This window comes from Thalassotalea fusca (assembly GCF_053485835.1).
Genome location: NZ_JBQRUN010000005.1, coordinates 230,686 through 288,356, shown reverse-complemented (window position 1 = coordinate 288,356; position 57,671 = coordinate 230,686). Strand labels below are relative to the sequence as shown.

48 protein-coding genes and 1 tRNA gene (2 of these 49 only partly in view) are annotated in these 57,671 nt (G+C 41.7%); 36 read left to right on the top strand and 13 right to left on the bottom strand.

Annotated elements, in window-relative coordinates; all coding sequences use genetic code 11:
- From ACSLUK_RS08955 to ACSLUK_RS08940, 4 genes are all read left to right on the top strand, one after another.
- Positions 1-120, top strand: partial view of a bifunctional GNAT family N-acetyltransferase/hotdog fold thioesterase gene (locus ACSLUK_RS08955; RefSeq protein ID WP_448548210.1) — the end only. 789 nt of this gene lie to the left of the window's left edge; only the last 120 of its 909 coding nucleotides appear in the window; its start codon lies off the left edge, out of view; it ends in the stop codon at positions 118-120.
- 2 nt (positions 121-122) lie between these two features.
- Positions 123-602 carry a nuclear transport factor 2 family protein gene (locus tag ACSLUK_RS08950; RefSeq protein WP_448548209.1) on the top strand — a complete coding sequence of 160 codons (480 nt, stop codon included), beginning with the start codon at positions 123-125 and terminating at the stop codon, positions 600-602.
- A gap of 1 nt (position 603) precedes the next feature.
- Positions 604-1,440: an NAD(P)H-binding protein gene (locus ACSLUK_RS08945; protein WP_448548208.1), complete on the top strand. Its 837-nt coding sequence runs from the start codon at positions 604-606 to the stop codon at positions 1,438-1,440.
- Positions 1,441-1,643: 203 nt separating this feature from the next.
- Positions 1,644-1,937: a hypothetical protein gene (locus ACSLUK_RS08940; protein ID WP_448548207.1), complete on the top strand. Its 294-nt coding sequence runs from the start codon at positions 1,644-1,646 to the stop codon at positions 1,935-1,937.
- 34 nt (positions 1,938-1,971) lie between these two features.
- Here the strand turns inward: ACSLUK_RS08940 and ACSLUK_RS08935 are convergent, their stop codons facing one another.
- The 5 genes from ACSLUK_RS08935 to hutC all read right to left on the bottom strand — a co-directional run bounded on the left by ACSLUK_RS08935 (position 1,972) and on the right by hutC (position 6,179).
- Positions 1,972-2,898 carry an SPFH domain-containing protein gene (locus ACSLUK_RS08935; protein ID WP_448548206.1) on the bottom strand — a complete coding sequence of 309 codons (927 nt, stop codon included), beginning with the start codon at positions 2,896-2,898 and terminating at the stop codon, positions 1,972-1,974.
- Positions 2,898-3,818, bottom strand: a complete 921-nt coding sequence (locus ACSLUK_RS08930) for an SPFH domain-containing protein (protein WP_448548205.1) — start codon at positions 3,816-3,818, stop codon at positions 2,898-2,900. Before ACSLUK_RS08930 ends, ACSLUK_RS08935 begins: the two co-directional genes overlap by 1 nt.
- A 24-nt stretch (positions 3,819-3,842) precedes the next feature.
- On the bottom strand, positions 3,843-4,298 hold the full coding sequence (locus ACSLUK_RS08925; RefSeq protein WP_448548204.1) for an NfeD family protein: 456 nt from the start codon (positions 4,296-4,298) through the stop codon (positions 3,843-3,845).
- A gap of 151 nt (positions 4,299-4,449) precedes the next feature.
- Positions 4,450-5,163, bottom strand: a complete 714-nt coding sequence (locus tag ACSLUK_RS08920) for a helix-turn-helix domain-containing protein (RefSeq protein ID WP_448548202.1) — start codon at positions 5,161-5,163, stop codon at positions 4,450-4,452.
- Between the two features lie 299 nt (positions 5,164-5,462).
- The gene (gene hutC, locus ACSLUK_RS08915) at positions 5,463-6,179 is read right to left on the bottom strand and encodes a histidine utilization transcriptional repressor HutC (protein WP_448548201.1); all 717 of its coding nucleotides are present in this window, start codon (positions 6,177-6,179) and stop codon (positions 5,463-5,465) included.
- A 301-nt stretch (positions 6,180-6,480) separates the two neighbouring features.
- Here hutC and hutI point away from each other — a divergent pair, with 301 nt between their 5' ends.
- Entirely contained in the window at positions 6,481-7,716 is a 1,236-nt protein-coding gene (hutI, locus tag ACSLUK_RS08910; protein ID WP_448548200.1) for an imidazolonepropionase, read from the top strand.
- A 205-nt stretch (positions 7,717-7,921) separates the two neighbouring features.
- Positions 7,922-9,976, top strand: a complete 2,055-nt coding sequence (locus ACSLUK_RS08905) for an EAL domain-containing protein (protein ID WP_448548199.1) — start codon at positions 7,922-7,924, stop codon at positions 9,974-9,976.
- A gap of 3 nt (positions 9,977-9,979) precedes the next feature.
- Here the strand turns inward: ACSLUK_RS08905 and rraA are convergent, their stop codons facing one another.
- A complete protein-coding gene (gene rraA / locus ACSLUK_RS08900) occupies positions 9,980-10,465 on the bottom strand; it encodes a ribonuclease E activity regulator RraA (protein WP_448548198.1) in 486 nt (161 codons plus the stop codon).
- Positions 10,466-10,942: 477 nt separating this feature from the next.
- Here rraA and ACSLUK_RS08895 point away from each other — a divergent pair, with 477 nt between their 5' ends.
- Both ACSLUK_RS08895 and ACSLUK_RS08890 read left to right on the top strand, forming a co-directional pair.
- Positions 10,943-12,943: a putative bifunctional diguanylate cyclase/phosphodiesterase gene (locus ACSLUK_RS08895; protein WP_448548197.1), complete on the top strand. Its 2,001-nt coding sequence runs from the start codon at positions 10,943-10,945 to the stop codon at positions 12,941-12,943.
- Between the two features lie 101 nt (positions 12,944-13,044).
- Positions 13,045-14,904: a methyl-accepting chemotaxis protein gene (locus ACSLUK_RS08890; RefSeq protein ID WP_448548196.1), complete on the top strand. Its 1,860-nt coding sequence runs from the start codon at positions 13,045-13,047 to the stop codon at positions 14,902-14,904.
- Positions 14,905-14,978: 74 nt separating this feature from the next.
- Here the strand turns inward: ACSLUK_RS08890 and hslU are convergent, their stop codons facing one another.
- The 4 genes from hslU to priA all read right to left on the bottom strand — a co-directional run bounded on the left by hslU (position 14,979) and on the right by priA (position 19,836).
- Positions 14,979-16,307 carry an ATP-dependent protease ATPase subunit HslU gene (hslU, locus tag ACSLUK_RS08885; protein WP_448548195.1) on the bottom strand — a complete coding sequence of 443 codons (1,329 nt, stop codon included), beginning with the start codon at positions 16,305-16,307 and terminating at the stop codon, positions 14,979-14,981.
- A 23-nt stretch (positions 16,308-16,330) separates the two neighbouring features.
- Complete coding sequence (gene hslV, locus ACSLUK_RS08880) at positions 16,331-16,849, bottom strand: ATP-dependent protease subunit HslV (protein ID WP_448548194.1); 519 nt, start codon at positions 16,847-16,849, stop codon at positions 16,331-16,333.
- A gap of 110 nt (positions 16,850-16,959) precedes the next feature.
- On the bottom strand, positions 16,960-17,514 hold the full coding sequence (locus ACSLUK_RS08875) for an SPOR domain-containing protein (RefSeq protein ID WP_448548193.1): 555 nt from the start codon (positions 17,512-17,514) through the stop codon (positions 16,960-16,962).
- A gap of 117 nt (positions 17,515-17,631) precedes the next feature.
- On the bottom strand, positions 17,632-19,836 hold the full coding sequence (gene priA, locus ACSLUK_RS08870; protein ID WP_448548192.1) for a primosomal protein N': 2,205 nt from the start codon (positions 19,834-19,836) through the stop codon (positions 17,632-17,634).
- A 229-nt stretch (positions 19,837-20,065) separates the two neighbouring features.
- Here priA and rpmE point away from each other — a divergent pair, with 229 nt between their 5' ends.
- The 5 genes from rpmE (at position 20,066) to ACSLUK_RS08845 (ending at position 23,356) form a co-directional block, all read left to right on the top strand.
- A complete protein-coding gene (gene rpmE / locus ACSLUK_RS08865) occupies positions 20,066-20,278 on the top strand; it encodes a 50S ribosomal protein L31 (protein ID WP_448548191.1) in 213 nt (70 codons plus the stop codon).
- Positions 20,279-20,475: 197 nt separating this feature from the next.
- Positions 20,476-21,033, top strand: a complete 558-nt coding sequence (locus tag ACSLUK_RS08860; protein ID WP_448548190.1) for an RNA polymerase sigma factor — start codon at positions 20,476-20,478, stop codon at positions 21,031-21,033.
- Positions 21,030-21,533: a hypothetical protein gene (locus ACSLUK_RS08855; RefSeq protein WP_448548189.1), complete on the top strand. Its 504-nt coding sequence runs from the start codon at positions 21,030-21,032 to the stop codon at positions 21,531-21,533. The genes ACSLUK_RS08860 and ACSLUK_RS08855 overlap by 4 nt, the downstream gene beginning before the upstream one ends.
- Positions 21,534-21,585: 52 nt before the next feature.
- Complete coding sequence (locus ACSLUK_RS08850) at positions 21,586-22,536, top strand: DUF4097 family beta strand repeat-containing protein (RefSeq protein WP_448548188.1); 951 nt, start codon at positions 21,586-21,588, stop codon at positions 22,534-22,536.
- Between the two features lie 403 nt (positions 22,537-22,939).
- Positions 22,940-23,356, top strand: coding sequence for an MAPEG family protein (locus tag ACSLUK_RS08845; protein WP_448548187.1), 417 nt, complete (start codon positions 22,940-22,942; stop codon positions 23,354-23,356).
- A 24-nt stretch (positions 23,357-23,380) separates the two neighbouring features.
- Here the strand turns inward: ACSLUK_RS08845 and ACSLUK_RS08840 are convergent, their stop codons facing one another.
- On the bottom strand, positions 23,381-23,815 hold the full coding sequence (locus tag ACSLUK_RS08840; RefSeq protein ID WP_448548186.1) for a MarR family winged helix-turn-helix transcriptional regulator: 435 nt from the start codon (positions 23,813-23,815) through the stop codon (positions 23,381-23,383).
- 196 nt (positions 23,816-24,011) lie between these two features.
- Between ACSLUK_RS08840 and dnaB the strand changes: the two genes are divergently transcribed.
- Together dnaB and alr are read left to right on the top strand one after the other, a co-directional pair.
- A complete protein-coding gene (gene dnaB / locus ACSLUK_RS08835; RefSeq protein ID WP_448548185.1) occupies positions 24,012-25,430 on the top strand; it encodes a replicative DNA helicase in 1,419 nt (472 codons plus the stop codon).
- A 14-nt stretch (positions 25,431-25,444) separates the two neighbouring features.
- Positions 25,445-26,521: an alanine racemase gene (gene alr, locus ACSLUK_RS08830; protein ID WP_448548232.1), complete on the top strand. Its 1,077-nt coding sequence runs from the start codon at positions 25,445-25,447 to the stop codon at positions 26,519-26,521.
- 25 nt (positions 26,522-26,546) lie between these two features.
- Here alr and ACSLUK_RS08825 read toward each other — a convergent pair whose 3' ends face one another.
- The gene (locus tag ACSLUK_RS08825; RefSeq protein ID WP_448548184.1) at positions 26,547-26,975 is read right to left on the bottom strand and encodes a secondary thiamine-phosphate synthase enzyme YjbQ; all 429 of its coding nucleotides are present in this window, start codon (positions 26,973-26,975) and stop codon (positions 26,547-26,549) included.
- 251 nt (positions 26,976-27,226) lie between these two features.
- Here ACSLUK_RS08825 and hflK point away from each other — a divergent pair, with 251 nt between their 5' ends.
- Genes hflK through acnA form a run of 4 tightly spaced genes read left to right on the top strand, consistent with a single transcriptional unit; the run spans position 27,227 to position 32,233 of the window.
- Complete coding sequence (gene hflK, locus ACSLUK_RS08820; RefSeq protein WP_448548183.1) at positions 27,227-28,279, top strand: FtsH protease activity modulator HflK; 1,053 nt, start codon at positions 27,227-27,229, stop codon at positions 28,277-28,279.
- Complete coding sequence (hflC, locus tag ACSLUK_RS08815; protein WP_448548182.1) at positions 28,276-29,253, top strand: protease modulator HflC; 978 nt, start codon at positions 28,276-28,278, stop codon at positions 29,251-29,253. The genes hflK and hflC overlap by 4 nt, the downstream gene beginning before the upstream one ends.
- Positions 29,254-29,310: 57 nt before the next feature.
- Positions 29,311-29,487, top strand: a complete 177-nt coding sequence (locus ACSLUK_RS08810) for a hypothetical protein (RefSeq protein WP_448548181.1) — start codon at positions 29,311-29,313, stop codon at positions 29,485-29,487.
- Positions 29,471-32,233 carry an aconitate hydratase AcnA gene (gene acnA, locus ACSLUK_RS08805; protein WP_448548180.1) on the top strand — a complete coding sequence of 921 codons (2,763 nt, stop codon included), beginning with the start codon at positions 29,471-29,473 and terminating at the stop codon, positions 32,231-32,233. The genes ACSLUK_RS08810 and acnA overlap by 17 nt, the downstream gene beginning before the upstream one ends.
- A gap of 39 nt (positions 32,234-32,272) precedes the next feature.
- Here acnA and ACSLUK_RS08800 read toward each other — a convergent pair whose 3' ends face one another.
- On the bottom strand, positions 32,273-33,166 hold the full coding sequence (locus ACSLUK_RS08800) for a LysR substrate-binding domain-containing protein (RefSeq protein ID WP_448548178.1): 894 nt from the start codon (positions 33,164-33,166) through the stop codon (positions 32,273-32,275).
- 104 nt (positions 33,167-33,270) lie between these two features.
- On the opposite strand from ACSLUK_RS08800, the gene metE reads away from it, so the two are divergent.
- The 17 genes from metE to ACSLUK_RS08715 all read left to right on the top strand — a co-directional run.
- Positions 33,271-35,529, top strand: a complete 2,259-nt coding sequence (gene metE, locus ACSLUK_RS08795) for a 5-methyltetrahydropteroyltriglutamate--homocysteine S-methyltransferase (RefSeq protein ID WP_448548177.1) — start codon at positions 33,271-33,273, stop codon at positions 35,527-35,529.
- Positions 35,530-35,720: 191 nt separating this feature from the next.
- Positions 35,721-35,797 (top strand) — tRNA-Trp (locus ACSLUK_RS08790).
- Positions 35,798-35,886: 89 nt separating this feature from the next.
- A complete protein-coding gene (gene secE / locus ACSLUK_RS08785; protein WP_448548176.1) occupies positions 35,887-36,267 on the top strand; it encodes a preprotein translocase subunit SecE in 381 nt (126 codons plus the stop codon).
- 2 nt (positions 36,268-36,269) lie between these two features.
- Positions 36,270-36,842, top strand: a complete 573-nt coding sequence (gene nusG, locus ACSLUK_RS08780) for a transcription termination/antitermination protein NusG (protein ID WP_448548175.1) — start codon at positions 36,270-36,272, stop codon at positions 36,840-36,842.
- 217 nt (positions 36,843-37,059) lie between these two features.
- Entirely contained in the window at positions 37,060-37,488 is a 429-nt protein-coding gene (gene rplK, locus ACSLUK_RS08775; protein WP_448548174.1) for a 50S ribosomal protein L11, read from the top strand.
- A gap of 3 nt (positions 37,489-37,491) precedes the next feature.
- Positions 37,492-38,187 carry a 50S ribosomal protein L1 gene (gene rplA / locus ACSLUK_RS08770; RefSeq protein ID WP_448548173.1) on the top strand — a complete coding sequence of 232 codons (696 nt, stop codon included), beginning with the start codon at positions 37,492-37,494 and terminating at the stop codon, positions 38,185-38,187.
- A gap of 261 nt (positions 38,188-38,448) precedes the next feature.
- Entirely contained in the window at positions 38,449-38,943 is a 495-nt protein-coding gene (gene rplJ, locus ACSLUK_RS08765; RefSeq protein ID WP_448548172.1) for a 50S ribosomal protein L10, read from the top strand.
- A 99-nt stretch (positions 38,944-39,042) separates the two neighbouring features.
- Positions 39,043-39,411 carry a 50S ribosomal protein L7/L12 gene (rplL, locus tag ACSLUK_RS08760; RefSeq protein ID WP_448548171.1) on the top strand — a complete coding sequence of 123 codons (369 nt, stop codon included), beginning with the start codon at positions 39,043-39,045 and terminating at the stop codon, positions 39,409-39,411.
- 250 nt (positions 39,412-39,661) lie between these two features.
- Complete coding sequence (gene rpoB / locus ACSLUK_RS08755) at positions 39,662-43,690, top strand: DNA-directed RNA polymerase subunit beta (RefSeq protein ID WP_448548170.1); 4,029 nt, start codon at positions 39,662-39,664, stop codon at positions 43,688-43,690.
- Positions 43,691-43,784: 94 nt separating this feature from the next.
- Positions 43,785-48,002, top strand: coding sequence for a DNA-directed RNA polymerase subunit beta' (gene rpoC / locus ACSLUK_RS08750; RefSeq protein ID WP_448548169.1), 4,218 nt, complete (start codon positions 43,785-43,787; stop codon positions 48,000-48,002).
- Positions 48,003-48,203: 201 nt separating this feature from the next.
- Positions 48,204-48,578, top strand: a complete 375-nt coding sequence (gene rpsL / locus ACSLUK_RS08745; protein WP_044842190.1) for a 30S ribosomal protein S12 — start codon at positions 48,204-48,206, stop codon at positions 48,576-48,578.
- A gap of 75 nt (positions 48,579-48,653) precedes the next feature.
- Positions 48,654-49,127: a 30S ribosomal protein S7 gene (gene rpsG, locus ACSLUK_RS08740; protein WP_448548168.1), complete on the top strand. Its 474-nt coding sequence runs from the start codon at positions 48,654-48,656 to the stop codon at positions 49,125-49,127.
- A 99-nt stretch (positions 49,128-49,226) separates the two neighbouring features.
- Positions 49,227-51,332: an elongation factor G gene (gene fusA / locus ACSLUK_RS08735; RefSeq protein WP_448548167.1), complete on the top strand. Its 2,106-nt coding sequence runs from the start codon at positions 49,227-49,229 to the stop codon at positions 51,330-51,332.
- Positions 51,333-51,391: 59 nt separating this feature from the next.
- Positions 51,392-52,576, top strand: coding sequence for an elongation factor Tu (gene tuf, locus ACSLUK_RS08730; RefSeq protein WP_448548166.1), 1,185 nt, complete (start codon positions 51,392-51,394; stop codon positions 52,574-52,576).
- 499 nt (positions 52,577-53,075) lie between these two features.
- Entirely contained in the window at positions 53,076-54,809 is a 1,734-nt protein-coding gene (locus ACSLUK_RS08725; protein ID WP_448548165.1) for a DUF4856 domain-containing protein, read from the top strand.
- 87 nt (positions 54,810-54,896) lie between these two features.
- Complete coding sequence (locus ACSLUK_RS08720; protein ID WP_448548164.1) at positions 54,897-56,135, top strand: imelysin family protein; 1,239 nt, start codon at positions 54,897-54,899, stop codon at positions 56,133-56,135.
- A 1-nt stretch (position 56,136) separates the two neighbouring features.
- Positions 56,137-57,671: the 5' portion of a TonB-dependent receptor family protein gene (locus ACSLUK_RS08715; protein WP_448548163.1), read on the top strand. The gene runs 685 nt beyond the window's last position; the window shows 1,535 of its 2,220 coding nt (coding positions 1-1,535); it begins with the start codon at positions 56,137-56,139; its stop codon lies beyond the right edge, outside the window.

The window sequence follows — 57,671 nt, the reverse complement described above, 5'->3', positions numbered from 1 at the left end:
GCAGCTGACAAAAAAGCAAGATTCTTAATAAAAGTATCAGTGAAAAGTGGTGATCGCGTGTGTGCACAATTCACTGGGAAGTATGTCGCTATACGTGCCGAATCAAAACAAAGGATATAAAAATGACTAAATATATAGCTTTGATATTTCTAACGCTAATGGCGAGCTCTGTCGGAGCACACGAGCCAAGCGACAAGGTATTGGATGCATTTCATCAAGCGGCATCAGAGGCTGACTTTACCCGATATTTTTCGCTGATGGATGACAACGCTACATTTTTGGGTACAGATGCTGGTGAACGATGGACTAAATCAGAATTTGCTGAGTATGTGCAGCCATATTTTTCAAAAGGCATAGGGTGGACATACAAACCCTTGAGTCGTAATTACACGATTGTAGACCCAGAAGGTGTTGTAGTCTTTGACGAAATTTTGATTAATGATGCCTATGGAACTTGCCGGGGTTCTGGTGTGCTTAAAAAAGGGGACAATGGATGGGTAATAGTTCAATATAATTTAAGTGTTCCCATTCCCAACGATATCGCTAAAAAAGTAGTGCAGCAAATACGAAACTTCCAATTAAGCAATGTAGCAGAGCAATAATATGACGAATGGAATGAGCTCAGTTGGCATAATAGGTTGTGGCTGGTTAGGTAATGCATTGGCTAACCAACTTATTGCGCATGATCATGTCGTCATAGGTACAACTCGCAGCGAAGATAAACTACAAAAGCTTTCACAACTAAAAATTATCGCTGAAAAGTTGGAGTTTCCACTAAGTGGTGTTGATATTGACACTTTGGCTGTATTTAACTGCAATACGCTCGTCATAGCTATTACACCAGGCATTAGGCAGGGGAGAATAGATTACGCTGACAATATTAAAACCATTGTTGGGCATGCTCAGCGACATGGTGTGGAACATATCGTTTTACTCAACAGCACAGCAATATATCAAGGTTTAAATGGCTATGTGGACGAAGCTGCCACGTTGCTATTAGATGACCCTAAAGTCGCTCTATTGAAACAGGCTGAACAATATGTTGAAAACTATTGTGGAAGGTACAGCATTTTTAGGTTGAGTGGCTTAGTAGGACCAGGTCGACATCCTGGCAATTTTTTCAATAGTAATAGGCTGTTGACCCAGCCCAATGCGTTTGTGAATTTGATTCACCAACAAGATGTGGTGAATTCCCTATTTGAATTTATTACGCAGACTAAACCAAGTGAGATATATAATGCATCAAGCTCCATGGAAGTAAGTAAGGGACATTTTTACAATATGGCGGCATACGCGCTAGGAAAAGAAGCTAGCCTGTACGATAATGAGCCAAGCAAGGAGTCAGGCAAGTTAATTGTGACCGATAAACTTCATGCAAATTTGGAAATGCCGTTTAAATTTGATGATATTGTTTCCTGGATGATGACAAACAAAGCCTAGGCATAGCGTCAATAAATAGGCAATGTATCTGTCTGTGGAATGTATTAGGAGCTAGGATTTATCAATGTCGTATTTTTCTTAGGCGTTAAATAAAGTACAATTTCAGGCAACGAATTATTGGTTGATTAAAAGCCTGCCTATTTGCCTGGTATTAGGTCAATTCATTACGCAGGGAGCGTAACTGCTCAATTAAGTAAATGTTTATGTCATTACATACAAACAAGCCGTTCATATTATTTGTTATTTTGTGGATTCACGTTTCAGTTCTTGATCTGTTTTTTGTCACCTATCAAGGCCCGGTGTTTCTGTTTGCCGAAAACACAACGCTCACGGCGATCATAACCCATATGCTAATTGCTGCCATTGGCACTGGCTGCTATATATGCAGTTGTCAATTTAGACAGTGGCGACAACGAAAAAGTGGTGGTGTAAGCGATAATATTTGGCTGGCTTGTTCTGCGATGTTGATTGGAGCAATCATATTCATCATTGTGTGATGATGCGTGAAAGACGCACCACCACACGCTAATGTTACTTTTTGCTAATAGACATCTGCCAATCTTGAAAATCCATCAAATTAGCCGGAATTATGACTTTCCGGTTTGATTTGCTAAGCCCTGACATTTGCTGCAAATATTGCTCACTTAACTGAAGATTTAAGGCTTCTTCACCACCTTCTTGATTAATGGCGTGCGCAATTTTCTTTAACGAAGCACTTGTAGCGGTAGCAATCGCTATAATTTCCGCTGCTTTACCTTCTGCGGCATTAATACGGCGCTGTTTTTCACCTTCTGAAATGTTAATCATCTCCATTTTCATGCCCTCTGAGCGACTGATACGACTGTCTCTGTCACCAAGACTTTTTGCTAGTATTGCACGCTTTTCTCGTTCAGCGGTTACCTGCAACTCCATCGCATTTTTTACGGTAAGTGGAGGTGTTATGTTTTTTATTTCGTAGCGGTGTACGCGGATTCCCCAAGTTTCTCCAGCTTTATCCAGTACTTCTACTACTTTGGCGCTAATAATATCACGCTCTTCAAAAGTGCGATCAAGATCTAGTGTACCTATCACAGATCGGGTAGTGGTTTGAGCAAGTTGCATTGCTGCGAATCTGTAATCTGTGATGCCATAACTCGCTTTAATCGGATCTATAATTTGTATATAAATAACCCCATCTACTTCGACATTCACTTCATCCATTGAAAAGCATTCTTGCGGCGGGACATCGATAGTTTCTTCTTTCAAATCTTGTACAAAGGCAACCCTATCGATAAAAGGCAGTAATACATGAAAGCCTGCTTCTAGCGTACACTTGTATTTACCTAAGCGTTCTACAATGTATGCTGATTGCGTAGGTACCAAACAAATTGCTTGTATAAACTTAAATGCAAGAAAGAAGAAGATCCCTGCCCAAATAGCAAGAATAATTAGATCTAGTTGACTGGCTGAAGCTAACATTATGCAGATACTCCTTTTGTTGCTTTGGTAACGTTTTCCATACCTTCAAAGAAGCCTTCAAGTTTGGCGAGCTCAGCGGGTACTACCGAAACATCTGCCTTATCCAGAATACTTCCAGTTTGTTGAATGTATTGCTGCATCAATCGCATTTTAATTGCCTTGTCGCCACTTGGTGACGATGCTGCTTCTGCCACTAGATTCATACCTTCAGCAGTTGCTTGAGCAAGTATTTCAATTTCTTTGGCTTTACCCTCTGCTTCATTAATCTGGCGTTGTTTATCGCCTTCAGACAGGTTTATCGCCTCTTGTCTTTCTCCTTGAGACAGGTTAATCGTAGATTCCCGTTCAGCTTCTGCTCGGGTGATTTCCGCGCGTTTTTCTCGCTCCGCTTCCATTTGTTTTTCTAACGTGTGAATGACATTCGCTGATGGTGTGATATTGCGCACCTCGTAGCGTAACACTTTGATACCCCATGGATCTGACGCTTTGTCAATTTCCCTGACAATGGTTTCATTTAACGCATCACGCTCTGAAAACGTTTGGCTTAGTTTGAGTTTGCCTATTTCGGAACGCATCGTTGTTTGCGCTAAATTTATGGATGCGCGGCGATAATCTTCTATGCCATAGCTAGCTTTTTTACCATCCATAACTTTGATGTAAACGAGACCATCAACATCGATTTGAATGTTATCGCGGGAGATGCAGCTTTGTGCTGGGATATCTAATACTTGTTCTCGTGTTTCATGCCGATAGGCAACGCGGTCAAAGAATGGAATTAAAAAATGCAGCCCTGGTTGCATTACTGCACGAAACTTCCCTAATCGTTCAACAACACACACTTCACGCATTGGTACAACTAGCACTAGCTTCAAAATAATGAATAGTAAAAATAACAGCCCAAAAGTAAAAAAAGCTAACATTTATCTCTCCTTGTTTTAGTATTTTTATGAATCGCGTGGACAGACGACGAGTGAAATATTGTCCTTACAAACAATAGAAACTTTTTGGCCCTTCTCTATGATGCGTCCATCGCCTAATGCTGGCCACGAACTTCCTTGGAACTCTACACGACCCGCGTGTGTTCCTGGGCCTATCGTTTCAGTAACATTCACTTCTTTACCATAAATATCAAGTTCTTCATTGGTGTTGTCTATTGTTTGGTCGCTCGCAAACAACCGATTTGTAAAGAAGTACAATATAAACAGAAGGAAGGAGGCAGTGATGAACCAAGCCGTGAGTGTAATTGCCCATGTATCAAGGATTTTAAAATATACACCTATTGCCACTAATAATGAGGCAAAACCAAGATTAAGCAAAATTCCACCAGGAACAAATATTTCGATGCAGGCAAATAGAATTGCCAAAACCACCCAAGTTTCAAAAAATAATATGTATTCCACTATAAGTTCCTTGTAATAGGTGTGCTTTATCAGATGTGCATCATAGCTAATTACATTATTAGCTGTCTATCCGCTATTGAAGCTATCAAGCTTGACATAATATGTCAAGCTTGATGCGTTTGAGAACTAATGTAGGTGATTTGAAATAGTGTTAATCAAACTTAGTTGCTAGCTCGCGACTAGAGAGTTTTGTCGCCAATGGTCTTAGCAATACTTCGGCAACAATTGCAGCATAAAGCATAACAAGCAGGCAAACGGCATAAGCGGCATGTACAGTGAACTTTTCATCAATATTTGTATAGTTACTGTGTATCGAGATTATACCGATAAGTAGTCCGATGAACGCGCCACCATAGTTGAATTGGATTTGCTTTCTGTAAATTTCGGCTAAAAAATCGGTCGCTGGCGAATGTGAAATATCATTCGCAAATAAGTAGCCTAACCCAGTTATTGATTTGACAAAACCATGTGAGCCAAAGGCAATTACGGTACCTGAGTACATTAGTAAGATTAAAAACAGGGCACTTGCCCAATCCATAAAATATTCGAGTTGACCACCTAACATAAATAACATGGCGATGGCACCAACAACGACCATCAACGCGATAAAGCTTTGCATAATATTCTTCCTTTTCCAGTTTACTTCAGGGTTTGAAGAAACAGGGAACAATTCTTGTGGGGAGATATCAAACGCAGCAGCTAAAGCAAGTTGTGTTTCAGCTGAACTATTGCCGTCTTTTTCTGCTCGTTGAATCGTTCTTAGACTCAAGCCAGAGGCCTTTGCTAATAGCTCTTGTGACCAGCCATTTTCTTTGCGTAGGTGTTTAATACGTTCTGGTGATAAATGCGTACTTAAGTGTGACAATAAGATACTCCATAAAGTGTTCGCTTGTTTCAGCTAAAAATATGCAAAGTTATTTGAGATTTAGCGAGAAATTCCTTACGCCATTATAACGTCACAGTTACGTCAAGCCAGTAAAAACAGCACTTTTAGCACGGTCTGAAATTAGACTGTTTTATCTGTAATTTTCATGGAGATCACCAAAATAGCGATGGTTCTAGCATTGAAAGCTGGTTATTTTTCCTTAAATTTGTGGGGGGCTGTCTATATCTGAACGATGATCAATAGCGTAATAACGGTTAAATGTTCGTGACTTCGACTACCTATTCCCCAAATTTTAAGTGACCACCCAAACGGTATCGGTTGCCGGGAGATGTCAAAATAGCAACGCTGACCACTCCTTGGCTTGACCATGTCCGTCTTCTAACTTGTAAACAAGGCGTAGTAGATTCGATAGACAATAGATGACATATATCTTGTGATGCGAGAATCGCTTCTACTTCATGAGTAGCTTCTGTCAGTGGTGCTTCTTGCGACAGATACTCGTGTGGTGTTGTTTTGGTAAAATTCTGACTTAAGTATTTAGGAATGAGTTGGCTGTTTACGTAGCGTTGTTCTAACTGGATGGCGTCATCATTTTCAAAATGCAAAATTTCGGAGTAGTAAACGGTATCGCCCCGCGCAACATTGAGTAATATGGCTATTTCTTCGTTAACTTTAGTCGTTGTGAGTGTCAATTGTTGAGCGTGATAAACATGACCACGCTCTTTAATTTCATCGGCGATATTGCGAATTTCCAAAATTGAAGACTGGGACTTGAAGGTAGCAACAAAGGTACCTGCGCCTTGTGAACGAACTAACAACCCCTGTTCCGTTAATTCTTGCAATGCGCGACGTGCAGTCATACGAGATACGCCAAATTGATCAGCCAACTCATTTTCGGAAGGCACTTTACTATTTTGTCGCCATTGGCCAGATTCAATTTGTTCACAGATGTGATCTTTGATTACTGTAAATTTCGCGGTTGCAGGTTTACTCATTCTTTTTATCTCGTCATTTGCTCTACGGTGCAATCTGCGTTTACTTTAAGATACAACGCTTGTATATACAACTCTTGATCATCTAGTGTGCTTAGGTTAGAGTGGCTGTAAATACTCATTAAGCTACGGATAGTATCAGGGCAATACCTAACATTGCACTTATTTTTCGTTTTACTTGTTATTGGAAGTTTACCTTTAACACGCGAAATTAGTGGATTGGCGCGTAGTGTCTTATAGTTATTCACTTAAACAAATTTTGACGCTTTAAATCGAAAATTTCGTTAAACACTTAGGTAAATCTATGCAAAACAACCCAAGCAACTGGCAGACTTTAATCAAAAACGTAAACATGGCAACCATGACAAATGGTGCAAGTGACTACGGCATAATAACGGATGGAGCATTGGCTATTAGTGAGGGCAAAATTGCCTGGGTTGGTAAAACCGATGAGATTAGCCATGAGTTGTTAGCGAATGTAGACATTATTGATGGGCAAGGCCAATGGTTAACACCGGGATTGGTCGACTGTCACACGCATATCGTTTATGGCGGAAATCGAGCTAACGAATTTGAAATGCGCTTACAGGGTGCAAGCTATGAAGAGATCGCAAAAGCTGGCGGTGGTATTGTGTCGACAGTTGCTGCAACGCGCTCAGCAAGCGAAGCTGAGTTGCTAACATCGGCTTTAAAACGCGCTAATGCGTTGTTTGCACAAGGTGTAACAACGCTAGAAATTAAGTCGGGTTATGGACTTGATACAGACAATGAATTAAAGATGCTTCGCGTCGCTACACAAATTGCAGAATCATTACCTATTACCGTAAAACGGACATTTCTCGGTGCTCATGCATTGCCGGTTGAATATAAAGACCGTGCGGACGACTATATTTCCTTGGTTTGCGATGAGATGCTACCAAAAGTCTCAGCATTAAATTTAGCTGACGCAGTTGATGTTTTTTGCGAGGGGATTGGCTTTAACCTTGAGCAAACCAAACGAGTATTTGATGCGGCGCAACAACATGAACTGCCGATTAAGGTGCATGCGGAGCAATTGTCAGATCTTGGCGGGTCAGCATTAGCTGCACAATACGGTGCACTCTCTTCTGATCATGTAGAATATTTGGGTGAGGAAGGTATAAAGGCGATGGCGACAGCGGGAATGGTCGCCGTATTATTACCCGGTGCTTTCTATTTTCTTCGAGAAACACAAGTGCCACCGATTGAGTTACTTCGCAAACATGGTGTAAAAATGGCGATAGCCACCGACGCTAATCCAGGGTCATCGCCAATTAACTCTTTGCAATTAATGCTCAATATGGCGTGTACGCTATTTAGAATAACACCCGTAGAAGCATTGGCGGGGGTGACATGTAACGGTGCACAAGCACTTGGGTTAGCGCAGAGTAAAGGCCAGCTTAAAGTTGGCTACGATGCGGATTTAGCACTCTGGAATATCAATCAGCCAGCTGAATTATGTTACCAGTTTGGTGTTAATCCACTCGTTAACTTATTTCAGGCGGGCAATCGAGTTTTATAATCTCTAAACACCTGTTAATATAGCCTAAAGTTAAACTAGTAGCGTCATGCAAATGCGATACTGGTTTATTTTATGGTGTCAGTTGCGATGGATTGCAGTATCACAAAGTCTCGTTATTCGCTTATCGGCTATACAAATCCACTCTGATTGATTACTCTTAATTATTAAGCAGTACTTGCTGCAATAAGCTTCTGGAAGTATGAAGATGAACAGATGTTTATCTAGATTTTATGGCGTGATTGCCATGCTGTTAATGCCCCCTGCCGTTGCCAGTGATACGCTGGAATTTTCGCTATTCGTTAGTCCTCTAATTATTGGGTTACTGCTTAGTGGGCTTTTCGTACTTCGCCAACTCAAACTAAACACGCGACTACGAGAATCAACACTCACGCTAGTATGTGTCGGTTCGATTATCCAAGTGCTGGCAATTGAGTTTGCCATGGAGTACCAACGCGCATTAATTCTAATTGGTTCGACAATTATGTGGTTAAGTGTGTATTTATCTAATCGCATGTACATGATGAATGTGCCAAAAATTGCCCATTGGATAGACAAGGTGGTAGCGTTAATTACCTTAGCATATGCATTGGCATTAGCGCTATTGCCTAATGTGAATGGCTACATGGTTTGGGGCGGGTTTGGGCTCATTATCGTATTTGTGCATGCGCTAAGTGTTCGTGCGAAATTACAACAGTTGCCATCGCAAAAACAAACAGAATTCATCACTCTTTCAGCATTAACACTTTATATTGCGGTAGGTTATTTTTGGTTGAATGCGAATCTGCCAAATAGCCTTTTTTCACTTGTTATCCTGCTAACATGTGTTGCTTTCTTGTGGGGGAAACTCGCTGAATCCCTTGTTTGGCGACGTCAACATGAAGACTCAACAATCGAACCAGAAAGCCAAGTCAGTAGCCATTTCCTCGATCCAATTACCAATTTACCCAATTACCAACATGCTATTCGAAAGTTGAAACTTTTGAACCATCAAGTATTGAAAGATCAATATATTGCAATTGTATTTAAACCGGTAAATTTTCAAGAAGTGAACCGGGTGCTTGGTCATCAAACGTCTGATATTTTACTACTACAACTCGCCTATAGCTTACAAAAAGCAGTAATCGAAAGACGCCAACTGGTCAATTTTAATGATTCAAACGATGCAGTTCGCATTGCACGACTTCAAGGGCTTGATTTCTTGATGGTCATCGACACGTCTCACATTCAGCATTCAGCTTACATTGAAGTTGAAGATATTTGTCGTAAGTTATTAGAAGCGGTTCCCACAGCACTAAGTTTTAAGAGCTTTTCTTTAAACTTTGATCTGGCTTTTGGCGTGGCAGTGAGTGAAGCACAATTTTCTGATATAGATTTGCTGGTTAAGTATGCCAGTGATGCGCTGTTAGAGGCTGAGCAACAGGGTCGTCAAATCGTTTATTTTGATTACAAAAAAACCATATTTGCAGAGCAACAGTTGCTTAATATGGAAAAGCTGAAGTTGGATATTTCTCGTGGTCAGCTTGATTGGCTGTTACATCCACAAGTGTCAATGCAAGATGAGCAGCTGGTTGGCGTAAAAATAGAAAGTGAATGGCGTGGCCTCAATGGCGATGTGTTATCGAAACGTGATTTTCGTGAAGTCGCTGAGTTTAGCGGTGAAATTTATCCTTTAACTAAAATTGCCATTAGAAAAGCGTTCGATTTGCTTTATGCAATGCACAACAAAGGTGTGCGTTGTAATGTGGCTATTGAGCTCTCTAGTGCAGAACTATTGCAGCCCGATATTATTGAATTCATTAAGTCGGTTGCTGACAATGTAGGGATTTCGAGTAAGTATCTGATGCTGGATATTGATGAATCATTGCTGATGGCAGCTAGCGAGCAAACCAAAGCGTTTATCGATCAATTGAAAAAGAATGAAGTATCTATGGCAATTGACAACTTTTCCGGTAGTTATGAGGCATTAAGGTACCTAAGGCGTACTATCGTCACCCAAGTCAAAATCGACTGCAGCAATTTAAATGAGCAAGGTGATAGTACAGACAAAGTCATCATAAACGCGTTGATAAGTCTAATTCGAAAAATGGATTTAATGTTGATGGCCACACATATTGATACACAAGATGCCCGCGACACATACTTGTCTATTGGCGGAAATTATGGGCAGGGGCGTGTAGTTCAACGGCGCCTGCCTATAGAAAAATTTGATGGGTGGTTCCAAGACTGGTTAGTTAAAAATCCAATCAATAAAGTTGAATAACACTTATTCAATATCGAGAGGATCGGGGGAGAGAATAATACCTGTATTATCAGCGTAAACATGATCATCAGGTAAAAAGGTGACACCACCAAAATTTACGGCTGCGTCTTTCTCGCCAGTATCATCATTGCTTGCCCCGACAGGAATTGCAACGAGCCCTTGAACACCAATGTCAATATCTTCCAGTGCATCAACGTCTCGTACACTACCGTAGCAAATTATACCTTCCCAGCCATTCTTAGCAGCAGCTTCTACAATATACGCATCAAGCAGTGCTCGGCGAGTTGAACCTCCACCGTCAATAACCAATACTTTTCCTTGACCGTCAGACTCAGCAATTTCAGTAATTAATCCATTTGCTTCAAAGCACTTTACTGTAACAACTTGACCACCAAATGAATTCCGTCCGCCATAGTTACAAAATATTGGCTCTACTACATCAACCAACTCTGCGTACAAATTACATAATTCCGACGTGTTATATTCCATAGTATTTGCCTATCAATGTTAATTACTGACTAGAGCTCGCTGACTTTGAGGTTCAAGTTTTATTCAACTTGAGCGTGTTCTGATCGCGGCGCTCGGTTTATAGCATCGTTGCTCGTTGTCAAAATCTTTCACAGCTTCTTCATTCTGATCGCGTCAAGTACCGACAGTCAGATGCAAAAGTGTACAACAAAGGTAAACACGCTCTAACTCAACCAGTATAACTACACCAGCCGATGTTACAACCATTTGGCTGCAAATTAATGACATAGATAGATAAAATGCGTGATTGTTCCCAATCGAGTTTTTAATGATGTGCATCTCGTTTAACGCTTGATAAATAATTGGTTGCTGGTATTCAACAACCCCATTGTGATCGCTCGTGCATTTTCTATATCGCTTTAGAAGGATACGTTTGCAACTTGTAATTTCTAACAAAAAGCTATGTAATGAGATAATAACTCTCTATTTAATTGAAATATGGCTGAAAAGTTTCTGGCGCTAGGATCATTATTTACGGCACAAGCATTAATACTTATTGCTTTGTCGCTAGTGTTGATTGCCTACTACCGAAGAAACCATCAGCGTTATTTAAAATTTTGGGCACTTTCATTATTGGCGATGACTTTAAGCCAAGGCAGTGCCGCCCTGATCAGCTACAACTATCAATTAGTCCAAACCTCAGTTACTCATAACCTGCTCATATATTTGAAGCAATTAATGCACTATTTGTTCATCTCACTTTTAGTCTTAGGGACATTCGAGGCGTTGAAGCCGAATAGGGTGAGACGAGGCATGGTGCTTTATGTTGTCACAAGCTGCTTTTTACTGGCAGCATTGCTGCCACTGCTTTATGGCTTTGAACAAGGCGCGGTATTTAGCCGATTTTATGTTGGTGTAAGCCTGCCGTCATTCATTTTAGGATGTGGGTTCATTTTTCTCTCTTCGTTCTTGTTTACATCTGGACAATTACACTTTTCGGCTCGTCTGCTATTTAACTTGAGTTTGTTAGCAGGGTGCCGTTATTTATTGTTTTCATTTTTGTCCATTATGGCTGTCACAGAAGATTGGTTTCGATTACTCGGCCAGCAATTAGTTTATGTAGATTTAGTCGTCTATATGTTGCTCGGATTTGTCATGTTAATTTGGCTTCATGGTGCGGAACAAAATGCAGCGGAAACGGCAATAAATCGAGTAAAGTATCTCGGGAAACATGATTCGTTAACCGGTGCGTTAAATCGTGAACAAGTGTTTCAGAAACTAGCCAAAGCGATTGACGGAGTCTCAGAAAGCCAAACGCAATTGGCTATTTATCTTATCGATATTAAACAATTTAAGTTCGTTAACGATACTTATGGTATTAGTACGGGTGATTTAATTTTGGGCGAGATTGCTAAACGACTTAACGATAGTATTTTAATTCCGATGCTTGTAGGAAGGCTAAGCGGTGATTCATTTGTCTTTGCCATTGAAGTGCATCGTGAAAGTCAGTATGAGCAAGCAATTGAACACTTACATGAGCTTATTTCCCATCCTTATCGTTTTAATCAACAGGTTATTCATTTGCAATGTTGTATTGGATACTGTCATTTTCCCGAGCATGGCGACAAGGCCGAGGATTTATTGCAAAAGGCGAATTTAGCGTTGTTTCAGGCAGAATCCCAAAATTTGCCGAGCGTGCAATATAAATCCGGTATGCAATCGCGAGGACGTTATCTGGTTGCTGCGGAAAAAGAGATCAAAACAGCGATGCAACGAAAAGAATTCGTTCTTTATTTTCAGCCGCAACTAAATTTGGTCACAAATAAACTTGATGGTGCAGAGGCATTGGTGCGATGGCTTCATCCTGAAAAGGGCTTATTGCCTCCCAGTGAATTTTTGTCAGATATAGAACAGCTGGGTTTAAGTAGTGAATTTGATTCTTATATTGTCGATTTAGCGTGTCAAATAAATGCCAAATGGTATCAGCAATTCAAGCGACGAATTTCTTTGGCGGTAAATATATCGGCAGTTGAGTTTCAAGATCCTAAGTTAGTTTCGAATATACAGGCAGTATTGAAAAAATACGATATTCCACCTGTTTACTTAGAGCTGGAAATTACAGAAAACATCGTGATTACCGACATCAATATGGCAATGGATACGATTGTGACATTGCAAAATATGGGGATTAAAGTGTCGATTGATGATTTTGGTACTGGCTATTCATCCTTAGCTTACTTGCGAGAATTACCGATAGATAAGATAAAAATAGATCGAAGCTTTATCAATGAATTTACACAAAACGATTCTGACCTGACAATCGTTAAATCAATGATTAAGCTGTCCCATGGTTTGGGTAAGCGTGTTCTAGCAGAAGGCGTTGAGACCTCAGAACAATTGCAATTGTTAAGAAACCTTGGCTGTGATGCAGTACAAGGGTATTTCGTATCTAAGCCTATTTCAGAAGAGGCTTTTTGTAAGTACTTTTCTCGTAAATAGGATTATTCCTCAATTATTTTCGCCAATTATCTCCAATTTCTCCACAGCGTCTATACTGAATGCTAAACGGTAATAATTCTTGAACTGGTCAAAGGTGAGTTATGCTCATAAAGCACAAACTGATCGCTAACACAGGGATTTTGGTGGTTGCGTTATTGTTTATGTTGGTTTTATTAACATATTCGGTAAATTCTTTAGAATCCGACATTAGAGTCGCTCGAAAATTAGGTGATGTTGAAACTGGAGTGTTACAGCTTAGGCGTCATGAAAAGGACTTTATCGCACGTAAAGATCTTAAATACCTCGATAAATTCAAAAAAACTCAAAAGGCATTAACTACTGACACGTCGTTTGTACGAGGGAAGTTTGAAGAGTTGGGGCTAGAAACCAATGATATTGCACAATTATCTAGTGTACTTGACGCGTATTACAAAGGATTCGAAAAACTTGTCAGTGCGCAACAAGTGATAGGCCTTAACCCCAAAGACGGTCTTTATGGAACTTTGCGAGGCGCTGTGCACAATGTGGAAAGCTTACTCGAAGGCGCAGACTACAAGTTGCTTAGCGATATGTTACAGCTAAGACGTAATGAAAAAGACTTTATGCTGCGGTTAGATGAAAAATACTGGACTCGCTGGAACGACAATGCGAGTGCGTTTGTCAGTAACGTACGAGCGAGCTCGCTAGATAGTGATACTAAAGAAGAGGTTATTGCCAATATCGGTGAGTATCAAAAGGCATTTGGAGACTTAGTTTCTGCTCAAAGGGGCTTAGGCTTTAGCGCAGACCAGGGAATATTAGGTGAAATGCGTAATGCGGTACATGAGGTAGATACCGTATTAGAGAGATTATTAACATCGAGCAAGGAAGCGGTTGCGGCACATAAATCGTTTGTTGAAACGTCTGCTTACACCGTATTTTTTGTCGTGCTGATTGTTGCAATTGGCTTTGCTTTGGTCATGAGTCGTAGCATTCTAGCGGGCATAAATCAATTGAATGAAACCATGAATAGAGTTGCAGAAACCAAAGATTTGTCACTTATTGTGGATGAAAGCAGCAAAGATGAAATTGGGGGCATGGCACATGTATTTAATAGCATGATAGGTAGCTTTCGTAATCTAATTGTACAAGTCAATCAGTCAGTTGATACGGTTAACGACGCTACAGATAAGCTATCTAATAACATCCATGCTGCAAATGAAGGAGTGGATGCTCAAATTCAGCAAACAGACTTAGTCGCAACGGCTGTTACTGAAATGGTGGCAACGGTAGATGAAATAGCTAACAACACACATGAAGCGGCCAACAAAGCAGAAACAACGAACCTAAACGCAGTTAAAGGTAAAGAGGGCGTAGAGTCGACTATTAGTCAAATAGATGAGTTATCGGCTAAGTTACTTGAATCAGAGAGCGTGGTACAAGATTTAGCGAAAGACAGCGATACGATAGGTTCTGTACTTGATGTGATTCGTGGCATCGCTGAACAGACCAACTTACTTGCTCTCAATGCTGCAATCGAGGCTGCGCGTGCAGGCGAGCAGGGAAGAGGCTTTGCTGTTGTAGCCGATGAAGTAAGAACCCTAGCAAGCAGGACTCAGGACTCTACACAAGAAATTGAAGGAATTATTAGTTCGTTACAAAGTCGTACCAAAGAGATTGTTTCGCATATGGCAGCGTGTCGTACGCAGGGGCAAGAGAGTGCAGATCAAGCCAGTTCGGCTGGTCAAATGCTTGAGCAAATCACTCAAGATGTATCAACCATTATGGATATGAATACCGCAATCGCCACCGCGATACAGGAACAAAGCACGGTTGCATCTGAAGTTAATAAACACGTCGTTCTTATTAGAGATGTTGCTGAACAGTCAGGGCAGGCAGCCGCACAAAATGCGCAAATGAGTGAAGAATTATCTCAACAAGCTGATGTACTCAATCGAGAAGTTAACCAGTTTAAGGTTTAGTTGAGTTAGATTATGATTCAATTGAAAAAGGCGCCTCGGCGCCTTTTTTGTATTAATTGCTGTATTTGAAACGACTATAAGATAAAACGGCTCAAATCTTCGTTTTGAACCACTTCATTGAGTGTTTCTTTGACAAATTGTTCGTTAATTTCGATATGTTCACCTGAACGATCGTTGGCGGTATATGAAATTTCTTCCGTTAATCTTTCCATCATTGTATGCAAGCGACGCGCGCCAATATTTTCGGTAGATTCGTTTACTTGCCACGCAGCTTCAGCTATTGCTCTTATGCCATCTTCACTGAACGACATTTGCACACCTTCAGTCGCCATTAATGCAATATACTGCTCAGTTAACGACGCATTTGGCTCGGTTAATATGCGCACAAAATCTTCGGTGGTTAACGCTTTTAATTCCACGCGAATTGGCAGTCGGCCTTGTAATTCAGGGATTAAATCTGAAGGTTTAGCCATTTGGAACGCACCAGAGGCAATGAACAATATGTGATCTGTTTTAACCATACCGTGCTTGGTAGTTACTGTAGAACCTTCTACTAATGGTAACAGGTCACGCTGTACACCTTCTCTTGATACGTCTGGTCCAGAAGTATCACCTCGTTTACAAATCTTATCGATTTCATCAATGAACACGATGCCATTTTGTTCAACAGCTTCTAGCGCTTTAACTTTGATATCATCTTGATTAACAATTTTTGCTGCTTCATCTTCCTGCAGTGCTTTAAACGCATCCTTGATTTTTAGCTTACGTTTATTCGTTTTTTCGCTAGACATGCTTTGGAACATATTTTGTAGCTGAGACGTCATATCTTCCATGCCTGGCGGTGCCATAATCTCAACGCCTACTTGCGGGGCGGCGATATCGATTTCAATTTCTTTGTCGTTTAATTGACCTTCACGAAGCTTCTTTCTAAATACTTGACGCGTAGCAGAATTGTCCGTTTGCTCACTATTACCAAATGAATCTCGAGGGTTTGGAATTAATACATCCAAAATTCGTTCTTCAGCAGCTTCCTCAGCTAAGTGTTTGACGCGAGCCATTTCTTGCTCTTTTGTCATTTTGAATGCCATGTCAGTAAGATCACGAATGATCGTTTCAACTTCTTTGCCGACATAGCCAACTTCAGTAAATTTAGTTGCTTCTACTTTAATAAATGGTGCATTGGCCAACTTCGCCAGTCGACGTGCGATTTCCGTCTTACCAACACCTGTTGGTCCAATCATCAAAATGTTTTTCGGAGTAACTTCTGTACGTAACTCTTCATTCAATTGCATACGACGCCAGCGATTTCTTAGCGCTATGGCCACTGCTCTTTTTGCGTCAGATTGACCAACAATGTGGCTGTCTAGTTCGTGTACGATTTCACGAGGGGTCATGTTCGACATGCGATATTCCTATGTTTGATCAATTAAAGTTCGTCAATTGTGTAGTGATGGTTGGTAAATACGCAGATATCACCGGCTATTTTCAGGGATTTTTCTACTATTTCAGTCGCCGACAATTCGGTATTTTCTAACAGCGCGGTTGCTGCCGATTGTGCATAGTTACCGCCGCTACCAATGGCTATTAGGTCGTGTTCAGGCTGCACTACGTCGCCATTTCCTGTAATAATAAGTGATGCGGTCTCATCAGCGACAGCAAGAAGTGCTTCTAACTTTCGTAATGCTCGGTCACTGCGCCAATCTTTGGCAAGCTCCACTGCAGCTTTTGTTAAGTGCCCTTGGTGCATTTCTAATTTGCTTTCAAAACGTTCAAACAATGTAAAGGCATCTGCCGTACCACCGGCAAAACCTGCCAGCACCTTACCGTTGTATAAACGGCGCACTTTTTTCGCATTACCTTTCATTACGGTATTACCAAGCGATACTTGGCCATCACCGCCTATAGCAACTTTGCCATTGCGTCTTACAGAGACAATTGTAGTCACACTAAACCTCGGTAGTTTGTGCCGATAAGGAATATCGGCGTTATCAATGTATTTCTAGATAAGGGGAAGGAGGGTGATTTTCAAGTCAAAGAGCGATAATTTATGACAAATCATCGCCACAGCCATATTTTACAATGGTTTACATTGTTACTACTGAGTTTGTGTTTGTCGCGCTCTGCATCACGTTTTTTCGTGTATGGTCCAAGAAACACTTTATACCATGTGCCTGTTGTACCTTTGGCAGAGGAAATTTGAGATTCTAAACCTACAAATGCTATTTTAGCTTTCAGTACTTCTGCCTGTTTCATTGTTCTAAATGAACCACATTGCAACTTATGTGGCCCAGTGCTTTCTACGGTATATTCACCTTCATCAACTTCTTTGCTTTCTAACTCTTTTACATACGCCCATTTTTCTTTAGGAGGAGCAGGTAACTTAGTTGTTTCTTTGGGGGCTGGTTTTGAAGCTGATACGGAGTGCTCTGGCTGTTTGTCCTTAATTGTCCATAAGCCATAACTGAAGGCACTAACCGCTAGTAAAGTAATGACAGCGACCACTTTTGTCTTTAATGCTATGCCTTCATGAGCTGTTTGTGCTTCACTACTTTTTTTGTAAGGGCTTTTCTTTTTACTCGCAGAACGAGCAACATAATCTTGATGCGCCATATAGAAAGGACCGATGAAATTTAAACTGATGCGAAGGGCATTGTATCGAACATCTTGGAAAAATAAAGCAGTAATATGCGAGTGGCATAGCAGTGCTTCAACTATGGTATGGTGCAATTACCAAGTTAGGTCTGTCGGATCAACATCAATTGTCCAACGTACTTTACTGGCAGTTGCAATATCTGTCGCATAATTTAGTAGTTGTCGGATGTTGTGGTGCAATGCCTGCCGAGTTGGCGATTGTAATATTAGGTGGTAGCGGTATTTTCCGGCTTTTTTCTCCATGACGGTGGGTAAAGGGCCTGCAAACTTACCCTGTTCGATGGGGGTCTGGCTGAGTTCTCTTAAAAACTTCTCTGGATACGAAGGATAATTGGCTTCAGCGCGAACTAATACCTGAAAAGAATACGGTGGTAGTTGGGCTAATCTTCTTTCTTCTAAGGCCAGTGTTGAAAAGTGGCGATAACCATTGTGCTTGAGGTCTTGTAATAATGGGTGTTCCGGATAACGTGTTTGAATTAAAACGCGACCAGGTTTACTGGCGCGGCCTGCTCTGCCCGCCACTTGCACTAATAGCTGCGCCATATACTCTGACGCGCGATAGTCATAACTAAACAATGCGCCGTCAACATCTAATATGGCAACCAAAGTAACATCGGGAAAATGATGTCCTTTGGCTAACATTTGTGTACCAATCAGTATTTGATGTTCCTTCTTAGCTACTTGATCTAATAGTTTAGCGAGTTCCCCTTTTCTACGTGTACTATCACGGTCTATCCTCACGCAACTGCATTCAGGGAATGTCGCCGCCAAATACTGCTCTAGCTGTTCAGTACCAACTCCCTGTGCTTTAATGCGAATACTTCCACAGTTAGCACATTGTGTAGGGATGCGCTTTTGGCTATTGCAGTGGTGACATATTAATAAGCCTTGTTTTTGATGTAGGGTATAAGTTGAATTACAGCGATTACATTCAGCTAACCAATTGCACTCCTGACAGTTAATGGCCGGAGCGTAGCCTCTTCGATTCAAGAATATTAATACTTGTTCATGTTTGGCTAGGGTTTGTTCTATGGATCTACGTAAAGTTGAAGAAATACCAGATTCGAGCGTCTGGTTTGTTGTATCTATAAGGTCTAATTTAGCTTCAACACTGTTGCCTGCGCGTTTGGATAAACGGTGATAGAAGAATTTGCCAGTCGTAGCATTGTGAATTGATTCAAAGCTTGGTGTCGCACTACCCAATACAATTGGAATGTTTAGTTGCTTTGCACGCATAATGGCGACATCGCGTGCATGATAACGCAACGTATCTTGCTGCTTAAATGAGGCGTCATGTTCTTCGTCAATAATTATAAGGCCCAACTGTTGCAGGGGCATAAATACAGCTGAGCGAGTACCTATTACAATTGCTGCTTTACCTTGATGGGCGGCTTGCCATGTTTGCAAACGTTCCTTTTCATTCAAGCCTGAATGATTAAGATATATTGGCACGTCAAAGCGGTTTTCGAAGCGCGACAGCATTTGTGGCGTCAATCCAATTTCTGGTACTAAGACCAACACTTGTTGCTCCGCTGCAATGACTGCTTCTATCGCTTGTAAATAAACTTCGGTTTTTCCACTGCCTGTAATGCCATCAACTAAATGGCAGCAAAATGATGTTAGCTGTTGCGTGATTGCAGTTACTACTATCGCTTGTTCGGTCGACAGTTTGTGCTTATTACGTTGGTTTATGTGTGAAGCACTCCAGCAATATGGTGTGTCGGACGATATAAATGGTTCAATTAGGGCCTTGTTTTTCAGGGCGTTTAATTGGGCTTTTTCAAACCCTAACTGCTTTAGCTCTTGCCACGATAAATTGGGTTGCTCGGCAATAGCCTGATAGAGTTGGAACTGCTTAGGTGCGCTAGAGGCAATTTTATCTATCATGGCTTGAGCTTGAGTTGAACAGGTTCGCCAACGTTCAATAGGAGGGATTACCTCTCTGTCTATTTTTCTTAGTGCGGCGGGCAGTGCTAAATGATAGACCTCACCAATCGGGTGATGATAATAGTTGGCGACTAAGGTTATGAGCCTGACAATGCCAGTGGGTAATGGAAATTCGTCGTCAGGAATGCTGATGATTGACTTAAGCTTGTCTTCCTCTATTAACGTGCCTTGCGTCATACTTACTATAACGCCAATAACCTGCCTGCCACTAAATGGTACCAATACGCGCCTACCAATCGCTTCTTGATCTATTTTTATCGATTGAGGCAAGCGATAGGAAAATAGCTGGCGTAATGGAACGGGTATAGCAACTTGAACAATCGTTAATGACACAAAAAATATCAATCGTTAGACAAAGATAAGAAGCTATTGTGACCGACACCGCGAACAAATAAAAGCGCGATTTTATAGAACAAAATCTAAAGTGCTAAAATGGGTAAAAATCAGCCAGAAAAAGCTTGTCATTCAGCTTACTTGTCAGTACAATTCGTCCCCATTAAATTTAACTCGTATGGTGCTTGACAAGATCAAGTGGCGATACGGCCTATTATTGAGGTTTCCCATGAAAGAAGGTATTCACCCTAATTACGTTGAAATTAAAGCACATTGCTCATGTGGTAATGTAATCAACACTCGTTCAACTTTAGGTAAAGACATTCACTTAGACGTATGTTCTGAGTGTCACCCATTCTACACAGGCAAGCAAAAAGCTGCTGAAACAGGTGGTCGTGTTGACAAATTCAACAAACGTTTTGGTGCATTGGCTAAGAAGTAAAACCCTATCACTGAAAAGTTTGACTAAAGGCGCTTATATAGCGCCTTTTTTTATGTTCAGGCGCTTCGAATGTTCCGATGCTCATTTGATGCAATGCTCTTTTCCCACTACACATCTAAAAATAAATTTATTTTTATTTAAACCCTTTTTCCGCATACTACATCTAATTAAATAACAAGCAATTACGGGTACATTTTTTGGATAGTACGCAGGTTATTAACGCTGAAAAACGCTTCGCAGCTGAGAATGAGCAAGAGTGGATCGCCCTCGTACAACAGGGTAATCAACCTGCTTTTCTCAAGATATATCAGCTGTATCACAAAAAAATCTATGCACATTGTTGGCGAATGTTAGCCGATAAAGAAAGCGCTGAAGATGTGTGTCAGGAAGTGTTTGTTCAAGTATGGAAAAAAATCAATCTGTTTCGCGGTGAAAGCAAGTTTTCGACTTGGCTATATAGTGTGGCAACCAATGTGGTGCTTGGCCACTTGCGCAAACAAAAAAACTGGTGGCAAAACGTGTTTAGCATTGAAGACAATGTTGTTGAAGAACCAACGGAAGATATGCACGAACTGTCAGAAATTGATAAACACATAATGAAATTGCCCCAGCGGGCACGACACGTGTTTGTACTGTTTGCAGTTGAAGGATATCGACACGAGGAAATCGCTAAAATGTTGAATATGGCTGTCGGTTCCAGCAAAGCGCAATATCACCGTGCAAGGCAATTATTAAAAGAGTGGGTAAGCGAATGAGTAATAGTAAATCTGTAGATAAAGTGGCAGATAGTCTAGCTGAGCTGCCAGAAGAGTTGACGCCTGACCGAGATTTGTGGCCCGGAATTGAAAAAGCCATAGCGGTGACACCCCAAGATAGGGTGAATACGTCAGACAAACGTTTTATACCTGTAGCTTGGGCAGCTTCAGTGGCGCTCGCTGCCGTGTTAACTTGGCAGGTAATGACGCCAGTTGAACACTCAGGGCCATTAACGACTGATTTAGTGAGCGTAATGGAATACGATTTTAATGAACAAAAGTCTGTCATGTTGGCAAGTTTTGGGCAACCGAACTTATCGTCTTTACCTGCAGACATGCAGGCGCAATTAGCTTCGCTAAAAAAAGCAAGGCAGTCGATAGTTAATGCGCTCAAAGAGCAGCCAAACAATAGCGATCTTCTTAACTTGTTACGTTATACGCAACAGCAAGAATTGAATTTGATAGAGAAATTATATAGTCCCCAATGGCAGACAATATAGTGGTAAACGAATTAATTTACAGTGAAGTGACTAGCTTTACATCGAGGTATTTATGCGAGACTTATTAACTTATTCCACAGTACTATTATCATTAATGGCGTTTTCTACGGTTGCCTTTGAAAGTGTTGATAAAAAGCTGGCTGCCAGTGGTGTTAACCACGTTATTATTGAAAACCAACGTGGAAACGTAAGCATTAAAGGTGGGGATTACTCGAGTGTTTCTGTTTCCGGTGAATTAGATAAAAAAGCAGAAGGGTTTACTTTTGAAAAAGATGGCTCAACGATTTTTATTAAAGTTGAAATGCCCAATCACTATCGTAGTAGTTGGAGCGATAATGATGGTTCTGATTTGCAAATAGTACTGCCTGAAAAGCTAAAAGTGAGTTTCAACGGCGTTTCTTCTGATGTCGAAATTGGCAATATTGCTAGTGGCGCAGAAATTAAAACAGTAAGTGGTAATATTGATGCACAAAACTTAAAAGAGCATGTAGAGCTCAACTCTATAAGCGGTGATATCAGCACGAAAAAACTAAGAGGAAAGCTGTTTATTAGTACGGTAAGCGGCGAGATTAAAGATCGTGAATCATCGGGCAGGCTGTCAATGCAGGCGGTAAGTGGTGATATTGATAGCAAAAGTGAAGCAACAGAAGTATCTATTGAAACGGTTAGCGGAGAGATTGAGTTAACGTTGGGTGAAGTAGAAGATATAGAGATTTCGACGGTTAGTGGTGAAGCGGAAGTGTCGTTGACGTTAGCTAAAAATGGCATGATGAAGATGTCGAGTGTTAGTGGTGATTTAGATGCTGTGTTTAATGGCGACGTATCGGCAAACTTTAAGTTAAAAACTAATGCTGGTGGTGATATCAAAAATAAAATTACCAGTGATAAACCTGAACGCGGCAAGTATGTTCGCAATGCAAAACTAAGTTTCGACACAGGCGATGCTTCAGGTACGGTACGCGCTACAACAGTGAGCGGTACCATCAGCGTGGCTCAACGATAAAGAATTAGTTTTCTCTTACTATTTCGGCATCACTCAATGAGTGATGCCTTTTATGTTCAGGAAGAACGGCATGCCGCACCCTTCGATTGCTACGCATTCTGGGTGGTCGGGGTTATGTGATCTTTCGACAAGCGCAGGATTAGTCAGGCTCGATACATACGCTCTTGATTCGCTCTCCGTTTAGTGTGACAGCGATGTGTAAGTCACGCCATAATTTCTCCATCGCCATTATCTTCATTGATTAAAGACTCTTGTTAGAATTCGACTAAGATTAATTCAATTGGTATAAGCTCATACATGACGTTTGTCATTGTTTAATTCACCGCGATTAATTGACTTCGATAGCTACATAAATTAAATTGTGCGCAATTAAATTTTGAGTGATTCGTTTTGAGAGGTATATGTGGAACAGTATTATTGGACCAACTTGGCGATATTTGTAGGTATTGTAACTTTAGTAATTCAAACTTTCGTAGCAATGCGTGCGCACCGTAAACAAACACAATATATTCCGGGCATAGTGAATGAAAAGCTTGGCCACGAATCGTTTGTGTTTAGGAGTCATCGCACTTATCAAAACAGCTTAGAAAATGTGCCGTTAATGTTTTTCACTGTTGGGCTTGCAATGATTGTTGGCGTTGCGCCGCATATTCTAGCCATACTGACATGGGTATTTGTTATTGCGCGAATTATTCACATGGTGTTGTACTATAAAATTGCGACAGAAAAGAACCCGAGTCCACGCAGCTATTTCTTTTTAATTGCTTTTTTAGCCAACGTAGCAACACTGTTCTTTATCGGTGGGACTTTTCTGAGTTAAGCTGAAAACGTTTATTGATATCGATTAGTTTATCGCCTTGAGCAATGCTTCACACAACCCCTTGAGTTGTTGGCGTTGTTCAGAGGAGAAGGGAAGTTCACATAACAATAGTTGTGGAATTTTCACCGCTTCTTTTTGAAGGTCATTACCTTGTGATGATAATGATATCACCATCACACGTTCGTCTTCTTGACTCCGATTACGATGAATATACCCTTTCGACTCGAGCCTCTTAAGCAGAGGTGTTAGCGTGCCGGAGTCTAACCCTAATTGCTCACCGAGCTGTTTAACGCTCACTTGCTTTTTTTCCCACAGCACCATCATCGCGATATATTGCGGATAGGTTAAATCAAGCTTTTTTAAATGAGGTGTATACAAACGCACTACGGCATTTGCCGCACTGTACAGAGGAAAGCATACTTGGCTAGCTAGACTAAGTGGATTGATTGATTCTGACATTCATTAACACGCTAAATTTACATGCGAGTATGATAAACAAGATTTTAGCTGACCGCTATGTGGAATTACTGATAGTATTACTTTTGCCTATCTGGCAAATTAGCATACCAATTGGTATTATTGCGGCAATACGCTAACAGCCCCAACAACAAACCATTTGTTTGTGAGTCTGAAACATCAATACTAAGGTTAATCCATGGCAGAACGCAAGCCAGAGAAATTCTCAAAGGACAAAGCATTTAATCGTGACAAGCAAGTTGAAGCGCTTAAAGTTCCTCCTCATTCGCTAGAAGCTGAGCAATCAGTACTCGGTGGATTGTTATTGGACAATGAAGCCTGGGATCGCGTTGGCGAAAAAGTCGTTGCTCAGGATTTTTATAGCCGCTCTCATCGAATTATTTTTGAAACCATCGGGGCGCTTATCGAGCTAGGCGAGCCAGTCGATTTGATCACGCTATCTGAAGCGCTTGAAAACGATCAAAAGCTTGATGATGCCGGCGGTTTTGTCTATCTCGCCGAAATGATGAAAAACACGCCTAGTGCGGCGAATATCACGGCATATGCAGAAATTGTTCGTGAACGTGCTGTGACCCGCGAAATGATCAGTGTCGCAAACGAAATAGCGGAAGCTGGCTTTGATACGCAAGGACGTACTAGCGCTGATCTCCTTGATTTTGCTGAAACTAAAGTATTCCAAATTGCCGAGAAACGCGCGAGTAAATCGGAAGGGCCTGAAAATATTCATTCGGTGTTAGAAAAAACAGTAGACCGAATTGAAAAGCTCTATCAGCAGCCTCATGACGGTGTAACAGGGGTTTCTACTGGTTTCAGTGATCTAGATAAGATGACTGCCGGTCTGCAGCCTTCAGATTTGATTATTGTAGCGGCTCGTCCTTCAATGGGGAAAACAACCTTTGCGATGAACCTCGCTGAGAATGCTGCGATGACAGCTGATAAGCCTGCGCTAATATTCAGCTTAGAGATGCCTTCAGAACAAATTATGATGAGGATGCTTGCGTCTCTTGGTCGTATTGACCAAACCAAAATCAGAACAGGTCAATTAGGCGATGAAGATTGGGCGAGGCTCTCTTCTACGATGGGTTTGCTGATTGAAAAAGGAAAAATGTTCATTGACGACGCCGCAGGTTTGACGCCGACAGAAGTTCGCTCCAGAGCTCGCCGTATTGCGCGTGATCATGGCGGAATAAGCCTCATCATGGTGGATTACTTGCAATTAATGCGAGCGCCTCAATTTGCCGACAACCGTACACTTGAGATTGCCGAAATTTCACGTTCACTCAAAGCGTTAGCGAAAGAATTAGAAGTGCCGGTTGTTGCACTGTCACAGCTGAACCGTAGTTTGGAGCAACGTGCGGACAAACGTCCGGTTAACTCTGATCTTCGTGAATCGGGCTCAATCGAGCAGGACGCCGATTTAATTATGTTCATTTATCGTGATGAGGTTTATCACGACGACTCTGAATTTAAGGGCATGGCTGAAATTATCATTGGTAAGCAACGTAATGGTCCAATTGGTCGTGTTCCATTGACATTCCAAGGGCAATTTTCACGATTTGACAATTATGCGGGTCCACATGTACTAGAGGAGGACTAGTCGAGAGCATGACAATTTCAACTGCTACGGCTGTCATTGACCTAAAAGCATTGGGTCATAATTTTTCTGCGATCCAACAAATTGCACCAAACAGTAAAATTCTCGCCGTATTGAAAGCCAATGCATACGGACATGGACTAGAGCGAATTGCTAAGGCGCTACCTCAAGCCGATGCATTTGGTGTGGCGCGAATTGATGAAGCGCTGGCGCTGCGTGCCGGTGGTGTAGTTAAACCCATCGTTTTGTTAGAGGGCTTTTTTAATAGCGAAGACCTTGCTGTACTGGCGGTGAATAACATCCAAACAATTATTCATAATCGCGAACAACTCGATGCGATTTGTGATGCAACCCTAGACCGCCCCGTAAAAACTTGGCTTAAAATCGATACGGGTATGCATCGTCTAGGCATAGCGCCTGAAGAATTCGAAGAGTTTTACCAGCGATTAACGCAAAGCGAAAACGTGCAACCAGGCATTGTGTTAATGAGCCATTTAGGCTGTGCAGATGAAACCGAAAGCCTTGCGACTAATAAGCAACTAGCGTTGTTTAAACAGCTAACTTCAGTAGTTAATTGCGATGCCAGTGTCGCAAATTCAGCAGGTATCTGCGCGTGGCCAGAAAGCCATTATCAATGGGTTAGACCGGGATTACTGATGTATGGTGTATCACCTATGAGTGAGAACGATCAAGCGTTCGTACCTGATATCAAGCCTGTCATGACATTACAATCGAGTGTTATTGCCGTGAGACCACTTAAGGCGGGAGAACCTGTGGGCTATGGTGGTGCCTGGGCAAGTGACAAAGATACGACAATAGGGGTAGTGGCTGTCGGTTATGGCGATGGTTATCCACGTCATGCCCAAAATGGCACACCAGTGCTCATTAATGGTAAACGATATCCGCTTGCTGGCCGAGTTTCGATGGACATGATAACTGTAGATTTAGGATCTGAAAGCAATGTTTCGGTTGGTGACGTGGCCACTTTGTGGGGCAAGTCATTACCTGTTGAAGAAATTGCCCGCTGGTCAACAACCATTCCATATGAACTACTATGTAACATCACTCGTAGGGTGCAAATGACACTTGCATAGCCCTACTACTCAAAAGTGATTATGGTTATTTATCACTTTCACCGTTAAGTGTTAATACGATAGTTCTGCTGTCACCATGGTCCCGATGCTCGCCTAAGTATATTCCCTGCCACGTACCAAGTTGTAAGCGGCCACGTTTTATAGGGATTGTGAGTTCACTGCCTAAAGTGCTGGCTTTAATATGGGCTGGCATGTCATCGTCCCCTTCGTAGGTATGCTGATAGTATGGCGCTCTTTCAGGTACAAACTCGTTAAAATGTGCTTCCATGTCACTTCGTACCGTAGCGTCGGCATTTTCGTTAATTGTTAAAGAAGCAGAAGTGTGTTTGATGAATAAATGCAGTAAACCAATTGAGCAGTTTGGCATGGTAGAAAGCGCTTGCTCTATTTCACTGGTTATGAGGTGAAAGCCTCTGTATTTTGGGGATAGTCTTATTTCAGTCTGTTGCCACATATATTTTCCCAATCAAATTGTTTGAACTACGAGCCTCTATTTTAACAAATGGCTCATTAGTATGGTTGAGGAGAATTTATTATTATTCATTAGTAAACCACTTAGAAACAAGTGTTTGGTTAAGTTTGTGAACATACATAGTGTCATGCTGCCGATTAGGTAAACGTGGCGCCTCTTGAATTCTCAATTTTTGTACCCATATATAAGTGCATAGATGGCCAATTTGGGTCGTTTATTCAGAGGGCATTGTTATGCCTATCAATACCAAACCACCTCCACCATCTCCACCAGATTTAGACAAAATCTTGAACGAAGGAATGTTTAAGGTTCAACGCGCTTTTACGACAAAAAGTTCATTTACTCTCCTGCTAATATCGATTCTATTGTTAACTGCTGTCGCTGTCTGGACGTCTGTATATACGATACCAAGTGATTCGGTAGCTGTTGTAAAACTGTTTGGCAAGTATTCACGGCAAGTACCGCCAGGGCTACATTTCAAATATCCCTTTGGTATTGAAACGGCTACTGTCGTACCGATAAAACGCCAATTAAAGCAAGAGTTTGGATTCACTACTTCTGGTGCGCAAGATCCATTTCAAAATAGCCTCAATCATGATGAAAAGCGCGAAACACAAATGGTCACAGGCGACCTAAATGCGGCATTGGTAGAATGGGTAGTACAATATCGTATTTACGATCCGGTAAAATTTTTATTTGAAGTTAGAGGACCTAGTGAAACGCTCAGATATGTATCTGAATCTGTAATGCGTGAAGTGGTAGGTGATCGAACGGTTGATGAAGTGATTACAATAGGTCGACAAGAAATAGAGTCACAAGCATTAATCAAAATGCAAACCCTTTCAACCAAATACACTATGGGGATCAGCATAGATCAAGTACAGCTGAAGAATATTAATCCTCCCTTACCTGTACAAGAGTCATTCAACGAAGTGAATCAAGCGCAGCAGGAAAAAGAAAAGCTGATCAATGAAGCAAGGCGAGATTACAACAAAGTTATCCCACTTGCTCTCGGAGAAAAAGATCAACGTATTCGTGAAGCTGATGGGTATCGCTTGAAGCGGATAAATGAAGCACAAGGGGATATCGCTAGGTTTGACGCGTTACTTGCCCAGTATGTGATATCACCAGAAGTTACTTTTCGTCGTATTTATATCGAAACAATGCAGCAGGTCTTACCAAAAGTGCATTCAAAAATTGTTATTGATGAGTCGACGAAGAACTTATTGCCGCTGCTTAACCTTGAACAAGCAAGCAGCAAGTCAAAGCATGGAGTAAAACCATGATTTTAAAAAGTATCAAGATTTTTATCATTATTCTTATTTGTTTTGTCTTTACATTACAGCAAACGCTATACACCGTTGATGAAGTAGAACAAGTCATTATTACTCAATTTGGTAAACCAATTGGAGATCCCGTAATTGATGCGGGACTACATGCAAAATTGCCATTTATTCAGTCAGTCAATGCCATTGACAAGCGAATTCTAGAATGGGATGGCGCACCTTCAGATATGCCTACTAAGGACAAATTGTATATTTCTGTCGATCTTTTTGCACGATGGCGAATAACAGATCCACTCCAATATTTCTTAAGGTTACGTGACGAGCGCAGTGCGCAGTCTAGACTAGATGATATTTTAGGAAGTGAAACGCGCAATGCAGTGGCAAAGCATGAGTTGATTGAAATTATTCGCACAACAAATGATCGTGAGCCTTTACGCGATGCAAAGCAAACTGAGGTTGAAAGAGATCTAAAAATGGGCAACTTAGTTCCTATTAAAAAGGGCAGAAAATGGGTGGAAGAAGAGATCTTCACTGCTGCCGCTGAGAAAGTAAAAGTGTTTGGTATTGAATTGCTCGACATTAGATTCAAACGTATTAACTACAACGAAAGCGTGCGACCCAAAATATACGACCGCATGGTGAGTGAGCGTCGACAAATAGCTGAGCGTTTTTTATCAGAAGGCTATGGGGAAGCGGCGAGGATAAGAGGCAATAGAGTTAGAGATCTAAATAAAATTCAATCTGAGGCTTACAAGGAAGTCGAAATCATTAGAGGCTTGGCAGACGCGAAGGCTGCGGAGCTATATGCTTCGTCATATGGGCAAAGTTCAGATTCAGTTCGACTATACGAATTTATTAGTACGATGCGAGCTTATCCAGACATTATTTCAGACAATACGACGCTTGTTATGTCGACAGATAGTGATTTGTTTAAGTTCATTAATGGAATCAATAGTGCAAGTAACACAAAGTAACTATTTGGTATCGCTATTATTGCATGTTCAATTTTTCTGGCCATGGTTGGAGACACTATGAAAATCACACTAAATGACCGTAATAAACTAATGGAAAAGTATGATATTTCTTGCAAAAAACAGACGTTCTTTTGCTACCAAGGACGATGTTTTAGCAATTTTCAAGATGCGCTAAATGCGGCCTCGTTAGCGCAGGATGTTCCAAAGGAAAGTGAAAATGCGTCCACTAAGTAAAGAGGCTTGGCAAGAACGATATCTTACTTATCTAAATCCAAATATAGACGATGGTGAAGCTAACGCCATTCGTTTTTGGTCATTGGCTAAATTAGCGGATGACTTTCACTTCGATCTGCAAAAGCTGCCATTTATTTCGAAACTCTTTTTAGAAAATGTCGTTCGTCATTGTTCCACTCAAGAAAGCTTTAATTTTCAAGATGTAGTTAAAACCATTAATTGCTTGGTTTCAAACGAATCACCACAGAATTTTGAATTCCCATTCTTTCCGTCTCGCGTACTAATGCAAGATTATACAGGCGTCCCAGCATTAGCAGACTTAGCGGCAATGCGAGATGTTATTGCGGATAACGGTGGCGACGCTGCGAAGATTAATCCTGTGTGCCCTGTTGATTTAGTGATAGATCATTCAATTATTGCCGATCAAGCAGGTAGTGCTACGGCTTTGAAATATAATCAGCAACGAGAAATGGAGAGAAACCATGAGCGCTATAAATTCCTAAAGTGGGCGCAAGCCTCATTCAAAAATTTAACGGTTATTCCACCTGGACGTGGTATTTGCCACCAAGTCAATCTTGAATATTTGGCGCAAGTTATTAGAGAGCAGGCAGGAGTGTTAACGCCTGATACATTGATCGGTACTGACAGCCACACCACGATGATTAATGGCTTAGGTGTACTTGGCTGGGGGGTAGGTGGGATTGAAGCTGAAGCGGCTATGCTCGGCCAACCATTAAGTATAAGTACGCCTAAGATAGTTGGAGTGAAACTAGAAGGAAAGTTACAAGCTGGTACTACAGCAACAGATCTCGTATTAACAATTACTCAAATCTTAAGAAAATATGATGTTGTAGGTAAGTTTGTTGAATTTTATGGGGAAGGGGTTTTAACCTTAGATATTGCCGATCGAGCAACGGTTGCTAACATGGCTCCAGAGTATGGAGCAACATGTGCGTTATTTCCTATCGATAGCAAAGTGGTTGCTTATTTACAACTCACCAATCGTTCATCGTCTATTATCAAACGTATTCAAGAATACACCGAAGCGCAGCACCTATGGTGTGATGAATCTAAAAAATCAGGGATTTATCCAGAAAATATTTCTATTGATTTAAACACTGTTGAGCCATCAGTCGCAGGCCCTAAGCGGCCACAGGATAGGTTTTCGCTAAATGCTATCAAACGTGTCACCAGAGAATTCAGTGAGCTCGATTGGCATTGCCCTTCTAAAGAAAGTCTACCATACAGGCAGAGGCCATTGATTTGTGGCGATATTGTTATCGCCGCTATTACCTCTTGTACGAATACTTCAAACCCCAAGGTAATGATCCAAGCAGGGTTGCTCGCAAAAGCGGCAGTTGAGCGAGGCCTGAAAATAAGTAACAACGTAAAAACATCTTTAGCACCTGGCTCTCAAGTTGTGGCTCGTTACCTTGATAGTACAGGACTGCAACAATACCTCGATAAATTAGGCTTTAATCGTATTGGTTTTGGCTGTACTACCTGCATTGGAAATTCTGGCCCACTCGATTCTGATATTGAATTGCAAATTAAAACAAATAACTTAAATGTGGGAGCTGTATTATCTGGTAATCGAAATTTTGAAGGGCGTATTCATCCTTCCGTTAGATTAAATTGGCTAACATCTCCACCTCTTGTTATTGCATTCGCACTAGTTGGACATACGCGCATAAATTTTGACAGCGAACCAATAGGCAGTGACGGCTATGGTCGACCAACTTTTTTGCGAGATATATGGCCAAGCGACAGTCTCGTTGACGAAACCGTGAAATTGATATCTCGGAAACACTATGAATCATCGTATCAAAACATGCTTGTTGGCGACCGAATATGGGAAGAACTTCCTATCAACCCAACTAACTGTTATCGGTGGGATGAACGTTCAAGTTACATTAAAAAACCACCATTTTTCGAAGCGTTGAATGATATATACAACAAAGGATTGGACAGTAATACTTATCTGCCTGAACATACTAAAATAACGTCAGCCAGCATACTATTGATTCTTGGTGACTCGGTAACGACCGACCATATCTCACCTGCGGGCTACATAAGCACTGACAGTCCATCAGGTAGGTATCTGGTTAGCAAGGGCATTGAACCAGAGCAGTTCAATAGCTACGGTGCTAGACGTGGCCACCATGAAGTAATGGTGCGCGGTACTTTTGCAAATAATCGTTTACGAAACAAAATAGTTGCACCACAAGAAGGAGGCATTACTCGAATTTTTGCTGAAAAAGTGGAGAATAATGAAGCCCATTTCTCAGTATATGAAGCGAGTCGTTATTACGCAGAGCATAACATTCCTTTAGTGGTGTTTGCTGGCAAAGAATATGGCACAGGTTCTAGTCGTGATTGGGCAGCGAAGGGCTGTAAATTACTTGGTATTAAAGCGGTTGTTGCGGAATCTTTTGAACGCATTCACAGAAGCAACTTAGTGGGAATGGGCATTATGCCGTTGCAGCTACCAGCTAAAATGTCACTCAATGAATTGCAGCTACAAGGTGATGAGAAAATTGATGTTATAGACGACAACAGTAGTGATGCATGCCATTTGGCACCAAATCAATTGCTTACCCTCAGGATAAGATCAAATAAACCGGGAACGATAACAACCCCTGTTTTAGTTCAAGTAAGTTTATGTATTTATAATGCCACAGAAATGAATTACTTTTTAGCTGGGGGCGTACTACCTTACGTAGCAAAACAGTTTTTAGGAAAGTAAACTCATAAAAAACATCAAAATGCACTAATGCTAGTTGAGTCAATGATTTGGTGACGAAAATCGCTCATATGCTGTCACTATATTGGGAATCAGCTGCTTGATTAAAGTTGACGCGGAATGACCTTTTGCATAGCGAGCATAGAGTGTTTTTTGGATGCCAGAACTACCTATCGATTTATGAAGTAATTCTGTATAGGTTTGATTCGGTAAAAATACCCAGTTGGGTAGCGCAGCTACACCCATGTTATTGGCAATCATTTGGAGTATGACATGCGTATTGGCAATAGGTTTAATTTGTTTGGGTTCGATATTCGCGGGTGTCAGTAAATCAGTAAATATATCCAATCGTTCTTTTGCAACAGGATAGGATAGCAGTATTTGATCCTTAAAATCGCTAGCTTCAATGTGCACAGTTTTTTGCCAAAATGGTGTGTTAGGGACTACCGCAATAAGTTCAAATGAACCTATTTCTTCATAGCAATATTTGTCATCTGTGATAATTTCGTCAGTGAGTAATATGTCGGCGCTATCATTACTGGATTGTTCAAAAATTACATCGTCAAACTCTAATGTAAGGTTAGGAAATTCAGACTGAATATTGGTGAGTTCGGCAAATAGCCACTGAAAGCAAGCGTGGCAGGCAATTGAAATAGTCAGTTCTATATTGTGGCTTCGTGTGGGTTTCAATTTCTCAGAAACCTCTTCTACCAATGGGAGTACTTGTTTAGCGAGAGCAAGTAATGCTCTCCCTTGTTTACTCCAAACGATCGGTGAGGTGTTACGCTCAAATAACTTTTGACCGATTCGATGTTCGAGATCTTTTAGTTGATGAGAAAGCGCTGATTGGCTCATTGCTAGTACATCAGCTGCGCCTTTCAAACTTGCTGCTTCATCCAGTACTTTTAGCGATTTTAAATGCTTTAATTCGAACATATGAATTTTTTGCAACTCCCTGTTGAAATATATGCGTTTGTTTTTTGCACGTTATTCATCAATTATAACCATATAAACTTCTAGACGTCTATAATGGTGAGAGAATGAAAATACATAATTTAGGTTTCCCGCGTATCGGGGCAAAAAGAGAACTAAAATTTGCGCTTGAAAAATATTGGGCAGGTGAGTCGAAGGTAGAAGAATTAAATGCAGAGGCTGCACGGATTAGAGAAACTAATTGGCAGCTTCAAACAGATGCGGGGCTTGATTTAATTCCTGCGGGAGATTTTGCTTTTTACGATCAAGTGTTAACTACCAGCTTGTTGTTAGGTGTAGTACCCAAAAGGTTTAAAACTGATAAACATGATCTAGATTTAGAATTTCGCATCGCCCGTGGAAAAGCACCTACAGGTTGCGCCTGTGCTGCTAGTGATATGACCAAATGGTTCGATACTAACTATCATTACATAGTGCCAGAACTCGACCAGAATACTGAATTTGCGTTACACGCTGAGCGTTTACTGAGTCAAATTGATGAAGCGCAGAAAAGCAATAGGCAAACAAAGCCTGTTATTATTGGCCCTGTTACCTACCTATATTTAAGTGCAGGTGACGATAAAGGAAAATTGGCACACCTGTCCAAGTTACTGCCCGTATATCAGTCCTTGATTGATCTAATAGCCGAGCAAACGGATGTAGAATGGTTACAAATTGATGAACCTATTCTAGCGCTTGAGCTGAACATTCATTGGCAAAATGCGCTGCAAAACACCTACCAAGTATTGAATAGCCATAAGCTAAACCTGTTGGTGGCAACATATTTTGGCTCAATAGCGCATCATACGGAGTTAATTAAGAGCTTTGCCAATGTCGCCGGTATCCATATTGACACTGTCGCTGAGCCGACAAATCTAGAAGCATTATTGCCTGAACTACCAACTGACTGGATTGTGTCGTTAGGTGTTATTGATGGTCGAAATATCTGGAAGGCTGATCTTTTATCGATTTATGAGGCTGTAGCGCCTATCTATCAGCAGCTAGGAGATAAACTCTGGTTAGCCCCGTCCTGTTCACTACTTCATAGCCCGGTTGATTTAACGGTTGAGGAAAAGCTGGAACCACAAATCAAATCTTGGTTGGCATTTGCCAAGCAAAAATGTGAGGAATTGGCATTGCTTAAGTCAGCGTGTATATCAGGAGATACGAAAACGTTGGTCAGTTACTCGGTAGCTATTCGCGATAAATCCAATGCGAGTCTTTGTGTCGATACCGCGGTACAAAAGCGACTGGCCGCCATTGGTGAAGATGAAATTCGACGCCCTCACACATTTGAGCAACGTAAAGCTGCTCAACAGGCGCTATTGAACCTACCCGTTTACCCAACAACAACTATTGGTTCATTTCCTCAAACCGGTGATATTCGACAGAATCGCGCAAAATGGCGTAAGGGGGAATTATCAGATGAACAATATCAGTCATTTATCAAACAAGAGATAAAGGACACAATCGATCGTCAGGAGTCATTCGGCCTAGATGTATTAGTACATGGTGAGCCTGAGCGTAACGACATGGTAGAGTATTTTGGAGAACAGCTTAACGGTGTTGCATTTACTCAATTTGCCTGGGTGCAGAGTTATGGCTCCCGCTGTGTAAAACCGCCGATTATTTACGGTGATGTAAGCCGAAAACAACCGATGACTACCTATTGGACTGAATACGCACAGTCGTTAACGAACAAGCCGGTCAAAGCAATGTTGACTGGGCCGATAACGATACTATCTTGGTCGTTCATCCGTAATGATATTCCTCGAAAAGACGTGGCTTACCAAATTGCGTTAGCTGTGCAAGACGAAGTTAAAGATCTGGAAGCAAATGGTTCCAATATTATTCAAATTGACGAACCTGCAATTCGTGAAGCGATGCCGGTTAAAGAAAGTCAGTGGCAGTCTTATTTTGATTGGGCTACTCAGGCGTTTCGTATCACTACGGCAAATGTATTGGCGTCTACGCAAATTCATAGCCATATGTGCTATTCTGATTTCAATGAAATATTGCCGGCGATTGTGGCACTAGATGCAGATGTATTAACCGTTGAAACCTCGCGTTCAAATATGGCATTACTTGATTGCTTTGAACATGAAACCTACCCGAATGATTTAGGACCTGGTGTGTATGATATCCATTCTCCTAACGTACCAAGTGTTGATTGGATAGTAGCGTTATTGCGTAGCGCAGAAAAATACATTCCAAAAGAACGGTTGTGGGTTAATCCAGATTGCGGCTTGAAAACGCGTGCTTGGCAAGAAACTGAACAAGCATTGTTAAATATGGTACAAGCTGCGGAACAATTGCGTTACCAATAACGACCTTGACTTAATCACGCCACGCGCCTGAGCAGCATTTTTCCTGCACAGGCGTTTTTGCCTAAAATTTCACTTGTGAATAATTACACGCTTAGTATAATACCGCCTCACTTCTCGAGTATCTCTTAATTTTCCAACACAAACTAAGATTCACCCGACAAGTGTAAGTGAAATTCGTAAATCGAATGAGAAGGGGTATAGTTCCAATTGGTAGAACAGCGGTCTCCAAAACCGACGGTTGGGAGTTCGAATCTCTCTACCCCTGCCATATTTGATGAAAGTGAAGGTATCACTTTTTATTGTGCATAGTGGTTATGCGTGAGTCTTAGCGTAGACGGGTAAAACAGGTCAATGAATATGAGTGCAAGTACAGAAAACCAACCGAGTGGTTCTCTAGATTCAGTAAAATGGGGATTAATTATCCTTATTTTGGCAGGTGCAGTTGTTGGTAACTATATTTATGGTGAGTTATCAGTATTAATCAGAGCGATTGCGGTAGTCGGTGCGGTGATAGTTGCAGGTTTAATTGCAATGCAAACGGAAAAAGGCCGTGCAGCAGTGCTATTTGCAAAAGAATCTCGTACTGAAGTGCGTAAAGTTGTATGGCCTACACGTCAGGAAGCCGTACAAACAACTGGTATCGTTTTAGTAGCAACCTTAATCATGTCACTCGTAATGTGGGGGCTTGATTCTGTATTATTTTGGGTTGTTGGATTTATCACAGGTTTACAGGTTTAATTATGTCTGAAGAAAATACAACGCCATCTGAGGTAACAGGTCCTAAGCTGCGTTGGTACGTAGTGCAAGCATTCTCAGGTTATGAGGCTCGCGTTCAAAAAACACTAATTGAGCACATTGAGATTCACGGCTTGCAAGACAAGTTCGGACAAATACTAGTGCCGACTGAAGAAGTTGTTGAAATGCGTGCAGGCCAAAAACGCAAGAGTGCACGTAAGTTCTTCCCAGGCTATGTTCTTGTTGAAATGGCAATGGATGAAGAAGCATGGCACTTAGTGAAAAGTGTTCCACGTGTATTAGGCTTTATTGGTGGTACGAGTGATCGTCCTGCGCCAATTACACAGCGTGAAGCAGATCGTATTCTTCAGCGTTTAGAAGACTCTACTGACAAACCGAAGCCGAAAACGTTATTCGAAGTGGGTGAAGTGGTACGCGTTATTGATGGCCCATTTGCTGACTTCAATGGCGTAGTGGAAGAGCTAGACTACGAGAAGAACCGCATTAAAGTATCGGTACTTATTTTCGGTCGCTCTACGCCGGTTGACCTAGAATTTGGTCAGGTTGAAAAAGGCTAACAACTAAATTTAAAAATCGTATTAAAATAATACAATTTAAGACTTGAATCGGCAGCGTTGATTAATATATAATCCGCTGCCGATTTTTTTTATGCGTAGATTATTTATGTGCGTCATAAAGCAAAATCAGTAATTTTTTAACAGCGGGGAGCTCGGCCAAATAGGTCTTTAGTTCAGCAGAACGGGCGTTTGAACCCATAGAAAAGGTAATATAAAGATGGCTAAAAAAGTCCAAGCTTTAATTAAGCTACAAGTAGCTGCGGGTGCTGCTAACCCGTCACCACCAGTTGGTCCTGCACTAGGTCAACACGGTGTGAACATCATGGAATTCTGTAAAGCGTTCAACGCAAAAACAGATTCTTTAGAAAAAGGCGCTCCGGTACCTGTAGTAATTACGGTATACAATGACCGTTCTTTCACTTTTGAAACTAAAACACCACCTGCTTCTTTCTTATTGAAAAAAGCTGCTGGCATCAAGAGTGGTTCAGGTCGTCCTAACACTGAAAAAGTTGGTACAGTTACAACTGCACAACTTGAAGAAATCGTTAAGATGAAAGAACCTGATTTAACTGCTGGTTCACTAGAAGCTGCAGTGCGTACTATTGCGGGCTCTGCTCGTTCAATGGGTTTAGTGGTAGAGGACTAATCAATGGCTAAATTATCAAAACGCGCTCGTCTTATCCGTGAAAAAGTAGACGTATTAAAAGATTATGAAATCAACGAAGCACTAGCACTTTTAAAAGAATTAGCGACGGCTAAGTTTAAAGAAAGTGTTGATGTTGCTGTTAACTTAGGTATCGATGCTCGTAAATCAGACCAAAACGTTCGTGGTGCAACTGTACTACCAAACGGCACTGGTCGTGATGTTCGTGTTGCTGTATTCACTCAAGGTGCTAATGCAGAGAAAGCGAAAGAAGCAGGTGCTGACGTTGTTGGTATGGAAGACTTAGCTGAGCAAGTAAAAGCTGGCGAAATGAACTTCGACGTTGTAATTGCAACTCCTGATGCAATGCGTGTTGTTGGTCAATTAGGTCAAATCTTAGGCCCACGTGGCTTAATGCCTAACCCGAAAGTTGGTACGGTTACTCCTGATGTTGTTACTGCTGTTAACAACGCTAAAGCAGGTCAAGTACGTTACCGTAACGACAAGAACGGTATCATCCATACTACAATCGGTAAGGTTGATTTCGATGACGCTAAGTTGAAAGAAAACTTAGAAGCATTATTGGAAGCGCTTAAGAAAGCAAAACCAGCAAATGCTAAAGGTCAATTTATTAAGAAAATTTCTGTTTCAACAACTATGGGTGCTGGCGTTACAGTAGACCAAGGTAGCTTGATTCTTTAATTTTCAGTAGGGCGGGTTAACTGCTTTACACCGGCGAAATTATAAACTATAATTTCGCCCTTTAAAATTTTGGTAGGTGTCGCTTGTTTGACATGCGACCCCGTCAAAGACCGTAGGTGTATGAAAATACTTAATCTTTCCTACGTAGATGGTGATTACCCAGTATTTCCTTAAATTCTGGTCCTCGCCGTAACGGCCTGAAAATTACTTTTCAGGGAGTATGAATACCGGTTTAACCGGTAGAACCAGGAGTAAAAGCCAATGGCTATCAATCTTGATGACAAAAAAGCAATTGTTGCTGAAGTTCAAGAAGCTGCTACTGGCGCTCAATCAGCTGTTGTTGCCGATTCACGTGGCGTAACAGTTGAAGCGATTACAGCTTTGCGTAAGCAAGCTCGTGAAAATGGTGTTTGGATGAAAGTTGTCCGTAACACATTAGCACGTCGCGCTGTTGAAGGTACTGATTTCGAATGTTTAAAAGATTCATTCGTAGGTCCTTCACTAATCGCATTTTCAAGCGAGCACCCAGGTGCTGCAGCTCGTTTATTCGCTGACTTCGCTAAAGAAAACGAAGTTTTTGAATTAAAAACAGCTGCGTACGAAGGTGAAGTTGTTGACGTTCAGTTGTTAGCTAAGCTACCAACATACGACGAAGCAATTGCACGCTTAATGAGCGCAATGAAAGAAGCATCTGCAGGCAAACTTGTACGCACTATTGCTGCAGTTCGCGATCAGAAAGAACAAGAAGCCGCTTAATTGTCGCATTAGCCGAATTCGGCTTGCAAAGTTTGCTTTTTGTATTAATAGTTATTCGAGCAACTACAAAGTTGTTCATTAAAAACAGGAAATTAAACAATGTCTATTTCTAAAGACGATATCCTAAACGCAATTGCTGACATGTCAGTAATGGAAGTTGTTGAATTAGTAGAAGCAATGGAAGAGAAGTTCGGCGTATCTGCTGCAGCTGCTGTTGCTGTTGCTGGCGGTGACGCAGGTGCTGCTGCTGCTGAACAAACTGAGTTCGACGTAGTATTAGAAAGCTTCGGTGGTAACAAAGTTGCTGTAATCAAAGCAGTACGTGGCGCTACAGGTCTTGGCCTTAAAGAAGCAAAAGAAGTTGTTGAATCAGCTCCTAAAGCTCTTAAAGAAGCTGTTTCTAAAGAAGAAGCAGAAGCTCTTAAAGCTGAACTTGAAGCTGCAGGTGCTACTGTTGCTATCAAGTAATCTGTCTGAAGACAGATTAGTTGCCTAGAAAGGCATTGGCTGGTGATTTAAACGTCACCGGCCTTTTTGCGCTAAAGAAAGTGGTTTTTTTTTTAAACCAAAACAGTGCATTATTTGATGTGTAAAAGCATCACTGCAATACCCTGTCTGATACCAATTGGATTAGATAACTAGTGAATTTAAGCTCGTTATTTAGTCCAATTGGTATTTTAAGGCAGATTCGGCCATAACCAGCAAGCTGAGGAACCCCATGGTTTACTCTTACTCTGAAAAGAAACGAATTAGAAAGGACTTTGGTAAAAGTGCACAAGTAATGGATTATCCATTCTTGTTGTCTATCCAACTCGAATCTTTCCGTAAGTTTATAGATATCGATCCAACTGGTGAAGCGGGCCTAGAGGCAGCGTTTCGTTCTATTTTCCCAATCAAAGCTTATTCAGGTAGCTCAGAATTACAGTATGTAAGCTATCGTTTAGGTGAACCATTATTTGATGTTAAAGAGTGTCAAATACGGGGTGTAACTTATTCAGCACCGCTTCGCGTTAAATTACGTTTAGTAATTTACGATAAAGAAGCGCCAGCCGGTACAGTAAAAGACATTAAAGAACAAGAAGTCTACATGGGCGAAATCCCATTGATGACGGACAACGGTACATTCGTTATTAACGGTACAGAGCGTGTAATCGTATCTCAATTGCATCGTTCTCCGGGTGTGTTCTTTGATCACGATAAAGGTAAAACTCACTCTTCGGGTAAAGTGCTATATAATGCACGTGTTATTCCTTATCGTGGTTCATGGTTGGATTTTGAATTTGATCCGAAAGATAACTTATTCGTACGTATAGATCGTCGTCGTAAGTTACCTGCATCGATCATTCTTCGTGCCTTAGATTACTCAACAGAAGAAATTCTGGATATTTTCTACGATACTACTTCGTTTGAAATTAAAGGCGACAAGTTAATCATGGAACTTGTGCCTGAGCGTTTACGTGGTGAAACTGCTACATTTGACATTAAAATGCCAAATGGTGACATTTTAGTTGAGCAAGGTCGCCGAATTACTGCTCGCCACATTCGTACGCTTTCGAAAGAAAATGTTACTGAACTAGAAGTGCCAGCTGAGTACATCGTAGGTAAGTGTTTATCTAAAGCTTATGTTGATGAATCAACTGGTGAAGTAATTGCTGATGCAAATGCTGAAATCACTCTAGAATTACTTGCTGAGCTTAGCCAAGCAGACCACAAAGTTATTTCTACTTTGTATATGAACGAATTTGACGTTGGTTCATATATGTCTGATACCCTACGTATCGATACGGCAACTAACCGCTTAGAAGCATTAGTTGAAATATACCGTATGATGCGCCCAGGTGAACCACCTACAAAAGATGCCGCTGAAGCGCTATTCGAGAACCTATTCTTCTCATTAGAGCGTTACGACTTATCAAAAGTTGGTCGTATGAAGTTTAGCCGTCGTGTTGGTGCTAACAACGATAACGGTGAAGGTGTATTGTCAAACGACGACATCATCGCGGTAATGAAAACCTTAATCGCTATTCGTGACGGTAAAGGTGAAGTGGACGACATCGACCACTTAGGTAACCGTCGTATCCGTAGCGTTGGTGAAATGGCTGAGAACCAATTCCGTGTAGGTCTTGTTCGTGTAGAGCGTGCAGTGCGTGAGCGTTTAAGTTTAGGCGACTTAGATGCAGTAATGCCTCAAGATTTAATTAACGCTAAACCAATTTCAGCGGCTGTAAAAGAGTTCTTTGGTTCTTCACAACTTTCTCAGTTCATGGACCAAAACAACCCGTTGTCAGAAGTAACGCATAAGCGTCGTATTTCTGCTTTAGGCCCAGGTGGTTTGACGCGTGAGCGTGCAGGCTTCGAGGTTCGAGATGTTCACCCAACGCACTATGGTCGTGTGTGTCCAATCGAAACACCTGAAGGTCCAAACATCGGTTTGATCAACTCGCTATCTTGTTATGCAAGAACTAACGATTATGGTTTCTTAGAAACGCCATACCGTAAAATCGTTGATGGCCTAGTTACTGATGAAGTTGATTATTTGTCAGCGATTGAAGAAGGTAACTTCGTTATCGCTCAGACTAATGCTGAGATTGATGAAAACGGCAAGTTAGTTGATGGACTAGTACCATGTCGTCATAAAAACGAATTTACATTGATGTCTGCTGAGCAAGTTCAATATATGGACGTATCGCCACAGCAAACAGTTTCTGTAGCGGCAAGCTTAATTCCATTCCTAGAGCACGATGATGCTAACCGTGCATTGATGGGATCGAACATGCAACGTCAAGCTGTACCTACGCTTAAAGTAGATAAGCCGTTAGTTGGTACAGGTATGGAGAAAATCGTAGCGGTTGACTCTGGTGTTACAGCTGTTGCAAAGCGTGGCGGTGTAATCGATTATGTTGACGCTTCTCGTATCGTTGTAAAAGTTAATGAAGATGAAATGGTACCTGGCGAAGCGGGTATCGATATCTATAACCTAACTAAGTACACGCGTTCTAACCAAAACACTTGTATCAACCAACGTCCTACAGTACGTATGGGTGAGCCGGTGGTTCGTGGTGATGTGCTTGCTGATGGTCCTTCTACTGACTTAGGTGAATTAGCACTTGGTCAAAACATGCGTATAGCATTCATGCCTTGGAATGGTTACAACTTTGAGGATTCAATGTTGCTTTCTGAGCGTGTAGCACAAGAAGACCGCTTCACGACTATTCACATTCAAGAATTAAGCTGTATTGCACGTGATACTAAGTTAGGTGCGGAAGAAATTACTTCTGATATTCCTAACGTTGGTGAGTCTGCACTTTCTAAGCTTGATGAAGCGGGTGTTGTTTACATCGGTGCAGAAGTTAAAGGTGGTGATATCCTTGTAGGTAAAGTTACACCTAAAGGTGAAACACAACTTACACCTGAAGAAAAACTTCTACGTGCAATCTTCGGTGAAAAAGCTGCTGATGTTAAAGACAGCTCATTGCGTGTTCCTAACTCAGTTTCAGGTACTATCATTGACGTACAAATCTTTACGCGTGATGGTGTTGAAAAAGATAAGCGTGCATTAGAAATTGAAGAAATGCAGCTTAAAGAAGTTAAGAAAGACTTGGGTGACGAGTTTAGTATTCTTGAAGACGGCATTTATGCGCGTGCTAAGAAACTATTGTTATCTGCTGGTCTAAATGAAGCAGAACTTAGCAGCATGTCTCGTGACAAGTGGTTAATTCAAAACCTGTCTGACGAAGGGCAACAAGCTGAGCTTGAGCAAATCGCAGAACAGTATGATGCAATCAAAGCTGATTTCGATAAGAAATACGAAATCAAGCGTCGTAAGATTACTCAAGGCGATGATTTAGCACCAGGTGTACTTAAAATCGTTAAAGTTTACTTAGCGGTTAAGCGTCGTATTCAGCCTGGTGATAAAATGGCTGGTCGTCACGGTAACAAGGGTGTTATCTCAAATGTTGTTCCTGTGGAAGATATGCCTTACGACCAAAACGGTGTACCTGTAGACATCGTGTTGAACCCGCTAGGTGTACCATCGCGTATGAACATCGGTCAGATCCTTGAAACTCACTTAGGTATGGCTGCACGCGGTATCGGTGAGAAGATCAACCGTATGCTTGAAGAGCAACGCGAAATTGCTAAGTTACGTGAATTCTTGAAAGAAGTTTACAACTTAGGTGAGTCACGTCAAGAAGTGGACATTGACAGCTTCTCAGACGATGAAGTGATGCGTTTAGCTGATAACTTACGTGCTGGTCTTCCTATTGCTACACCAGTGTTTGACGGTGCGAGTGAGAAAGAAATTAAAGAGTTGTTTAAACTTGCTGATATGCCAGAAAGTGGTCAGTTTGTACTAACTGATGGCCGTACTGGTCGTAAGTTTGAACGTCCTGTTACTGTTGGTTACATGTACATGCTGAAACTGAATCACTTGGTTGATGACAAGATGCATGCGCGTTCAACTGGTTCTTATAGTCTTGTAACGCAACAACCTCTTGGCGGTAAAGCGCAATTTGGTGGTCAGCGTTTCGGTGAGATGGAAGTATGGGCATTGGAAGCATATGGTGCTGCTTATACCCTACAAGAAATGCTTACTGTTAAGTCGGATGATGTTAACGGTCGTACTAAGATGTACAAAAACCTTGTTGACGGTGATCATCGTATGGAGCCAGGCATTCCTGAGTCGTTCAACGTATTGTTGAAAGAGATTCGTTCGTTGGGTATCAACATCGAGTTAGACGAAGAATAGCCATACGGCAGGTTAGCTGACAGATTCAGTACATGAAGAGAGCACAGCGAAAAGTGCTCTCTTTTAAAAGGTTAACTCCGACTGGAGATAGAGTGTGAAAGATTTACTTAAGTTTCTTAAGCAACAAAATCAAACAGAAGAATTCGATGGTATTCGAATTGGTCTAGCGTCACCAGACATGATCCGTTCATGGTCTTTTGGTGAAGTTAAGAAACCAGAAACTATTAACTACCGTACATTCAAGCCTGAGCGTGATGGTTTGTTTTGTGCGCGTATTTTTGGCCCGGTTAAAGATTACGAATGTTTATGTGGTAAATATAAGCGTTTGAAACACCGTGGTGTTATTTGTGAAAAATGTGGCGTTGAAGTTACTTTGACTAAAGTTCGTCGTGATCGTATGGGTCACATCGAGTTAGCAAGTCCAGTTGCACACATTTGGTTCTTGAAGTCATTGCCATCTCGTATCGGTTTATTACTTGATATGACATTGCGTGATATTGAACGCGTACTATATTTTGAATCTTATGTTGTTACCGAACCAGGTATGACAACATTAGAAAAGAGCCAAATCTTAACTGAAGAAGAATACCTTGATGCACTTGAAGAGCACGGCGATGAGTTCGATGCTAAGATGGGTGCTGAAGCGGTATTAGCACTTCTTCAACAAATCGATTTGGATGCAGAAGTTGCTCAAATGCGTGAAGAATTGCCAGAGATTGGCAGTGAAACAAAGCGTAAAAAGGTTACTAAGCGTCTTAAATTGATGGAAGCGTTTGCTCAATCTGGTAATAAGCCAGAGTGGATGATTATGTCGGTATTGCCGATCCTTCCACCAGATCTTCGTCCATTGGTACCACTAGATGGCGGTCGTTTTGCTACGTCTGACTTGAACGATTTATATCGTCGAGTGATTAACCGTAACAACCGTTTGAAGCGTCTATTAGACCTAGTTGCACCAGACATTATTGTACGTAACGAAAAGCGTATGTTACAAGAGTCTGTTGATGCGCTATTAGATAACGGTCGTCGTGGTCGTGCAATTACAGGATCAAACAAGCGTCCTCTGAAATCACTTGCTGACATGATCAAAGGTAAGCAAGGTCGATTCCGTCAAAACCTTCTTGGTAAGCGTGTTGACTATTCAGGTCGTTCTGTAATCACTGTAGGTCCAACGTTACGTTTGCACCAGTGTGGTCTTCCGAAGAAAATGGCATTAGAGCTATTCAAGCCATTTATCTACGGTAAGTTAGAAGCACGTGGTTTAGCGACAACGATTAAAGCAGCTAAAAAATTAGTAGAGCGCGAAGGCGCAGAAGTATGGGATGTATTAGACGAAGTAATTCGTGAACATCCAGTAATGCTTAACCGTGCACCAACTCTTCACAGATTGGGTATCCAAGCATTTGAACCTGTACTTATTGAAGGTAAAGCGATTCACCTTCACCCATTAGTTTGTGCGGCATATAACGCTGACTTCGATGGTGACCAAATGGCGGTACACGTGCCATTGACACTAGAAGCACAGCTTGAAGCTCGTTCATTAATGATGTCGACGAACAACGTTCTATCACCAGCTAACGGTGATCCAATCATTGTTCCTTCTCAAGACGTTGTATTAGGTCTTTACTACTTAACACGTGACCGTGTGAATGGTTTAGGCGAAGGCATGATTTTCGCTGATACGAAAGAAGCTGAAAAAGCTTATCGCACTGGTGTAGCTGAGCTACATGCACGCGTAAAAATCCGTATCACGGAGCATGTTCGTAATGAAGCAGGTGAATTGGAAGAGCGTACTGAATTACGTGATACAACAGTTGGTCGTGCGATTTTATGGCAAGTGTGTCCTAAGGGACTACCTTACGCGCTAATCGATCAGCCGTTGGGTAAAAAACCAATTTCAAAATTGATTAACCATGCTTACCGTAATCTAGGTCTAAAAGACACAGTTATTTTTGCTGACCATATTATGTATACAGGTTTCCACTACGCGATGATCGCGGGTGCGTCTGTAGGTATCGATGATATGGTTATCCCTGATGCTAAGTACACTATCATTGAGAGTGCTGAAGCAGAAGTTGAAGAAATTCAAAGTCAGTTCGAGCAAGGTCTTGTAACGGCGGGTGAGAAGTACAACAAAGTTATCGATATTTGGTCGTCTGCGAACGAAAAAGTATCGAAAGCGATGATGGATAACTTATCTAAAGAAACGGTTACCAATCGTGACGGAGAGTTAGAAGAGCAAGACTCATTCAACTCGATTTACATGATGGCCGATTCTGGTGCTCGTGGTAGTGCCGCTCAGATTCGTCAGCTAGCTGGTATGCGTGGTTTGATGGCTAAACCAGATGGTTCAATCATCGAAACACCTATTACCGCTAACTTCCGTGAAGGTCTAAACGTACTACAGTACTTTATTTCTACTCACGGTGCGCGTAAAGGTCTTGCCGATACGGCATTGAAAACAGCAAACTCGGGTTACTTAACTCGTCGTCTAGTTGATGTTGCACAAGATTTAGTTGTTACAGAGTATGATTGTGGCACTGAAGACGGTCTACTAATGACGCCATTAATTGAAGGTGGTGACGTTGTAGAACCATTACGTGAGCGTGTACTAGGTCGTGTTGTTGCAGAAGATGTATTAACGCCAGGTACAGAAGATGTATTGCTACCTCGCAACACGTTAATCGATGAAGCACTGTGTGATGTTTTAGAAGAACACTCTGTAGATCAAGTTAAAGTTCGTTCAATTATTACATGTGAAACAGACTTTGGTATTTGTGCACAGTGTTACGGTCGTGACTTGGCTCGTGGCCACTTGATCAACCAAGGTGAAGCAATCGGTGTTGTTGCTGCTCAGTCAATCGGTGAGCCGGGTACACAGCTTACGATGCGTACGTTCCATATCGGTGGTGCGGCATCTCGAGCGTCAGCAGAAAACAGTGTTCAAGTTAAGAATACTGGTACATTGAAGCTACAAAACGCTAAGTTTGTTAATAACTCAGAAGGTCGCATCGTAATTACGTCACGTTCTTCTGAATTAACGGTAATCGATGAGCTTGGTCGTGAGAAAGAACGTTATAAAGTACCTTACGGTTCTGTCTTAACGAAGAACGACGGCGAAGCAATTGAAGCTGGCGAAATCGTTGCGAACTGGGATCCGCATACTCACCCAATTATTACTGAGGTAGCGGGTCGAATTAAGTTTGTAGACTTAATCGAAGGCTTAACTATGACTCGCCAAACGGATGAGTTAACAGGTCTTTCAAGTATCGTAATTACTGATGCTGGTCAACGTAGCTCTGCGGGTAAAGAAATGCGCCCAATGGTTAAGTTGGTTGATGCTAAAGGCAACGATGTAATGATTGCTGGTACAGATATTCCTGCGCAATACTTCTTGCCAGGCAATGCGATTGTTAACCTAGAAGATGGTGCTGAAGTTAACATTGGTGATGCATTAGCTCGTATACCTCAAGAAAGTTCGAAGACTCGTGATATTACCGGTGGTCTTCCACGAGTAGCTGACTTATTTGAAGCGCGTAAGCCTAAAGAGCCTGCTATTCTTGCAGAGAAATCAGGTATTATTGGCTTTGGTAAAGAGACTAAAGGTAAGCGTCGTCTATTAATTACACAGCAAAGTGGTGAAGTATACGAAGAGATGATTCCTAAATGGCGTCAGCTTAACGTGTTTGAGGGTGAATCTGTACTTAAAGGTGAAGTTATTGCCGATGGTCCTGAGTCTCCACATGACATCTTGCGTCTTCGTGGTGTAGCGCCAGTGGCTAACTACATTGTTAACGAAGTACAAGACGTTTACCGTTTACAAGGTGTTAAAATCAATGACAAGCACATCGAAGTAATTGTTCGTCAAATGCTTCGTAAGTGTGAAATCATGGATGCTGGTGATTCAGAATTCCTTAAAGGTGAACAAGCAGAAGTTGCACGCGTGAACATTGCTAACCGTGAGTTAGAAGCGCAAGGCAAACAACCTGCTCAGTATGAAATTCAAATGATGGGTATCACCAAAGCTTCTTTGGCAACAGAATCATTTATTTCAGCTGCATCGTTCCAGGAAACGACGCGTGTGCTTACTGAAGCTGCCGTTGGTGGTAAGAAAGACAGCTTACGTGGCTTGAAAGAGAACGTAATCGTTGGTCGTTTAATCCCGGCAGGTACTGGTTACGCTTATCATCAAGAGCGTGCGCGTAAGCGTAAAGCTGGTATGGAAGAAGAAGTCACAGTTTCTGCAGATGAAGCAGCGCAAGCGCTTACAGATGCACTAAATGCTGACTTATCTGACGCAGGAGAAGAATAACCCTGCGTCAGGTTAAAAAAATGCAAGTATATGACCTGTTAAACTTGACAGGTTAAAGCTTGACCATTAGAATTCCGCGACCCTATATTCTGTACTACAAGTGCTTTGAATTTAGGGGCGCGGTTTTTCACGTTTATGAGCGTGTAAAATTAAGGGAAACCTTAGTTATTTACACATGTTTTAATTAATCAGGAGCTATTAATGGCAACTATTAACCAATTGGTACGTAAACCACGTGTCAGACAAGTAGCAAAAAGTAACGTTCCTGCGTTACAAGCTTGTCCACAACGTCGTGGCGTATGTACTCGCGTATATACAACTACGCCTAAAAAGCCTAACTCAGCACTACGTAAAGTTGCTCGTGTTCGTTTAACTAACGGCTACGAAGTAACTTCATACATTGGTGGTGAAGGTCACAACTTACAAGAGCATAGCGTAATCTTAATCCGTGGTGGTCGTGTTAAAGACTTACCTGGTGTACGTTATCACACCGTTCGTGGTGCACTTGACTGTTCAGGTGTTAACGATCGTAGACAAGGCCGTTCTAAGTACGGTGCAAAGCGCCCTAAATCTTAACGGTTTCCGTGAAGTAAGGCCAAATTAACATTTTAACAATTTTGGGTAACACCTGAATTAAACGGAGAATTTAAGATGCCAAGAAGACGCGTCGTAGGGCAACGTAAAATATTGCCAGATCCAAAGTTCGGTAATGAACTATTAGCAAAATTCATCAACATCCTAATGGTTGATGGTAAGAAATCTACTGCTGAAAAAATCGTTTATGGTGCATTAGACATCTTAGCGGAAAAATCTGAAGACAAAGAGCACTTAGAGTTATTCGAAACTGCTCTTGAGAACATTCGCCCACAAGTAGAGGTTAAGTCTCGTCGTGTAGGTGGTTCTACTTACCAGGTTCCTGTTGAAGTACGTCCAGTGCGTCGTAATGCACTAGCCATGCGTTGGTTAGTTGAAGCAGCTCGTAAACGTGGTGAAAAATCAATGGCTCAGCGCCTAGCTAACGAAATGTTAGATGCGTCTGACAACAAAGGTTCTGCGGTTAAGAAACGTGAAGACGTTCACCGTATGGCTGAAGCGAACAAAGCGTTCGCACATTACCGTTGGTAATATAGTATGCGACGCAGTTACTGTTATATTTAATAAAACAGTAACTGCGTTTTTATATAATCTGAGGAATTTGGATTCCTTAGACAGAGGATAATGATTGTGGCTCGTACAACCCCTATTGAGCGCTACCGTAACATTGGTATTTGTGCGCACGTAGACGCAGGTAAAACGACAACGACAGAACGAATTCTATTCTACACTGGTCTTTCTCATAAGATCGGTGAAGTTCACGATGGCGCAGCAACCATGGACTGGATGGAACAAGAGCAGGAGCGAGGTATAACTATTACTTCGGCTGCCACGACTTGTTTCTGGAAAGGTATGGATGCCCAGTTTGACGATCATCGTATCAACATTATTGACACTCCAGGCCACGTAGACTTTACCATTGAAGTTGAACGTTCTTTACGTGTTTTAGATGGCGCTGTTCTCGTACTATGTGCTTCATCTGGTGTGCAACCTCAAACAGAAACTGTTTGGCGTCAAATGGAAAAATATCATGTTCCGCGTATGGTCTTTGTTAATAAGATGGACCGCGCTGGCGCAGATTTCCTAAATGTTGTCGATCAGATACGAACACGCTTAGGTGCGAATGCCGTACCGATTCAACTCGCTATTGGTGCTGAAGAACACTTTAGCGGTGTGGTCGATTTGATCAAAATGAAAGCAATTAACTGGAACGAAGCTGATCAAGGGATGACGTTTAATTACGAAGAAATTCCTGCTGATATGGTCGAGCTTGCTGAAGAATGGCGAGAAAACTTGCTTTCGGAAGCGGCAGAAGCTGATGACGAGTTAATGGATAAATACCTTGAAGAGGGTGACCTTTCCGAGGAAGAAATTAAGCGAGCTTTACGTAAGCGTACATTGAACAACGAAATCGTTTTATGTTCTTGTGGTTCTGCATTTAAGAACAAAGGTGTTCAGTCTGTACTAGATTCAGTTATTGAATATATGCCATCGCCAACAGAAGTTAAGGCGATTACTGGTATCAATGACGATAAAGATGAAACTGAAGGCGTACGTGAAGCGGACGATAATGCGCCATTTGCTGCGTTGGCGTTCAAAATTGCTACCGACCCATTTGTTGGTACGTTGACGTTCTTCCGCGTATATTCTGGTGTAGTTTGCACTGGCGACAGTGTATATAACCCAGTGAAATCGAAGAAAGAGCGATTTGGTCGAATTGTGCAAATGCATTCAAACGACCGTCAAGAAATTAAAGAAGTACGTGCAGGTGATATTGCCGCCGCGATAGGTTTAAAAGATGTAACCACGGGCGACACATTATGTGATCCAAATCATGTGATCACACTTGAACGTATGGAGTTTCCAGAGCCGGTTATTTCAGTAGCTGTTGAACCAAGAACACAAGCAGACCAAGAGAAAATGGGTATTGCTTTGGGTAAATTGGCTGCTGAAGATCCTTCTTTCCGCGTTGAAACAGACGATGAAACAGGACAAACCATCATTTCTGGAATGGGTGAACTACACTTAGACATTATCGTAGATCGCATGATGCGCGAGTTTAAAGTTGAGTGTAACGTTGGTAAGCCACAAGTTGCTTACCGCGAAACTATCCGTTCAACGGTTGAAGTTGAAGGCAAGTTCGTTCGTCAATCGGGTGGCCGAGGCCAATTTGGTCATGTTTGGTTGAAGATGGAACCGTTACCAGAGGGTGAGGGTTTTGAGTTTGTGAACGAAATTGTGGGTGGCGTCGTACCCAAAGAATATATTCCTGCCGTTGAAAAAGGCTGTAGAGAGCAAATGGATGGTGGTGTATTAGCCGGTTATCCAATGCTTGACGTTAAAGTAACGTTATATGATGGCTCTTATCATGACGTAGACTCAAATGAGATGGCATTTAAAGTGGCTGCTTCAATGGGCTTTAAAAAAGGCGCAATGGAAGCATCACCAGTGCTACTCGAGCCGATGATGAAAGTTGAAGTTACAACCCCTGAAGAAAATATGGGTGATGTAGTGGGAGACTTAAATCGCCGTCGCGGTATGATCGATGGTATGGATGAAGGTCCAGCAGGAATGAAGTTAGTGAACGCAACTGTTCCACTGGCTGAAATGTTCGGTTATGCTACGGATTTACGTAGTGCAACCCAAGGTCGTGCTTCTTATTCGATGGAGTTCAAGCAATATAGCGAAACTCCAAAGGCAGTTGCCGGCGCAATATTAGAATCTCGTAAGGCTTAATGAAAGCCTGGCTCAGTCTTAGGCTGGGCTTTTAAATTAAACTTTAAGGTACATGTAAAATGGCTAAAGAAAAATTTGAACGTTCGAAACCGCACGTTAACGTTGGTACTATCGGACACGTTGACCACGGTAAAACAACTTTAACAGCTGCTATCTCTGCAGTGTTAACAAAAACTCACGGTGGTGAAGTTCGCGATTTCGCACAAATCGATAACGCACCAGAAGAGCGTGAGCGTGGTATTACAATCAATACTTCTCACATCGAGTATGACACAGCAACTCGTCACTACGCACACGTAGACTGTCCAGGTCACGCCGATTATGTTAAAAACATGATCACTGGTGCTGCTCAAATGGACGGCGCTATCTTAGTAGTAGCTGCGACTGACGGTCCTATGCCGCAAACTCGTGAGCACATCCTTCTTTCTCGTCAGGTTGGTGTACCATTCATCATCGTATTCATGAACAAATGTGACATGGTAGACGACGAAGAGTTATTAGAATTGGTAGAGATGGAAGTTCGTGAACTTCTTTCAGAATACGATTTCCCAGGTGATGACTTACCAGTAGTTCAAGGTTCAGCACTAGGTGCATTGAACGGCGAAGCACAATGGGAAGAGAAAGTATTAGAGCTAGCTGAGCACTTAGATACTTACATTCCAGAGCCAGAGCGTGCAATCGATGGTGACTTCATCTTACCAATCGAAGATGTATTCTCAATCCAAGGTCGTGGTACGGTTGTAACAGGTCGTGTTGAGCGTGGTATCGTTCGCGTAGGTGACGACGTAGAAATCGTAGGTATCAAAGACACAACTACTACAACTTGTACAGGTGTAGAGATGTTCCGTAAGCTTCTTGACGAAGGTCGTGCGGGTGAGAACTGTGGTGTTCTTCTTCGTGGTACTAAGCGTGATGAAGTACAACGTGGTCAAGTACTTGCTAAGCCAGGTTCAATCAACCCACACACTAAGTTTGAGTCAGAAGTTTACGTATTGACTAAAGATGAAGGTGGTCGTCACACGCCATTCTTCAAAGGCTACCGTCCACAGTTTTACTTCCGTACAACTGACATCACTGGTGCTGTAGAGCTTCCAGAAGGTGTAGAAATGGTAATGCCAGGCGACAACTTGAAGTTTGTTGTTGAGCTAATCAACCCAATTGCGATGGACGAAGGTTTACGCTTCGCAATCCGTGAAGGTGGTCGTACAGTAGGTGCAGGTGTTGTTTCTAAGATCATCGACTAATCTCGATATTTAGATTACATCTAAACCAGAAAAAGGTCGCGCAAGCGGCCTTTTTTGTCTCTACGAGAAGAGGTTGATAGGGTGCCCTTATGGTAAATGAGAGGTACTAGTGTTGTTTGCTATACCCAAAAGAAGTCATCGACTAATCTCGATATTTAGAGCCATCTAAACCAGAAAAAGGTCGCGCAAGCGGCCTTTTTTGTGCGTGAATGAAAATCGTTGTTATCATTCGCCCTGAGTAGGAGGGACGACGTATCGAAGGACAATAAATTAAGCCAATCCCGAGGCCGTTGACTTGTCCGGAACATTTCACGCAACTACCTAACCCATTCAAATATTTCAGCTGATAATTAAGGCTGCTTTGATCTTAGTCAAAAAGTGTATAACAAACGCAAACAAAATCTGGATGATATTCATTCTCATTTGCATTACATTAAATTTATGTATAGAATAGCGCCAATTTAAAAATACTAACAAATTTTTACACATCGGTGACGAAATGAAATTTAAACAAAGTCTAATCAATGCTTCTATTGTTGCTGCAGTTTTATCTTTAACTGCATGTGGTGGTTCTTCAAGTGATGACACTCCAACGCCACAACCTCCTGCAAACTCAGCACCTACAGATATCGCACTATCTAACACTACTGTTGATGAAAATGCGGTTGCTGCGGTAATTGGTACATTATCAGCAACTGATAGCAATGCTGGCGATACGCATACTTATACTGTAAGCGATGATCGTTTTGCTGTTAGTGGCGTAGAACTTTCTTTAGCAGAAGGTGTATCATTAGATTTTGAATCAGTTGAATCTGTTGAGCTTGAAGTAACGGTTACAGATAGCGCATCTGCGTCTTTCAAGAAGACACTAACAATCGATGTGAATGACTTACTTGATACCTATAAGTTTGCTAGTAAGTTTACTGATGACGCTTCATCGGTTTCGTACGGCGGTCAAACAGCACGTCATGCACTTATCGCAGAACTAAATCACTACATTGGTAACCAGCTGCAAGCAGATTTAGACAGCGGTGAATTAACTACACGCCAAGCCGTTATCGATCGTTTAAACAAGTATTTTCGCACTACTGAAGAGCAATACGATAACTTCCCTATTACCTTTATTGATGCAAAGCAGGGCTTTATTGCTGAAATCTCAGGTAGCCACAAAAACTTGGTCGGTAAGATCGCTGGTAATGACGCAGGTGGCCAAGAGAAAGATTGGTTGACTGAATTTGCTGGTTGGGGCGCAAAAGGATCAGTGACGCCAGAAGGATTGATCGATGTGTTTTTTGGGCAATTGGCTGATAATGCTGAACAGCATTTGAATGGTGTTGTCCGCACTGCGGCAACAGGTGAAGACATTACTAAAGTGTACATCAATTCAGACGGAACTGATCTTAAGCAACTCATTCAAAAATTCTTGCTTATGGCTATTACTTATTCTCAAGCAACAGGTGACTACCTTGGTGAAGAGACTGAAGGTAAAGGTTTGACTACTGACAATACTGGTCAGGATGGCACTAACCCATACTCTAAGTTAGAGCACCAGTTCGATGAAGGTTTTGGCTATTTTGGTGCTGCACGCGATTATTTAGCTTACAACGACAATGAAATCTCGGGTAAGGTCAGTGACGATGAAAGTAACGGTCGTTTAGCATGGAATAGTAAGCATGACAGCGATGGTGACGGTGAGTTTGATCTTAAATCTGAAGTGATTCTTGGTAATGCAGCGAATGCTGCTAAGCGTGACCGCGGTACTGCTGGCAACACAAACCCTACTGATTACACAAAGACAATTATGGAAGCATTCCTAGCGGGTCGTCAAATCATTAATGACAATGCGGGTAATGCGTTAACTGAAGATCAAATGAACGCGCTAATTGCACAACGTGATATTGCCGTTGATGGTTGGGAGCGAGCTATCGCAGCCACTGTTGTTCACTACATCAACGATACGCACGCAGATCTAGAAAAATTAGGCACAGAAGATTTCGAATATACTGACTTAGCCAAACATTGGTCTGAAATGAAAGGTTTCGCATTAGGTTTACAGTTTAACCCTTACTCTAAAATTTCTGATGCTCAATTCGAAGAGATTCAAACATTGTTTGGTAACAAACCAGTGTTAGTTGAAGCAGAAGTTGATGCATATCAAGCTGACTTGCTTAAAGCGCGTGATATCATTCAAAGTGCATTATCATTCGATGCGGAAAATGTTGAAAACTGGTAATATTCCAGTAGATTATACGTGTAAAACACTCGTTAAAGCTTGGACTCGTTAGAGTCCAAGCTTTCTTTGTATTTAAAGGTTGTCAACGTGTTACATTCTAAAACAAAAATTTCTACACTCGTGGTAGCAGGGATACTCACATTGAGTGGTTGCTTCGAGAATAATTCGAGTAGCGAAGGACCGGACTTTAATCCTGATAAAAACACTAATACTGACTTTAATCAGCAAGCATTGGTGGAAAATCTAACCGATAATATTATTACGCCTGTTTTTACGCAATTTGCGGAACTTGCAGAAAATCAAGCGGCGCAGGTAGAAGCGTATTGTAATTTGTTGGATGAGCACATTAACGGTCAAGGCAGTGAAGAGAATGCGACCCAAGCACTAAACAGTGCACAGCAAGCATGGCGAGATGCAATGAATACATGGCAACAAGCAGAAGTGATGCTGTTAGGGCCACTGATTGAAGATGATAACTTGCTACGCAATAAACTATACTCTTGGCCAACCACCAATAGCTGTAGTGTTGATTACGATGTGGTTTTTTATAAGAACGATTTAGTCAATGGCCAACCCTATGACATAACAAAACGCACACCATCAAGAAAGGGCATGGCTGCGCTGGAATACTTATTGTTTAACGGCAACACAGCACATGCTTGTGATCCTAGTGCACCACCACCAGAATGGAATACGTTTGACGATAACACGATAAAACAAGCGCGTTGTGCGTTTGCGGGTGAAGTCGCTCGTGATGTTCACAATAACGCATCATTGCTCGTTAATGCATGGACCGCAACCGATGGTTATGCTAATCAATTGAAGCAAGCGGGTAATACTACTTCCTCTATCGCTGAAATTCATGACGCTGTGAATCGCATTAGTGATGCAATGTTTTACTTGGACTCGGTAACCAAAGACGAAAAGCTAGCGACACCTCTCGGTATTTTTCAAAATGAATGTAATGGTATACCGTGCCAGCAAGAAGTTGAATCACCATACGCTAATCACTCTTTAAGCAATATCAATTACAACCTCATTGGTTTTCAAAAATTATTAACAGGCGGTGATGGCTTAGGATTTGTTGATTACCTTAATGATGTAGGTGATAGCGCTACTGCCGAAGCTATGGTTGCAGACGTTGATGAATCATTGGCAACTATTCTTGGGATTTCAGGTACACTTCATGACGCGCTTGCCGATGATGTTGCAAGTGTTGAGCAATCACACCGTGATATCAAAGATGTTACCGATAAACTAAAAACTGATTTCATCAATAGCTTAGCATTAGAGCTTCCGTCAACAGCAGCAGGAGATAATGACTAACATGCGTACTTTTAAACGTCATTTAATCGCCGCTTCCGTGTTCACTAGCTTAACGGCTAGTAACGTATTAGCGGAAGAGCAAAAAGAAACCAGTGCCGCAGCAGAATTGACTGAACGCATTCAAATAATTGGTCATGGTAATAAGTTAAGAACCGAAGCGGGCTCAGCGACCTTGATTGGTGAAGTAGAGCTGGAAAAGTTTAAGTTTGACGATATTAGCCGCGTGCTATACAGCGTACCGGGCGTAAATATTCGTGAAGAAGATGGTTATGGCTTGCGTCCCAATATTGGGTTTCGTGGTGCAACGCCAGAGCGTAGTAAAAAAATTACGGTGATGGAAGACGGTATTTTAATTGGGCCTGCACCATATTCAGCGCCAGCGGCTTATTACTTTCCGATGATGAGCAAAATGACGGCATTGGAAGTATTCAAAGGACCGGCAGCGATAAAATACGGACCAAATACAGTTGCGGGTGCCTTAAATATGACCACCCGTGCAGTTCCTGAAGTGAACGAAGGACAGGTTGACTTCGCCACAGGCAACGACAGTTTCTTTAAAGCAAAAGCATACTATGGTAATACGGTTGGCAATTTTGGATACCTTGTTGAAGGTGTACATATTCAGTCTGACGGCTTCAAAGAACTAGACGGTGGTGGAGATACCGGCTTTGAAAAACAAGATATCATGCTTAAGCTCAACTACGATTTTAGCAATGAACAATTCAAACAAATTGTTGAGTTAAAACTGAGCTATGCAGATGAGCTTTCTGATGAAACGTATCTTGGTTTATCTGATGACGACTTTGCTATAAATCCAAACCGTCGTTATGCGGCGAGTCAACATGACAAGATGGATTGGAATCATCAGCAGTTGCAGTTAACACACTTCATTGCCAATGATGATTTTGATCTTACTACACGTCTTTACCGCAACGATTTTGAACGTTCTTGGTTTAAAATCAATGGTTTTAAACAAGCAGGTTCTTTTACACCAAGCCTACAAGACGTGCTTGCTAATCCAACCAGTGATGCGCACACTAACTTTTATCAGGTTCTAACCGGTGAGCGTGACAGCTTAGCAGAGAACGAAAAAATTGTGCTTGGCGACAATGCGCGCGAATACTACTCGCAAGGTATTCAAACTGAGTTGAGTATTCCAATGCAGTTGCTTGGTTATACGCATAAGCTAAGTGCGGGCGTTCGTTTCCACCAAGATCAAATTAAGCGTCGCCATACCGAAGACGTATTCTTGATGCAAGGTGGCACTTTAGTTACTGACGGCTCAGCGACTATTGCGACAACGACAAATATGGAAGAAACTGATGCGTTATCAGTGTTTATTCAAGACACCATATCAATTGATCGTCTTGACTTAACATTTGGTCTTCGTGGTGAGTATTTAGACGCTTATTATCAAAACCAAAAGCCAGGTAAATCAGGTGAATGGCTGAAGAAAGAATCTTCAATTATTTTACCAAGCATCAGTGGCTTCTATACGGTAAACGATGATTTTGGCCTGTTGTTTGGTATTCATGA

Coding starts and splice junctions, on each gene's coding strand:
- ACSLUK_RS08855 (WP_448548189.1), top strand. CDS start 21,030: ATGAGTAATAGTAAATCTGTAGATAAAGTGGCAGATAGTCTAGCTGAG.
- rraA (WP_448548198.1), bottom strand. CDS start 10,465: ATGGAATATAACACGTCGGAATTATGTAATTTGTACGCAGAGTTGGTT.
- ACSLUK_RS08825 (WP_448548184.1), bottom strand. CDS start 26,975: ATGTGGCAACAGACTGAAATAAGACTATCCCCAAAATACAGAGGCTTT.
- ACSLUK_RS08810 (WP_448548181.1), top strand. CDS start 29,311: ATGAAAATCACACTAAATGACCGTAATAAACTAATGGAAAAGTATGAT.
- hflK (WP_448548183.1), top strand. CDS start 27,227: ATGCCTATCAATACCAAACCACCTCCACCATCTCCACCAGATTTAGAC.
- nusG (WP_448548175.1), top strand. CDS start 36,270: ATGTCTGAAGAAAATACAACGCCATCTGAGGTAACAGGTCCTAAGCTG.
- rpoB (WP_448548170.1), top strand. CDS start 39,662: ATGGTTTACTCTTACTCTGAAAAGAAACGAATTAGAAAGGACTTTGGT.
- dnaB (WP_448548185.1), top strand. CDS start 24,012: ATGGCAGAACGCAAGCCAGAGAAATTCTCAAAGGACAAAGCATTTAAT.
- ACSLUK_RS08840 (WP_448548186.1), bottom strand. CDS start 23,815: ATGTCAGAATCAATCAATCCACTTAGTCTAGCTAGCCAAGTATGCTTT.
- rpsL (WP_044842190.1), top strand. CDS start 48,204: ATGGCAACTATTAACCAATTGGTACGTAAACCACGTGTCAGACAAGTA.
- ACSLUK_RS08950 (WP_448548209.1), top strand. CDS start 123: ATGACTAAATATATAGCTTTGATATTTCTAACGCTAATGGCGAGCTCT.
- hutC (WP_448548201.1), bottom strand. CDS start 6,179: ATGAGTAAACCTGCAACCGCGAAATTTACAGTAATCAAAGATCACATC.
- ACSLUK_RS08940 (WP_448548207.1), top strand. CDS start 1,644: ATGTCATTACATACAAACAAGCCGTTCATATTATTTGTTATTTTGTGG.
- acnA (WP_448548180.1), top strand. CDS start 29,471: ATGCGTCCACTAAGTAAAGAGGCTTGGCAAGAACGATATCTTACTTAT.
- rplK (WP_448548174.1), top strand. CDS start 37,060: ATGGCTAAAAAAGTCCAAGCTTTAATTAAGCTACAAGTAGCTGCGGGT.
- ACSLUK_RS08935 (WP_448548206.1), bottom strand. CDS start 2,898: ATGTTAGCTTCAGCCAGTCAACTAGATCTAATTATTCTTGCTATTTGG.
- hslU (WP_448548195.1), bottom strand. CDS start 16,307: ATGTCGAACATGACCCCTCGTGAAATCGTACACGAACTAGACAGCCAC.
- ACSLUK_RS08725 (WP_448548165.1), top strand. CDS start 53,076: ATGAAATTTAAACAAAGTCTAATCAATGCTTCTATTGTTGCTGCAGTT.
- ACSLUK_RS08895 (WP_448548197.1), top strand. CDS start 10,943: ATGGCTGAAAAGTTTCTGGCGCTAGGATCATTATTTACGGCACAAGCA.
- ACSLUK_RS08800 (WP_448548178.1), bottom strand. CDS start 33,166: ATGTTCGAATTAAAGCATTTAAAATCGCTAAAAGTACTGGATGAAGCA.
- rpmE (WP_448548191.1), top strand. CDS start 20,066: ATGAAAGAAGGTATTCACCCTAATTACGTTGAAATTAAAGCACATTGC.
- ACSLUK_RS08850 (WP_448548188.1), top strand. CDS start 21,586: ATGCGAGACTTATTAACTTATTCCACAGTACTATTATCATTAATGGCG.
- hutI (WP_448548200.1), top strand. CDS start 6,481: ATGCAAAACAACCCAAGCAACTGGCAGACTTTAATCAAAAACGTAAAC.
- rplA (WP_448548173.1), top strand. CDS start 37,492: ATGGCTAAATTATCAAAACGCGCTCGTCTTATCCGTGAAAAAGTAGAC.
- hflC (WP_448548182.1), top strand. CDS start 28,276: ATGATTTTAAAAAGTATCAAGATTTTTATCATTATTCTTATTTGTTTT.
- ACSLUK_RS08875 (WP_448548193.1), bottom strand. CDS start 17,514: ATGGCGCATCAAGATTATGTTGCTCGTTCTGCGAGTAAAAAGAAAAGC.
- secE (WP_448548176.1), top strand. CDS start 35,887: ATGAGTGCAAGTACAGAAAACCAACCGAGTGGTTCTCTAGATTCAGTA.
- rplL (WP_448548171.1), top strand. CDS start 39,043: ATGTCTATTTCTAAAGACGATATCCTAAACGCAATTGCTGACATGTCA.
- tuf (WP_448548166.1), top strand. CDS start 51,392: ATGGCTAAAGAAAAATTTGAACGTTCGAAACCGCACGTTAACGTTGGT.
- ACSLUK_RS08890 (WP_448548196.1), top strand. CDS start 13,045: ATGCTCATAAAGCACAAACTGATCGCTAACACAGGGATTTTGGTGGTT.
- metE (WP_448548177.1), top strand. CDS start 33,271: ATGAAAATACATAATTTAGGTTTCCCGCGTATCGGGGCAAAAAGAGAA.
- ACSLUK_RS08930 (WP_448548205.1), bottom strand. CDS start 3,818: ATGTTAGCTTTTTTTACTTTTGGGCTGTTATTTTTACTATTCATTATT.
- rplJ (WP_448548172.1), top strand. CDS start 38,449: ATGGCTATCAATCTTGATGACAAAAAAGCAATTGTTGCTGAAGTTCAA.
- ACSLUK_RS08905 (WP_448548199.1), top strand. CDS start 7,922: ATGAACAGATGTTTATCTAGATTTTATGGCGTGATTGCCATGCTGTTA.
- rpsG (WP_448548168.1), top strand. CDS start 48,654: ATGCCAAGAAGACGCGTCGTAGGGCAACGTAAAATATTGCCAGATCCA.
- ACSLUK_RS08945 (WP_448548208.1), top strand. CDS start 604: ATGACGAATGGAATGAGCTCAGTTGGCATAATAGGTTGTGGCTGGTTA.